Genomic DNA, 54,774 nt, shown 5'->3' with positions numbered 1-54,774 from the left:
CGGCCTGAACATCGACCTCCGCGTTCTCGACGAGATCGATCGCGGCGTCAAGGGCGCTGCCATCGTCATCGCGGATTGAGCGAAAGTGGGAGATCTGGAGGCGTGCTCCGGAGGTCTCGGCGATCTGCAGCGCCTCGGTTACGGCAGCGGCTAGCCCATCGCCGTCGTAGGCACGCATGTGCATACTGAGCAAGGCGTTGTGCTGAGCGATCGAACGTGCGAGTTCAGTCAGTTCGTCCACGGGGCTCAGCTCGCCCGGCGAGTACATGAGGCCCAGGCTCAAGCCCCACGCGCCTGCCGCTAGTGCCTCCTGCAGCTCGGCGACCATGATCGCCCGTTGCTCGTTTTCCTGACCGGCGCCGAGCCCCGCCCGGGTCTGCGCGGCGAGCACAATTGTTCCGTGCCCCACCAGTGGTGCGACATTCGTCGCCGCCGGTGTGCTGTCGAGCGCGGCAAAGTACTCGCTTACCGAGTTCCAGTGCACGTCGACGTCAGCGACGATATCCACCGGGCCGATGATGGCGCGTACGTCGTCGGGGTTGCCGCGGATCGGCGCCGGGCTCAACCCGCAGTTGCCAATCACTTCGGTAGTGATGCCCTGCAGTACCCGAGATTCACATTCGGGGTACGCAAAACGGGTGAGATCGGAGTGCGTGTGGATGTCGATGAAACCTGGCGCCACGATGAGGCCGGCGCAGTCCACGACCACGTCGGCATCGCCCTCGGGAAAGTGACCGATGCCGGCGATCATTCCGTCGGCGATCAGCACGTCGGCGTCGAACAGCGGGGCGCCAGTTCCGTCGGCGACCTGCCCTCCGCGCAAGAGCGTGATGTGGGTCATGAGCGGCGCCGCCGTCTCATGGGGTTGGCGGATTCAGCGATCAGTTCGCCAGCGAACATCAGCACGGCAGCGACGAAGGTGATGACAAGGCCCGCCGAGATCGCGTACCAGGGAGACGTGACGTAGTAGTTTTTCGAAGCCTCGAGGATCGTGCCCCATGTGGAAGCCGGCAAATCGACGCCCAAACCGAGATAGCTCAGACCGGCTTCGATCAGAATGGCTTCTGCCATCAGCGTGGGGATCAGCGTCAACAGTGGACCGGCGGAGTTAGGAAGCACGTGGAGGCCCAAGATTTGAGTCGGTCGCACTCCCCCGACCCGCAGTGCTGTCACGAACTCGCGCTCCTTGAGACTGCGCGTTTGCGCTCGCATCAAAAGAAAGACGCGAGGGAAGAAGAGGAACCCAATAATGACCGTGAGCGACAGACTCGTGGTGCCGAAGCTCGCGACCATCAGAATGGCAAAGAGCACGAGAGGGAAAGCGAGCGTCGCCGAAGCGACACTCGTGAACGCGCCATCCACAAACCGTCCGGCGTTTCCGGCGATGAGGCCGGTGGGGAGACCGATGACGAGAGCAACGAGAACGCTGCCCGCCGCGATCACGAGTTCGAGTTGAGTGGAGTACACGAGCCGAGCCCAAACGTCGGCTCCCGCTTCATCAGTTCCCAGCGGATGCGCAAAACTCGGAGACAACAGGATGGACGACGCGTCAATCGCCGACGGCGAGTACGGGCTGAAGAGTGAGGGCCAGACCGCCATGAAAAGGGCTATCACGCCGATGACAATGAGCGAGAGTCTCGCGGGGCCGACGGCGGCGATGGCAGCGAAGGTGCGCGACAGGGGTGTTCCGCTCGTGCGGGGTTCTGTGAGTGTCATTCTGTGATCCTCGGGTCGACGAGACGGTAAGCGAGGTCTGCGAGGTAACCAACGAGCAGCACCACAATCGTGGTGAGCAAGACGGCGCCCTGCACTACTTGGTAGTCACGGTTGAGAACGCTCGACAGCAGGAGTTGGCCGATGCCGCCGAGGCCAAAGACGGCCTCAACGAGCACGGCGCCTCCGACGAGCGCTCCGATCTGTACTCCCACGATCGTGATCATCGGGGTGACAGCATTGCGCATGGCGTAGATAAAGACTCGGCGCGGTGTCGAAATGCCCATGGCCAGCGCTGTGCGCATGTAGTCCTGACGGAGAACGTCGGAGGCTTCGGCATAGACGAATCTCGTCAACACTCCCCCTAGGAAGATCGCCAGCGTCGTGACCGGCAGAATCATCTGGATGAAGAATTCCCCGAAGTCCTCGAAGGGGCTGGTGAATCCACCCGACGGCAGAATGTCGAGCGTGACCGAGAAGATGATGATGAGGAACAGGCCGAGCCAGACCGCAGGAATCGCGATCGCCAATGTCGTAACCAGACGCACTGCCCGGTCGACGATTCCGTTGCGGAAGTACGCAGCGGCCATTCCGAAGATTATGGAGAGCGGTACGGCAATGAGCACGGCTCCCAGGATGAGGAACAACGTGGGCGGAACAGCGCCCGCTACGAGTTCAACGACGGCTACCCCGCTGCGGCTCGAGACTCCAAAGTCTCCGCGCAGTATGTCGCCAAGCCAGATGCCGTACTGAACCGGCCAGGGCTGGTCGAGCCCCATTTCTGTTCGTAACCGCGCCAGCGTTTCCGCCGCATCCGGCCGCCCCGCCTGGGGACCGAGCAGCAGAACTGCCGGATCCCCAGGAGTGAGCCGAAGAGCGAGGAAGGCGAACACCGAGACGAACCACAAGACCACGGCGAGCTTTGCCGCCTCTATTCCTGCGCGTCGCATGATTTTCACGATGCTGCCTCCCTCGTTTCTTCTTCGTGTTGCGTGCTGTGTTGTGCGCGGTGTTACTTGCTGACGGTGACCTGCGAGAGCAGAGCCCAGCCGAGCGGGTTGACCTCGTAGCCCGAGACATCCGGACCAGCGATCGAAGCAACCGGGGTCGACTGCACGATCATGATGGGGAGTTCGTCAACGAGAATCTGCTGGAGTTCGCCGTAGAGCTCGCCCCGAGTTGCCTCGTCAGAGACGCGGGTAGCGTCAAGAACGAGATCGGATACCGTCTGGTTCTGGTAGTCATCCGCAAGGTGCGGAGTCATGATGATGTCGAAGAAGGAGTGGGGGTCCGCTCCTACGTTGAACACATTCCAGGTGGCGTCATAGCCGCGGCTAACGTAAGCGTCGAGCCAAACCGAAATCTCTGTGATGTTGACGTTCAAGGTCACATCGATTTCAGCCAAGGATGCCTGCCAGACGCGGGCGAGCTGTTCAGCTTCCGGGAAGCCGGAAGGTACTTCGAGCGAGAACTCGAGGTCAGACTCGCCAGCAGCAGCGAGCATTGTCGCGGCCTTGTCGAGGTCGTACTCGTAGCCATCCTGCTCGGAGTAGGCCCAGCTGCTCTCAGGTAACGGGCTCCAGCTGCTCGAGCCGCCGCCACCGTAGGCGATGTCCCGAATGGAGTCCTTGTCAAGGGCGTGTGCCAGAGCCTGGCGCACCATCGGGTCAGCAAGCTTTCCCGATGAGTTGAACTCGATCAGCGAGAGGCTGTTCGATGCCACTGGCTCCACGAGGGAGGCCCGGTCGGCGTCGAGCTGTGACACCGTCGCGGCCGATGCGCTGGCAAGAATGTCAACGCTTCCGCTGTAGAGGTTGTTAAGCGCGACCTGCTGGTCGGTGATGGGCTGCAGTCGAAGAGTTTCCGTCGGCGACACATCGCCGAAGTAGTCGTCGAAGCTGGTCAGCACGATCTCAGTGTTTGCCGTCCAGCTCTCGAACTCGTACGGGCCTGAGCCCACCGGGTCAGAAGTGGCGGTTTCGAAGCTCGAGGGAGCCACGATGGCGATCGATGCGAGCCCTGCGAGGAACGTAGCATCCGGGTTGTTGAGGGTGATGACGACAGTCGACTCATCCGTTGCCTCGTACGAGGCGACGTCGGCAAGACGGCCCGACCAGATGGAGTCTTCTGCTGTGCCGGCGCGCTCCATCGAAGCGATGACAGCATCAGCGTCAACTGAGGTTCCGTCGTGGAATACGGCATCCGGCGCTAGGCTGAACGTGAACACCGTTGCGTCTTCGTTTACCTCGTACGTCGCGAGGTCGGGCTGAAGCTTCAGCTCGGCGTCGTAGTCGACGAGAGACGAGAACACGAGCTCACGAATCGCAAATTCGAAGATGATGAGCTGATTGGTGTGAGGATCGAAGTTGTCAATGTCGCCCGCCAGAGCTACGACTACCTCATCCTTGATTGCTGCTGGGTCGTCGTTATTCGATGACTCAGCAGCGCATCCTGTAAGCACGAGCGAACTTACTGCGGCAAGGCCGATCAACGACCGACGCCATGGTGACTTGTTACTCATTGCGCTACCTTTCTGTTACTTCTCTTGGTTGGTGCAGGGGTGTTACTAGTGACCCGCGGGCTGGTTAGTGCCTACCGACGGGATTCCAAATGTCGACGACTTCGTTGCCGTCGACCACGTGTACGCGACTGAACATGTTCACGACGCCACACGCATGATTAGGGATGATTCGAACTCGGCTTCCGAAGCCGAGTTCGTCGATGCCGGCTCCGTTGAGGATGCCGTGCTCTTCGTACGCACGCTCGAAAACGATGTTGTCGGCGAGAGCTCCTTCGGGAACCGTCACGAGCCCCAGGGTGTCGCCGCGGTTAGAGCGGTCGGAGCTCATCGCCTTGATGCCCGCATCAATAACGCGACGATCGGCAGCGGGAACGCTCACCACGGTGCTGAGCACGGTAAGGGCGCACTGTGCGCTCAATGCCGATCCGAGTCGGAATTGGTTGGCATCGAAGAAGACGTAGGTTCCGGCGCGGGCTTCGGTGACACCAGATACGCGCGGTGCAGATTCCCAGCCGGGCGTCGAGCCGACTGAGACCACCGAGATGGTGTGACCGGATGCTCGCAGCTGTTCGGCTACGGCGACCAACGACGAGGCAGCGCCCGTTCCAGCCGCGACGATCTCATCGCGAGAGCCCTTGAGGCTCGCAAGCTGACCTTCGTGCATATAGACGCCATCGAGCAGGATGCCCGGCAAGGCGGCAATTTCAGCCGCGACGTCTTCCGCTGCGGCAGCCAGCACTCCCGTACGAGCGAGGCCAGTGTCGATCTCCAGAATGACCGGGATCGTAGAGTCAGCCGCCACTGCAGCCTGGGACAACACTGCAGCGAGTTCGACCGAGTCAATTCCGACCGCTAGGCGCGCGGTGTGGTTGGCCTCGGCGGCAAAGCGAGCCTTCTGAGCAGAAGCCGGAGCATTCGCCCAGAAGACGTCGTCGATTCCCGCCGCGAGCAAGGCCTCGGCCTCCGCCATTGTCGCGCAGGTGAATCCAACAGCGCCGGCCTGCAACTGCAGTCGAGCGACTTCAATCATTTTCGAGGTCTTGAAGTGAGGACGAAGAGCAACCTCCGCCTTCACCGCGAACTCCGCCATCATGCTGATGTTGCGCATCATCTGCGCGCGATCGATCAGCAAGGCCGGGGTCTCCACAGAATCGAACAGGGTGGGGCTGAAGGTCATGATCCGCTCCTCATCATGTCGGCGGCATCCCGAATCCACGAGAGTGTCGGTGCGGTTGCTGTGCCGTAGTTGTAGAGGGCGAGCTTGCTCACTCCCGAACCGCGGATGGCATCCACTTTCGACAGAAAGCTGTCTTTCGTCGGGTGGAAGCTAGGCCAGAGAGTGATCGCGGAGGCCAGGGACTCTGCTCCACGATCGGAGAGCGCGGCCGCGGCGAGAGTGTGGTCGAGTTCACGAGCAACCTCGCCAGCGGTCGGATAGTAGCTTTCGAGAACGAACGAGTCGGCGACGGCAACACTTGCTGCGACATCCACGCCCTCCATCCAGTTGCTGAAGGCGGGTCGGCCCCAGACGGCTGCGCTGAGGTCGAGCACTGCGCCCTTGGAGCGAATCTCGCGGGCAACACGGCCAGCGAGCTCGGTGACCACGTCGTTTCGCATGCGGGTGTACGCCGCAAGGTCGGGCCACATCATGTGGAGCGATGCAATCTCGGCGCCATCGTCGGCATCGCGACCCGCAGGCGCTTCGGCGTTCCAGGTGCGGTGAAGCTCCTGCGAGACTCGAAGGCGAAGAGCGCCGACGTCGACTCCGCGGGCCGTTCCCTGCTCGCGGCAGTGGCTGCAGAAGCACAGTGATAGTAAATACCGCGTGGTCGGGTCGAGGCGGGCGCCCCAGAGTTCGTGCGGGTGACCGTGGTTGTAGAGCAGGTACGAGAGGCTTTCGACCAACACGCGGTCGAACAGGCCAGAGCCAGCAATCTCGCCCACAAGCTCCACCGCGTACTGCTGTGCAGCCGGATTGGCCGGGCACAGTCCATGAGTGAAAGCGTCGCCGAAGCAGTTCTTGATGGCTGCTTCAGGGTGCTCAGTTGCCATCGTGGTGTTGTGGAAAGCGATGCCCCATCCGCTGAGAGCGACGCCGGCAACATCCGCAGCGCGCTTGAGCGAGGGATAAAGATCCGGATGCTCGGTCGCGATGGAGGAGGGCGGAACGGCCAAGCCGCTGAAGTTGTTGAAGCCGAGGGGCAAGTGACTCGTATTCGCTTCCGCCACCGTCGAGACACGGTCGAATCGGCGAGGAGAAATGACTTCGGCCGAGTGATACGCCGTGGCGATGACGAGGCGGTCAACACCGAGTTCGGCAACCGTCTCGACGACACGTTCGGGACCGTCAGCGATGACGTCCCAGGGGTAGATGAGAAGTGATACTTCAGACAACGGGAACCTCCTGATAAATCTGTTCGATCAAACCGAGAGTGGGTTCGAGATCGTCGAGCCCGAAACCCTCTTCTTCGTCGCGGAAGCTTGTCCACTGGCTAATGAACGGCGCCCGGTCGATGTTTATCGAAGGTCCGCTGCGCTCGATGCCGATAGCCGAGATCGACCACGAGCCATCCATATAAATGCGGGCCGTTCCTCTGGTGCCCATCACGATGAGCCCTGTACCGATGGGATCGAACGGCACCCACGACATATCAATGGTTGCAATCGTCGAGGCTCCGGCCCGCGCGATAACACTCGCGTGGTCTTCAGCCTCGTGAGCGGGGTTGACGCGCACGAGAGCTGCGGTTTGGAACTGCAACTCCTCACCGAGGATTGCGCGAGCACGGTCGAAGGCATGCACGCCATTCGTCACGAGCACTCCCCCGCCGCTGACAGCGGAGTTGAAGTACCACCCGGGAAGGCTGTCCTCTTCGAGATGAAACTGCATCCGGTCGCTGTAAGTCAGAATCTCGCCGAGTTCTCCGTCAGCGACGGCACTAACCACAGCTTTAACGCCAGCCCAGTGGCGGGTGGACATTCCGACGAAAAGTCGCCCACCTTTACTGAGAGCGTCACGCAGCGGTGCAGGATCTTGCCCAGGAACACGATGGGGTTTTTCCACGAGAACGTCGAGCCCCGCCGCAACCAGCTCTGTCGATTGCACGAGGTGCCCGGCAGAGGGAGTAGCGATGATCGCGCTATCGAGGTCGTGCTCCTGAGCAAGCGCCTCCTGCACGGAGGTATAGGTACTAGCGCCAGAGTCTATGACGCTAGCTCGCGCCAGGTCCGTGTCGACGACAGCAGCAATCTGGTCACCGACAGCACGAACTGCAACGGCCTGACGGTGACCCATCACCCCCGCACCAACGACAAGGACCCGGCGCGCACTCATGCGAAAATTCCTTCGCTCTTCATTTCCTGCAGTACGTCGCGAGCGGCCTCAAGAGTGAGGTCGATGTCTGCTTCGGTGTGCGCGAGCGAAATGTGGTTGCGCTTGAGCGTCATGGGGTACATAACGAAACCGCGGTCGGTCATCCGACGGTGGAATGTGGCGTAGGCAACGTCGTTGTTCTCCAGAAGGTCGTTGTAGCTCTTGGGCTCACGGTCCATGAAGTAGCAGATGAAGACGCTGCCGAGGCCGGTCACGTGGGCCGCAATGCCGAGTTCGGTGGTGATGTCGCGAAGCCCATCCCGCATCCGAGCACCGAGGCGCCCGGTGTACTCGTGCATTCCCACTTCAGGATCACTGGCGACCGTCATGGTGGCAATTGCTGCAGCCATCGAGACGGGGCCGCCGTTGAAGGTACCGGCGAGCATCACGCCACCACCCGCTGACGAGAAGTTGTCCATAAGATCAGCGCGACCGCCGAGTCCCGCTACGGCGAAACCGTTCCCCATCGACTTGCCATAGCTGGTGAGGTCGGGGGTGATTCCGCAGATCTCTTGGTAGCCACCGGGAGCGTGACGGAAGCCAGTGATGACCTCGTCAAAGATCAGGATGCTTCCCTCAGCCTGGGTGATTTCACGCAAGCCTTCCAAGAAGGACTGGTCCGGAAGCAGGGCTCCAACGTTGTGAGGCACGGGTTCGAGGATGATCGCTGCGATCTGATCCGGGTAGCGCTCGTATAGCGCGCGAACCGAATCGAGGTCGTTGAAGTCAGCGACGAGCGTGGAACCGAGTGCGTCTTCGAGGATTCCGGTGGAGAGCGGGTCGACAGTTCCGATGCGGTCGGCGGGCGACGCGACGTTGCGAGCAACGGCATCTCCCCAGCCGTGGAAGCAGCCTTGGAACTTGAGAAGGTACTTGCGGCCGGTGACGCCACGAGCAAGTCGAACAGCTTGCATCGTGGCTTCGGTGCCACTCATTGTCGTGACGGATTTCTCAACCGAAGGGATGAGTTTCGCCACCATGCGAGCAACCTCGACTTCGAGTTCGCTCACGCCCAGCCCTACGAGGTCAAGGCCGTTCAAGCTCTGCGTAACTGCGGCTGTTACACGTTCGTCAGAGTGCCCCAACAAAATGGCACCGAACGCTGCGTGGTAGTCCACATAGCGGCGACCGTCATAGTCCGTCAGGTAAGCGCCCTGAGAATCGCGGAAGGCATACGGCGCACCAAAGTTCCGAGTTGCCGAATTCACTCCTCCGGGAATAAATTCTTTGGCTTCGCTGATCAGCGCAGCGGCTGTCCTAGGCACGGTATCTTGCTCCTTTTTAATCGATTGGGTATTCATCGCGGCGGGCTATCTGGCGAGCCGTGGGTCAGGGATCTCGAGAATCGAAAGAGCATCCTGGTGAAGGATCGACTCAACGGTTTCTTCGAGAACGTGGGGCAGGTTGCCCGCACGGAAGTCGGCAAGAGAACGGAAGCGCGCGATGGCGTCGGCCGGCTCCCATAGCGGGTAGTCGCTGCCGAAGAACAACTTGTTGACGACGCCCCACTCTTGAGCCATGACAAGAGCCATGAAGCCGTCCATGGGGCGGTGCCAGCTAGCTGACACGTCGGCAAACACGTTGGCGTGCTTGCGCAGAACGACAATGGCGTCGCGCTGCCACGGGTGACCCATATGCGCCATGATCTGCTTGAGATCCGGATGCCGGCGAGCGACTTCTTCGACAACGAGCGGTTGGCTGAGCGAGAGTCGGCCCTGCGCACTCGGTGTGGCTCCCATGTGCCAGAGGATGGTCATCCGGCGTTCGGAGCAGAGTCGGTAGAACTCATCGAACGCGGGGTCAAGCGGATCGAAGAGCGAGAGAACCGGGTAGAGCTTGACGCCCTTGAAGCCGAGTTCATACGCCTCATCGAGCTGGTCACGCCAGTCGGCGTCTAGCGGATCGAGCGCAGTGAAGGCGACCGTCGGCGTTGACAGCTGGGCGCAGTAGTCCGCGACGAAGCGGTTTGGAGTGTGCACGCCAGCACGGGTAGCGGCGAGGCCGAAGACGATCGCGACGTCGACGCCGGCCTTCTTCATCGCGGCGTCGTACATTTCCGGCGAGATGCGCGGGTACGGTTCGCCGTACGCAGGTTCCCAGTTCTTCTTGTGCTCGTCGCCCCAGTGTTCGGGCTGGTGGTTGTGGGTGTGGACATCAACGATCATGGTTATCTCCTTTTCGCTGGCCGCCGCGCTCAGCACGGAACGCGGCAACAAATCGTGGGTCGGCGGCAAGTTCGGCCGCCACATCGTGAACGCGCTGGGATAGCGATTCGCGCAACTCCGGCGCTAGCTCGCCGGCTGGCCCAGACACACTGATCGCGACAGGAACGTCGAGCCCCAGCGGGATAGGAACCGCGAGGCAAATAACGCCGAGGTCGCGCTCTTGGTCATCAAGGCTGTAGCCGCGTTCGCGAATGGTGGCGAGGTTCGCATCCATCTGCTCACGATTCACGATCGTGTACTCGGTGAAGCGCGCATAGGGCTCTTCGGGGAGGTGCTGGCTGATCTGATCTTCTTGGATCTCTGAGAGCAGCATCTTGCCGATGCCGGTGCAGTAGGTGTAGTCGAGTGAGCCGTCACGAGAGCGGAAGCGCAACGGACGGTCTGGTTCTTGCACGCACAGGTGCAGAGCCCAACGACCTTCAAGAACACCGAGGTTGGCGGTGAGACCTGTCGCATGAGCGAGAATCTTCAAGTACGGCGCGGCGACGTCGGCCGTGTTGGCGACTCGACGGTACGACTCGGAGATATCGAGCACTGCATGCCCCAGCGCGTACACCGGGGGGTCACCCTCGCGGTAGACAAAAGCTTCTTGCTCGAGCACCGAGAGCAACCGGATGAGGGTCGACTTGGGGAGTTCGAGCTCGACCGATAATTCAGCGAGGCTGAGCGCTTTCTCCTGCGCGCCGAGCACCTTGAGCACTTTGAGGGCCTTGACTAGCCCCTGTGAATGATACGACGTGGCACTGCGTTCCATGTGAAGGACTCTAACCAGCGCACTGCCAAAAGTGAAGCACATGGAATGTTAATTCCATGTTGCGCGATGTGGAACCCAGCGGAGCCTGCGGAGTCGAGAAAATGTCGCCAGGGTCGCTCCCCAGTGATTGCCCCGAATGCGGGGATTGTCTTGAGAGAGCCTCACCAGAAGACTGAGAAGAACTTTTTTTCTCGAGGAGACCAATTGGCTATGCCCAGCGACGGCCGTGTTGCCGTGTACATCGATTTCGACAACATCGTTATCTCGCGCTACAACCAAATACATGGCAACGGGCAGTTCTCCAAAGACAAAGCTCGAACTCATAACTCGGCTCGCACAACGCCGAGTGCTGTCGGCGTCAGGCTGCTCGAGGCCGAAGTGGATGTCGAGGCGATCCTCGACTACGCCTCCTCCTTCGGAACAGTTGCCTTCAGCCGCGCCTATGCCGACTGGTCTGTGCCGGTGAACGCCAGCTACCATAAGCAACTTGTCAATCGTGCCGTGGTTCTGGTTCAGCTCTTCCCCCTCACTGCCTTAATGAAAAATGGCGCCGACATCCGACTCGCCGTGGATGCCATGGAAGACATGTTTAGACTCCCTGACATCACACACGTCGTGATTGTGGCTGGTGACTCTGACTATGTGGCACTTGCCCAACGCGCGAAAACGCTCGGGCGCTTTGTCGTCGGAGTGGGAGTTGCCGGAGGAATAAGTGACGCTCTCACCTCATCGTGCGACAAGTTCGCAGACTACGACTCGCTGCCAGGCGTGCAGTACAAGACGCCGCCCACGCAGCCAGACCCCGGTGTGAGCGCCCAAGCGACCTCGTCAGCCCGGGCACCACAAGAGTTGACGCCCGCCGCGCCCTCCGTGAAGAAAGTCGTCAACGTCGCGAAGAAAGCTGCAGTTACGAAAGTCGTCAAGACCGCCCCCGCACAAAAGAGCGCCTCAAGCACCAATAAACCTGCGACAAAAGCCTCCCTGCCTAAGGCAGCGCCGACAAAGCAGGCGGCTACCGCCTCTCAGCCAACAAGTACTTCAACCGCCGACACTCCAGCCATCGGAATGCGGCCCTTCAAAATGCTCGTGCGGGCCATGCGACTTGTTCAGCAAAAGGAGGACTCCGAGTGGCTCAACAGCTCGGCGGTTAAAAACCAAATGCTGAGAATCGACCCATCTTTCAACGAGGCCGCGTTGAATTTCAAAACTTTCCGAAAATTTGTGGACTCACACAGCTCGAACGTCGAGGTGCGAGACCGAGAAGGAGCGCAAGAGCTGCGACTGCGCGCGAACGCGACTCAACCCAAGTAGCACTCGGAGGCACACCCACTGCAGGATGCGACGCGCGGTCGCGAAAAGCGAGCCATCAGCTTAGCAAGTGCGATCACGAGCACGCACGCTGAGAGCACGATGGTCACGAGACCACGACTTTGCGTACAGCTCCACCGTCGGGTCCGCGAACGAGTGCTGCAGTCGACGCTGCGCCCCCCACCGGAGTGGCGTTCAGCGGGCACGTCCACCCGCAGGACTCAGTTGAGCAACTGCTCCGCAAGCAGTTCGAGAGCGCGCACGCGCACAGGCGAGGTGTTCGCCGCGTCCGCATTGTGAGCCGACAACCCAGGCACGACCATTACTTCGTCTACACCGAAGCGGGTCGCGAGCGAGCGAATGCGTTGCGCTGCAGCCACGGGTTCGTCGATGACCCACCGTTCGGCCATGTCATCCACCATCTGTTGCTGCGGCGCAGCGAGTTCGGTGGCGGCGGCCTCTTCGATTGTCGAGAGCGGGCCGAGCGGCATGCCGCTGAGCAGGCGCGCCATTTGCTGAAGTTGGGGCAGGGCTGCGGCACGCGCATCCGCCGCCGTTTCGGCGACAGCCACGTTCAAGGTGAGGAACGTCTTGGGGGCCTTCAGCAGGTCTGACGGCACAAAGTTGTCGCGGTAGAGGCCAAGAATGCGCGCGGTGCCTTCGCCCGAGAAGTGGTGGGCAAAAACGTACGGCATGCCCTGAGCTGCGGCCAGCCGGGCCGAGTAGTCGCTTGAGCCGAGCAACCAAAGATCAGCAACGGATGCCGCGTTCGGCGTTGCCGTGAGTTCGTAGCTGCGTCCTTGCTGCAGTTGCAACGTGGCGCCCTCGGGATTCATGAGGCTGCGGATGTCGGCCACGTTGCGCGGGAACGCGTCGACGTCGCTAGTGGTGCCGGTCATCCGCAAGTAAGAAGTGATTACGGGGTCGCTGCCGGGAGCGCGACCAATACCGAGGTCGATACGACCAGGGAATGCCGCTTCAAGAATCGCGAACTGCTCCGCGACGACGAGGGGCGCGTGGTTGGGAAGCATGACTCCGCCAGAACCGACACGAATGCGCTTCGTTTGGGCGGCAAGAATGCCAATCAATACTGCAGGGTTCGTGGACGCCACGGCCTTCATATTGTGATGCTCGGCGACCCAGTACCGCGAGAAACCGAGGTCGTCGGCGCGCTGCGCGAGCGCGGTTGTCGCCGCCAGCGCGTCGGCCGAAGTCTGGTTGCTGCGAACAGGAATGAGATCAAGAACAGAAAGGCGAAGTGGTGTAGTCATCACTAGTATTCAACGCTCCCTAGGCGCGGATATTCCTGAGTGTGGCTGTGAGATTCGGTCCGTCGCACCCATGACCCCCGAACAGATAGCTATGGTGTCCAAATGAAGATTTCGGAGTTGAGCCAGCAGACCGGGGCTTCCGTGGCCACGATCAAGTACTACCTGCGCGAAGGCTTGCTGCCCGCGGGCGAGCGCTCGGCACCGAACCAGGCGACCTACGACGAAACTCATGTGCGCCGCATCCACATGATTCGTGCATTGACGGATGTGGGCGGGCTGTCTGTCTCCGATGCAAAACGAGTCACGAATGCAATCGACGGCGAGCTGCCCCTCACCCGCGCGTTTGAGATCGCCCAGAGCACCGTGTCGGAACACGTGCAGACCGAGTCGCTGGATGCAGACGCCCTGGCCGCCGTGGATGAGGCCGTCGCCGGCTGGGCATGCGGCCCTGACGACCCAGGACGTTTAGCTGCAGCGCGCGTGGTGACGACTTTGCGCCAAGCCGGCCAGGGCGCTGAGGCGCCCTGGCTCAAGGCCTATGCGCAGGCGGCCGAGTTGGTGGCTGAGGCGGACCTCGACCTTGTGGACACGCGCAGTGACCTTGCGTCACAGGCAGAAACAGTGGTGGTGGGCACCGTTCTTGGCGACACACTTTTTGCGGCGCTGCGTCGGAGCGCGCAAGCGGCGGCGACCATTCGTCGCTACGGAGACCCCGGTCGGTCGTAACGCCGACCAATTGCAGGAAAAAGGTACTTACGGATAGTGAAACTATCCGATAGTGTTGCTATCGACTTGAGGAGCAACCATGACCGCCACGCCCATCGCACCGTTCGGACTCAACCGCGCACTACTCCACGCACCGTTGCTGTGGCTCGCCATTCTGATGGCCATAGCGAGCATCCTGGCCGCGATCGGACTCGTTGTAGATCCGCGCCTTGTCACCGGTGCTCCCCTGTGGGCTAAACCCCTCAAGTTTTCCCTGTCGATCGGCCTGTACGCACTGACCTTGGCGTGGCTACTCGGAATGCTGCAACGACACATACGACTGACTTGGTGGCTCGGCACAATCACCGCCGTCTTTTTGGCAGTTGAAATGGTCGTCATCGGCGGCGCCGCTGCACTCGGCACCACGAGTCACTTCAACGTAAGCACCCCGCTCACGACGACACTCTGGTCGGTGATGGCAGTGTCGGTCGTGATCGTCTGGAGTGCCGCTATTTTCGTGGCGATCTTGCTGTGGCGTCAGCAGCTTTCGGACCGTGCTCGCGCCCTTGCTATCAGGGCTGGCCTCGTCATTGGCGTGGTCGGCATGGGATTGGCCTTCTTCATGACGTCGCCCAATGCTGAACAACTCAGCGATTTTCAGGGCATCGCCGGTGCACACACGGTTGGTCTCCCCGACGGTGGCGAGGGGTTGCCCCTTCTTGGCTGGAGCACCGTCGCCGGCGATCTCCGCGTTCCGCATTTCATTGGGATGCACGCCCTGCAGCTTCTCCCCCTCAGCGCACTCTTCTTAGAGCTCCTCGGACGCCGCTTCGGCGCGCTCCGCAACGAGGCCGTGCGACTCCGCATTGTGGCGATCCTCACGGTTCTCTATGGCGCGATTACCGTGGTCCTCACCGCGCAAGCGCTCAGCGGGCAATCGATCATGCAACCGGATGGCGTCGTGATCGCGGTCACCAGCGTGTTGTTGGCGAGCGCTGCTACCGCAATCGCATTCTCGCTGAAAGCGCAGCATCCGGTCGCCGCGCACTAGTCCGCCTGCGCGGCGCTGGCCCCTCACTCCCTAGACTGGGGCGATGCACGCTGCTGATTCGCCGCCATCCGATCCGACTTCGCCCATTGCGTCAGCGGAGCCGACGTCGACGGATGACACTCGAGAGCCGAAACGAACGCGGCGCCTCACCCGCACCATCTTTATTTCACTCGCCGCAATCGTTGTGCTGCTCGTGGCCGGAATGCTCGTGTGGGCGAACGTGGGGGTGATGCAGGCAGAGCCGGACGCACTGGAGAGCGTGCGCACGAACCCGGCCGTGCACATCACCGAAAATCAAAACTCCTTCATCCTCACCCCCACCGGTGACGCTTCAGGCGAAGGTCTCGTGTTCATCCCGGGAGCAAAGGTCAGCGCGGATGCCTACCTCTACAAGCTCTCTGGAGCGGTCGCCGAATCGGGGCTCACGGTTGTCGTGACGAAGCCCATCCTGAATCTCGCATTTTTCGACCAACGGTCACTTGACACTTTTACGGCGGCGGCGCCCGACGTCGATGAGTGGATAGTCGGCGGACATTCGCTCGGCGGCGTTCGAGCATGCCAATACGCCGAACAGCCCGACGTGAGCGGCCTCATTCTCTTCGGAAGCTACTGCGCCAACGACCTTTCCGAGGTTGACGCTCGCGTTCTGAGCATCAGCGGAAGCAATGACCTCCTGAGCACGCCCGAGAAAATCATGGATGCGGCTGACCTGCTGCCGACATCCACCACCTTCTTTCCCATCGACGGTGCCAACCACGCCAGCTTCGGTGACTACGGAGTGCAGGCCGGAGACGGTATCGCGACGCTCGATACGTCCGTAGTGCGCGACGTGATCGCCGCCGAAGTGAACAGTTTTGTGACCAATGGATAGCACCGAAGAAGCTATGGAAGTAGCGAACTGGGGTCTCGTGCTGATCCCAATTCTGGCGGTCATGGCACCATTGCTGGCGCGAGCGCTGTCTCCCCTAGTCCGCATCTCGATCGTTGTCTTCGAGCTTCTTCTCGGCATCATGATTGGGCCGAGCGTTCTTGGCTGGGTTGGCGAGTCAGAGTTTGTCGAACAACTTTCTGACTTCGGCCTCGCCATGCTGTTTTTCATGGCCGGGAACGAGATCCGGCTCAGCAACATTCGTGGTCGGAATGGTCGGCGTGCGTCGCTGGGTTGGCTTATCGGCTTGGTCGCCGGAATCGCCGTTGGCTTTCTCATCGAGCCAGGCTTCGGCGCTGTAGTCATTGGCATCGCATTGTGTTCGACTGCGCTCGGAGCGATCATGCCCATCCTGCGCGATGCCGGCGAACTTCCCACTCGCTTCGGCGGCTCCGCAGTCGCACTCGGCGCTGTCGGTGAATTCGGTCCGCTGATCGCCATCTCTATTTTTCTCGGCGCTAGCTCGCTCGGAGTCTCAACTGTCGTGCTTGGCGTATTCATCCTGATTGCGATGACCCTGTTGTTCCTCGCGGCGCGCATCGAACACAACTCGCTCCACCGCCTCGTGACCGCAACCCTGCACACCTCAGGTCAGTTCGCGATCCGGCTTGTCATCTTTATCGTTGCTGCGCTTGTTGTGCTGAGCATTGTTCTCGACCTGGATATGCTCCTCGGCGCATTCGTTGCCGGATTGCTCTGGCAGGTCATGATGCGCCAAGCGCCCGAGCGCGACCGCGCGATGGTCGACTCGAAGTTGGATGCCATTGCATTCGGATTCCTTGTTCCGATCTTCTACATCAACACGGGAGTGTCTTTCGAGCTCAGCGCTCTCACCTCAGACTGGAGCGTTGCGGCGCTCGTTCCGGTCTTCCTCGTGCTGCTGCTCATTGTGCGCGGAGTGCCATCGATGTTTGCTGCCCCGAAGGGCTCCAGCAAGCGTGATCGCGCCGCCCTCGGCCTTCTCGGAGCGACAGGGCTTCCCATCATTGTCGCTGTTACCGCAATCGGCGTCGACAGCGAATACATCGACTCCGGCACTGCTGCCGCTCTGGTCGGTGCCGGCCTGCTCTCCGTGCTCATCTACCCCGTAATCGCGATGGCCTTGCGCGGAGACGCAGCGGAATTGAAGTCGAGCAGCGCCGGGGACGGCGTTGAAGATTCTCCCCACGAGCCGCACATCGTCGAAGAGGCGTAAGAACCGCCGCGACCGCCGCCGCCGAGCCGCCGAGCCGCCTCCGTGCTTACGCGAGGATCGGGATCGTGCCCGTCGCGGTGTACCCCGCGGAGTGCGGCAATGGCTCGCCAAGAACATCCGACGTGTCGTGCGCGATAACGGCCGCTTCGGCAGGAGTCTCGACGTGGGCGTGAATGATCGGAATGGACTCGGTGAGCGCCACCAGGCCGTCGCTGATCGTGACGAGCGGATCGGCATCCGTGCTGGAGAAAATCGGGAACGAACGCCCCTCATCGGGCAAGCGGCGACCACGGCGAATGACCACAATCGTGGCGGCGGCAAGCGGGATGGCGACAGCGCTGGGAGCAGCAACCCAGAACGACGAGCTCATGAGCCCGTAAGCGCCCCACACGCTGTAGCCGAAGACCAACAACCACTGGGTCGTTTCGGAAATACCGGCAAGACGCACCGCGTCGTTGCGGCTCTGCCACGTGATGCGTGCCTGAGGAACCCACATGAGGAACGAGAAAACGGTGCCCGCGAATCCGAGTGCGTTAATAGCGATTTCGGTGATGTTCATACCGGTTGATCTGATCTTTCTGACGGCCTAGGGAAGAACTCCCGAGTGGGCACGATTGCCGGGCATCAACGCGATGTCACGCTCATTCTAAGCACAAATTATGTCGTGCACCAGCACCCCAAATGCGGCACTTTTTCGCTGCTCGCCAGCGTTACAGAATTGCGGTGGACTCGAGGGCCACCGCTCCCTTTGCTCGTCAGGACGCGTTCCACTTCCAATCAGCGACTTCGGGCATGTCTTCGCCGTGTTCGCGGGTGTATTGCTGCGCGTGCAGACGAGTGTCGTGCATCTCTTGCCAGAAGGCAGCATGCCTCGAGGTGAGGCCCGGCACGCGCTCGAGCACGTCAATCACCAAGTGATAGCGGTCGAGGTCGTTGAGCATCACCATGTCGAACGGTGTCGTCGTCGTACCCTCGTCTTTGTACCCACGCACATGCAGATTGGAGTGCCCGGCTCGCTTATACGTGAGGCGATGGATCAGCCACGGATAACCGTGGTGCGCAAAGATCACGGGCTTGTCTGTTGTGAAGATCGCATCGTATTCGGCGTCACTGAGACCGTGCGGATGCTCCGACTCGCTGTGCAGACGCATCAAGTCGATGACGTTGACGACGCGCACCCGCAGCTCGGGGATCCGCTCGCGCAAGATTTGCGCGGCCGCCAACGTTTCTAGGGTCGGGACGTCGCCGGCGCAGGCGAGTACGACATCCGGTTCTTCACCAACGACTTCGGTGCCTGCCCAGTCGAACAGGCCGATGCCGCGCGTGCAGTGCTCGATGGCAGCCGGCATATCGAGCCAGTTGTTTTCGGGATGTTTGCCCGCGATGACGACATTGATTTTGTCGACGGAACGAAGGCAGTGGTCGTAGGTGGCGATGAGGGTGTTGGCATCACACGGCAGATAGGCGCGCACCACATCGGGCTTTTTGTTCATGACTAGGTCAAGGAAGCCGGGGTCTTGATGCGAGGCACCGTTGTGATCTTGACGCCACACGTGCGAGCTCAGCAGATAGTTGAGCGACGACACTGGTCGACGCCACGGGATCGCGTTCGCCCCCTCAAGCCATTTGGCGTGCTGGTTGAACATCGAATCGACGATGTGGATGAACGCCTCGTACGAATTGAACATGCCGTGGCGGCCGGTGAGGAGGTATCCCTCGAGCCAGCCCTGACACTGATGTTCGCTGAGCATCTCCATTACGCGCCCCGCGCGAGCAAGATGATTGTCGGCGTCGATGGGCAGGAACTCGGCATCCCACTGTTTGTCGGTCACGTCGAAGACCGCGCTCAGTCGATTGGATGCCGTGACGTCGGCCCCAAAGATGCGGAAGTTGTCGGGGTTGTCGCGCACCACATCGCGCAGCCACTCCCCTAGCGCGCCCGTTGCCGAGCTAGTCGTTTCACCCGGATTCGGCACGTCAACGGCATAGTCCCGAAAGTCGGGCAGCCGCAACGGTGCTCGCAGGAGTCCGCCATTGGTCACCGGGTTGGCACTCATACGGCGATCGCCAGTCGGCGCGAGCGCGGTAGTTAGCGCGTTCGGTGCGCCACTCTCGTCGAAGAGTTCCTCAGGACGATACGAGGCCATCCATTCGTGAAGCTGCAGGAGGTGTTCCTCGGTATCGCGCACACTCGCGAGCGGCACCTGATGAGAACGCCAGTTGTTTTCGACAGGATGTCCGTCGACCACTTGTGGGCCCGTCCAGCCCTTGGGCGTGCGCAGAATGAGCATCGGCCAGGCCGGGCGCCCCTCGAGCGTTCCCGCCGCCGCATCCGCTTTGATCTGAGCGATGTGATCGACGATGTCATCGAGAGTCGCTGCCATGCGTTCGTGCACGGCGCGAGGGTCCTCGTCGTCAAACCCGCCCGAGACAACGTAGGGCGTATGCCCGTAGCCACGCATCAGGTCGCACAGTTCATCTTCAGGGATGCGGGCCAGCACAGTGGGGTTCGCGATCTTGTAACCATTGAGGTGCAAGATCGGCAGCACGACACCATCACGTTCGGGGTCGATGAACTTGTTCGAGTGCCAGCTCGTCGCGAGCGGCCCGGTTTCGGCCTCGCCATCGCCGACAACTGCCGCGACAAGAAGATTCGGGTTATCGAAGGCGGCGCCGTAGGCGTGCGACAGGGCATAGCCCAGCTCGCCACCCTCATGGATGGAGCCGGGAGTTTCGGGAGCCGCGTGGCTCGGAATGCCACCCGGGAACGAAAACTGTCTGAACAGCTTGCGGATGCCATCCGCGCTCTTATCAATATCGCCGTACGTTTCGCTGTAGGTGCCGTCGAGGTACGCACTCGCGACAACAGCGGGGCCGCCGTGTCCGGGGCCAGCAACAAAGATCGTGTCGGTGTCGCGTTCCTGAATAATGCGGTTCAGGTGAGCCCACACAAAGTTCAGTCCGGGCGTTGTGCCCCAGTGACCGAGGAGTCGGGGCTTAGTGTGCTCGCGGCGGAGGGGTTCACGCAACAGAGGGTTGTCGAGCAGATAGATCTGGCCGACCGCAAGATAGTTCGCTGCTCGCCACCACGCGTCCAGTTGGTCGAGAGTGTGGGGCTGCGCTTCGGCGGCACGAGGGCCACACCAAGGCTGACGGGCGACGGGTTCTTGAACAGGCACGAGATTCTCTCTTTTCTTCACGATGATGTGGTTGAGGTCATCCGTTCGATCGCTACTCAACTCTCGTTGAGGGCGCACCGCCAGTGTAGGAGCAGACCTCAGCTCTGTGGGCCGAATTCAGCGAGTCTGAGGGTACGCCGATACCGCGCACAGCGGCTCAGGCAGTTACCCTCAATACATGAGTTCCCGAAGCGCACGACAGCAGGGTGCGCTGGCGTCATGGAACGACGAACGTGGCTTTGGTTTTATTACCGTTGACGGCCCGAGCAGCGCCAACGGCGCGGGCAGCACTGGTAGCGGCAACCGCACCGGCGAAAGCGTCTTTGCCCACATCTCTGCCTTCCCACGCCGCGACGCCCGCCCGGCGCCCGGCGAACGGGTCAGCTTCACAGTCGAGACCACGAACGACGGTAAGACTCGAGCGCGCAGCATTCGCTACCTCTCCGCTTCAGGCCGCCCCATCCGCGCCCGCAAGAGCCGCCCGGGAACAATGAGTTACGTCGTATTGGCCACCTTCGCGATCGCGATCAGCATCGTCACCGCAATCGGTGCACTCCCGTGGCTCTTCGCAGCGCTTTACCTCGTGATGAGCGTCATCACTTATGCCTCCTACGCCACCGACAAAAAGGCGGCCCAAACTAGGCAATGGCGGGTCACAGAAAGCGCTCTGCTCGGGCTCGGACTCTTCGGCGGCTGGCCCGGAGCCATCGTTGCCCAACAGCGTCTTCGCCACAAAACTCAGAAGCCAATGTTCCGCCAAGCCTTCTGGGGCACCGTGGTTCTCAACATTTTGGTGTTCGCCATTCTGACAACCGCGTTACGCGAACCTGTTATCGAACTCTTTCGCTTGATCGTGACCGCAACCACGCCCTAGCGACCAGCCGTTACGCGAGCGAGAGAAAGAGTTTCTCGATCTCTTCTGATTGAGGCGAGCCTTCGGCATCCGGATTGATGAGGCACTCTTTCATCGCTTCGGAGATCACGAGGAACCCTGCGCGGTCAAGAGCTTTCGAGACTGCAGCCAGCTGGTGCACGACGTCGCGGCATTCGGCTCCCGTCTCGACGGTGGCGATCAGTGCGCCCAATTGCCCCTGAGCGCGACGCAAGCGATTCGCGATTTTCTTTTGCGCGTCGGGATCGGCTACCGACACTGATTCGGATGTGAAGGAATCCATAGTTGTCTCGCTTCTCTCGTGTGAGTTGACAGTTTTGATACCCCATGGGGTATAGTCTGAGCATACCCCCTAGGGTATTGCAACGGATAGCCAATCAACGAAAGCAGAGTTATGTGCAGAGCAGTCACGTGTCGCGTATGCGAGAAAACAACGTGGGCCGGATGCGGAGACCACATCCAGTCCATCAAGCGCAGCGTGCCCGCATCCAACTGGTGCAACGGCAAGCACTCGCAATCCGAGATTGACGCCGCAAAATCCACTCAGGGCGGCTTCTTTGCCCGCCTCTTCGGTCGTTAGGAGACCATATGTGCGCACAAGTTACTTGCCAGAACTGCAGTAAACCCACTTGGGCTGGCTGCGGAGAACACATCGAGGATGCCCTCGCCAACGTTGCCGAAAGCGATCGTTGCCACTGCTAACACGCAGACACCGTTAACGACCCACCGCCGCTAACGCCATCCCTCCCCCGGACATAGCGAACACTCACTGGAGTAAACATGCTTCTCGAACGCATCTATGACACCGACCTCGCTCAGGCTAGCTACTTCATCGGTTGCCAGGCCAAGGGCGAAGCGATCGTTGTTGACCCCCGCCGCGACCTCGACGTTTATCTTGAGATCGCCGCCAAGAACGGGATGACCATCACGGCCGTCACCGAAACCCACATTCATGCCGACTACCTTTCGGGCACCCGCGAGCTCGCCGCTCGCACCGGCGCGGAAATTCTCGTGTCAGACGAAGGTGGCCCCGACTGGACCTACGGAAGCGCTTTCGACGGTGCTGTGCGCATGAAAGACGGCCACATCATCACCCTCGGCAACATCACGCTGAAGGCTGTTCACACTCCCGGGCACACGCCCGAGCACCTCTCGTTCCTGGTGACTGATGGTGCGCAAGCGGACGCTCCCGGTTTCATGCTGAGCGGAGACTTCGTCTTCGTCGGAGACCTCGGCCGACCCGACCTCCTTGACGAAGCAGCCGGAGGCATTGATACCCGTTTCGGCGGAGCGAAAGACATTTTCGCGAGCCTGCGTGACCGCTTCCTCACTCTCCCCGACTATGTGCAGGTTTTGCCTGCCCACGGTGCCGGTAGTGCCTGCGGCAAAGCTCTCGGTGCAATTCCGACAACCACTGTCGGTTACGAGCGCGCGTTCGCGTGGTGGAGCCACTACGTCGAGAACAACGATGAGCAAGGCTTCATCGACGAGCTGCTGAATGGCCAACCGGATGCTCACGCCTACTTTGGGCGCATGAAGGTACAGAACCGTCAGGGCCCGAATGTTATGGGCACCGTTAGCCCGCTGCGTGAATACACGACCGAGGAAGTTGCGGCGGCTCTCGACGCCGACAGCGCCATTCTCATCGACACCCGTCACAACAGCGAAGTTCACCGTGGCACTGTGCCGCGATCCCTCAACGTTCCGGGCCCCGAGAAGGCCGCAAGCTACGGCGCCTGGGTGTACAACCCCGACGCTGAGACGCGGCCCGTCATCCTGCTTGCCGACGACCTTGAACACGCACAAGAGTTGCGCGATCACCTCGTGCGCGTGGGCATCGACACCGTGTCAGGCTTCGTGACGACCCTCGATGGACTCAACCTTGTTGTGCCCGAGCTCGTCGACCCCGCCACCCTCAATGACGTTGATCGCGTGCTTCTGCTCGACGTTCGCAACAAAACCGAGTTCGCCGAGGGACACATCCCCGGAGCAGAACAACTGAGCGGCGGCCGCGTCATGTGGTCGCTCGACCAGCTCCCCCACGAGGGAACCATCGTGACGTATTGCCAAAGCGGAGTGCGCAATAGCGTGGCCGCGAGTGCCCTGCGCCGCGCGGGCTACCACGTTGCCGAACTCGATGGCTCGTACCTTGGTTGGCTGGCAACTGCCAGCGCAGTACCCGCGGTGTAACGCGCCCTCATGGAGCCGAATCTGATTATCGCGCTGGCCCTCGCCGTGCTCGTGGGAGTTTCTCTCGGGATGCTCGGCGGGGGCGGCTCGATCCTCACCGTGCCGATCCTCACCTACGTTGCTGGCTTTGAGCCGCAGCAGGCGATCTCGGCTTCACTATTTATCGTGGGCGTCACGAGCGCTGTCAGCGTTTTTCATCATGCTCGAGCAGGGCGCGTTCGCTGGCGTACCGGATTAATTTTCGGCGTCGCTGGAATGGCAGGCGCTTTTGCCGGAGGCATCGTCGGCGGCTATATCCCTGGCACAGTGCTGATGGTGCTCTTCGCCGCCATGATGGTCGCCACCGCGACGGCCATGATCCGCGGGCGAAAGAAAGTACCGGCAGGATCAATTCACGAGCCCACACAGCTCCCGGTCATCCGCATTATTCGAGACGGCTTCTTCGTCGGCATCGCCGCCGGGCTCGTGGGTGCTGGGGGCGGCTTCCTCATCGTGCCCGCGCTCACTCTTCTCGGCGGGCTTCCGGTGGCGGTCGCCGTGGGCACCTCGCTGCTGATTATTGCGATGCAGTCGTCGGCAGGGCTCGTCGCCCACCTCTTTACCGTTGAGCTTCCCTGGCCAACCATCCTCGCGTTCACCGCGATCGCCGTAGCGGGCTCGTTTGTGGGTGCAGCGCTCGCGGGGCGCATTCCCGAAAGCGCTCTGCGCAAGGGATTCGGAATCTTCGTTCTCGTGATCGGAGCCTTCGTTCTCGTGCAAGAAATCCCGCAGTTTATTTCGCTCGTGACAGGAGCGTGACCGGTGTCGACCACCACGCCAACTAAAGCTCCCACCATCGGCTCCATTGTCGAGGGCTACAGCATCCCTGTCGTGAACGAGCGCGCAGTTCGCGTGGCTGCGGGCATGCTCCTTATTGGCGGTGCCGTCTCGATCGGCTTCGCGATTGTCGAGCATTCTGCGGTGCCGCTTCGCCCCTTCGGAGTGTTCTTCATGATGGATATGCTCCTGCGCGTCACGGTGGGTGATCGCTGGTCACCCACACTCGCGCTTGGTCGCCTCATCGTTCGCACGCACGAACCGAACTGGGTCGGCGCCCCGCAAAAAGAGTTCGCTTGGTGGCTCGGTTACGGTCTTGCGCTGATCTCCTGCGCCGGCATGGGGGTGCTCGGCGCTCCGCTCGAAGCGACCCTCGCACTCTGCAGCCTGTGCCTCACCATGCTGTTCCTCGAAGCCGCTTTCGGCATCTGCATTGGTTGCTCGCTTCAACGCCTGCTTTCGAAAACTCCACCCCAATACTGCCCAGGCGACACGTGCCGGGTTTCCGAATAACCACTCGTTCCACAAGGAGAAATAATGTTCCGTCCCCTCACCGCTCTCGCCGGTTCCCTCGTCGTGCTGGCTTCGATTGCCGGATGCTCGGCCGCAGGCGATTCCGTCGAACTCAGCGCTGACACCATCCTCATCGACGTTCGCACCCCGGCCGAATATGCGGCAGGGCATCTTGAGGGCGCTAACCTCCTCGACCTCAACGGAGGCGAATTTGCTGCAGCACTTCCCAGTCTCGACCCCGAGGCTGAGTACGCCGTCTATTGCAAGTCAGGCAACCGTTCAGGTCAGGCCGTCGCGCTGATGGAAGATGCGGGCTTCGAGAACGTTATTGATCTCGGCTCCATCGGTGAAGCAGAAGCATCCACCCAGATCGCAGTTGTGCAGTAACTCAACTCCATCCGTTCGTGGCCGCACATTCAAGCAATCGATGGATGCTGCGGCTCCGAACCACTGCGGTGAACACAACGCCCGCTTCCAGTACGCACTTCAGCGCCGACAACCGATTTGACCGCGCCACCGCGGGGTTTTCCCGCGTCGTGGTGCCCACCGCTCTCGGCGACGTTGTTGTGCACGTGGATCCGAATGCAGCTGCGCGCTCCGATACCGCCACTGTGCTTCTCCACGGTGCCGCAGGTTCGTGGACCACATGGTTGCCCCTCATCCGCGCCGCTCACAGCGCGCACGAACCATTGCAGAATGTGGTTGCGATCGATCTTCCCGGCTGGGGTGAGAGCGGAAGTGTCCGCCCTGGTACCTCGGTCGAAGACATGGTGGATGCAGTGGCCCACGTCACGAGAACCCTCGGCTTTGCGAGGTGGAACGTCTTCGGTCACTCTCTGGGAGGGCACCTTGCGCTCACGCTGGCGGCTCGGTATCCGGAGCGCACGTTGAGCGTGACGGCCATCTCGGCGACCGGACCTGGCGCGCTGGCGGTGCTGCGGCATCCGATTCGGCGTTTCACCGTTCTGCCGCTGTTGGCAGGGATGCTCGGTGCCATGCGGTTACTTTCCGCGCTCGGTCCTGCCGGACGAGTGGTCGTGCATGCGTTGCACCGCATGAGACTCCTCGCACCGCTCAGTGCTCCCCTTTTTGAGAACCGACGTGAGCTCGACAGTTCAGTATTCGATTCACTCGCCGCCGAAATCCGCCCGCGCTCGTTCGTTCAGGGTGCTGAGGCTGCGGCCCGTTACGACGAGCGAGAGTGGTCGAACATTGAGTGCCGCGTCACGCTGGTTCGTGGCGAACGAGACGCTTTTGTGAGCGCCACTGACGATGTCTGGTTTGCGAAAGCACTCCCTCATGCCACCCAGCAGGCGCTGGCGAATGTCGGCCACTTTGCGCACATAGAAACTGTAGGAGTGCGAACGTCGACTCCTCGGTCACGACAACTGGCTGCGTAGCGCAGGCTTGCAGCACTGCAGCACTGCAGCACTGCAGCACTGCAGCACTGTGGCAGTCTGCAAGAGAGGATCACGCGCGGTGTCGCTGAGATCAAGCAACTCGGTGCGATGAAGCACCGCGAGGGAGCACCTCTCAGTCCTGCGAGTGGCTAGCGTTGTCGGTAGTTAGTTTTTCTGTGGATAAAGGCGGTACTGGTGCTCCAACTCGACAACATCACCAAGAGCTTCGGGGTGCGCCCTGCACTCGACGGGGTGACCTTTGCCGTGCGCGATGGGCGCATGACGGGTTTCGTTGGTGGCAACGGCGCGGGCAAAACGACGACCATGCGCATCCTGTTGGGCGTTCTCAATGCGGATGCCGGTGAGATTCACCTCGACGGCAACCCTCTGGGCGCAGAACAACGGCGTCGTTTCGGCTACATGCCCGAAGAACGTGGGCTGTACCCGAAGATGAAGGTGCGGGAGCAGCTCGTCTATCTCGCTCGGCTCCATGGCTTCACGCAGGCCGCGGCTGGCCGCAACGCTGACAGCCTGCTTGAGGAACTCGGCCTCGGTGAGCGTCGCGATTCCACCCTCGAGAGCCTCTCGCTCGGAAATCAGCAGCGCGCGCAAATCGCAGCATCTCTCGTGCACGAGCCTGAAGTACTCGTGCTCGATGAGCCGTTCTCGGGGTTGGATCCCCTCGCCGTCGACACAGTCGTAGAGGCGCTCAAGCAGCGGGCGGCATCCGGCGCATCGGTGTTGTTCTCCTCGCACCAACTCGAAATCGTTGAGCGGCTCTGCGACGACCTAGTCATCATTGCGGATGGCAGCATCCGGGCATCCGGAGAACGCGAAGCTTTGCGCACCCAACACTCGGCACCGCGCTACGCCATCGCGTGCAGTAGCGACCTCGGCTGGCTTCGCGGCGAACCCGACATCACTGTGGTCGAGCTCGATGGCGGCCGCGCCACTTTCGATGCTGCCGAGCCCGCCGCGGCGCAGCGCGTCTTACGACGGGCACTCGCCGACGGCGACGTCACCTCTTTTTCGCCTCAGCGCGCATCCCTCGCCCAAATCTTCCGAGAGGTCATCTAATGAACGCCACTACTGCTGACCGCCGCTCCCCCCGCTTTGCGCACTCGGTAGCGCTTGTGGCCGAACGAGAAATCACCACACGACTGCGCTCCAAAAGCTTCCTCATCACCACCGGCATCCTGCTCCTTCTCGTTCTTGGCGGAGTGATTGCCGGCGGAATCATGTCGAAGAGCGTCTCGACCACGCCGGTGGCCGTCGTCAGTTCGGTGTCGTCCGAACTCTCGAACATCCCCGGACTCGAGATTACGGTCGTGGACAACCGCACTGACGCCGAAGCCCTCGTCACCGAGGGAACCGTGGATGCCGCGGTCGTGCCATCGGAGGATGGCTCCACGATTCCCGTTACCGTCATCGCCGCAAGCGATGCGCCGTCGTCGCTCATGCAGGGGCTCAGTGTGAGCCCGGAGCTGATCCTCCTCGACCCGAGCGACACGAGCTACCTTCTGAGCTATCTCGCTGCGTTCGGCTTCGGCATCATCTTCTTTGCTTCGGGCATGACGTTTGGCCCGATGATCGCCCAGAGCGTTGTGGAAGAAAAGCAGACACGCATCGTGGAGATTCTGATGTCGGCAGTGCCCGTTTCGGCGCTCATGGCCGGAAAGGTCATCGGCAACTCGCTACTGGCCTTCGCTCAAATCATCGCGATTGCGGTGCTGGCGATCGTCGGCCTTTCGGTCACCGGCCAGGCTGAGCTGCTGGCACTTTTGGGCGCACCGCTGCTGTGGTTCGTCGGATTCTTCATCATCGGCTTTATTCTGCTCGCGGCTCTGTTCGCCGCTGTTGGCGCCATGGTGTCCCGTCAAGAAGATCTGGGAACAACGATGACGCCCGTGACGATGCTCATCATGTTGCCGTACTTCGCAATCATCTTCCTGCACGACAACCCCGTCGCTCTGACGATCATGTCGTACGTGCCGTTCTCTGCACCGGTGGGGATGCCGATGCGCCTCTTCCTCGGAACCGCCGAATGGTGGGAGCCACTAATTTCCCTCGCGATACTCGTCATCACGGCCGGGCTCGCCATTCTTCTGGGCTCGCGCATCTACAACAACTCACTGCTGAAGGTGGGAAGCCGGGTGAGCTGGGCTCAGGCCATCAAGGGCTAACGAACGGTGATGTGCTCGTTGTCTGCCGGCATCGCGTCGCGCTCTTCTGATTCCTCGTCAACTGACACGGAACCGAAAACCATCGGTATTCCGTGCGCGGTCCAGACAGAGGCGCGATCCATCAACTGAGCGTGCACGTGGGGCTCGCTGGAGTTGCCTGAATTTCCGCAGGCGCCGATGGGCTGACCAGCTGTGACCCTATCGCCAACACCTACGATCGCTGATCGCTGCTTCACGTGGGCAACGAGGGCGAACACCCCGTCATCACCACGAATGGTGATGGTGTTTCCCACGATGAAACGCGGGCCGCCTAGTTCTCTGAGCGTGCCTTCGACCATCATGTAGCCGAAACCAAGCAGTGATGCACGGGCTCGGTGGTCTCGCTGCGAGTCGGCAACACGCACCACGACCCCGTCGATCATCGCTCGTACCGGCTCGCCAAACGCGGGATATTCGGTGGGGTATCGCAACACGATCCCGGTGCCGAACTCGGGCCTCACACGATCTGCGGGGTCGCAGACGAGGTCAACAGCGTGCGTCTGGCCGTAAGCGCGAACCCCGTGGCTTGGAACGCGCGTTGCGGGACTGTTCAATGCCATCCACCGGCCGGTCACCGGCGACGTCACTGTCCGTGGCTCCCACGTGGGCAGGAGTTTCACCCCGGGAATGACCACGGCGAGAACGAGCAGCATCCCCAGAATCCCCACCAAGGGCAGCACCGATGCCACCGTTTTTACCGGGACAAACGGAATAACCTGGGCGCCAATTGTGCCCACAAAGATCGCAATAACCGACACGAAGAGCAGCACGCCCCGCGCCCGGTAAATCGCACTGATCAGCCCATTCATAGCGTTGCTTTCTTTGCCGTGGATGCGCTCGTGCGCGCCTCTGAATTACCGGCGGTTAGCTGGCGAACCACTCTGAATCTCTCCAGCACCACGATGGTGTCATCGTTAACTGTGAACGCTGGGTCGCCGAGGTACGCACGCATGTCGTCGCCGTGCCAATAGCGTTCGTGACCAGCGCGCCATTGCGCAACCGAGGAATAGCCTTCGCCTTCTTCACGAGCGTGCTCCCACCCCACGTCGGCAAGCCGCCTCTGCTCGACAGCCATAATTTCGATCACGGCAACGGGGTCGTCTTGCGAATCCACCACAGCGTAGCGCTCCCCTGCCTCAGGCAGAGGGTCGTTTTCTATGCCGTATTCCACCAGAGTCGACGTCGTCGACGTTTTCTCTCCGGCCAGAATGGCCGCCACCAATGTGTCGCGCATCGGCCCGGGAAAACCGAATTCTGAGCGCGGCAAATCGCGCTCGTTGCTCGCCACTTCTAGTCTTCGGTAACAGGCTGCGGCGGAAGCTTGCGCACCTTTGCGCGGCGGCGACGGCGTGCCGGGATCATTGCGCGCATCTCTTCGAGCTTGCCGAAGCAGAGCAGGCGGTCGTTCGCCTCGAGCACAGTGCTGCGCCGGGGGTTCGGCACAACGTTGGAGCCGCGGTGCAGGGTGAGCACGGTGATGTCTTTCTCGCCGAGACCCGATTCGCCCAGCTGCTTGCCCACAAAATCCGCGTCGCTTCCGACAACGATTTCGGCAACGCCATAGCCGGTTGACACGCTGAGACGCTGGCGAACATCGATCTCGGGGAATGCCACCTGGTTGGCGATGTAGTCAATGATCGCGCCCGCGACATCCAACCCGGTTGCACGCTCAATGCCCTCAAGCCCGGGCGAGGAGTTGACCTCCATCACGAGCGGGCCATCTTTGCCCTCAAGCATGTCGACGCCGGCAACGCGCAAGCCCATAATCTGGGCGGCCTTGACGGCGGCGCGGTGGTACTCCGGCGTGAGTTCAACAGCTTCGACGTTGCCGCCGCGGTGCACGTTCGACCGAAATTCGTCGCCAACCGCAACGCGACGCATCGCCGCAACAACGCGGTCCCCCACGACGAGGGCTCGGATGTCGCGGCCCTTGCTCTCAGAGATGAAGCTCTGAATCAGCACGTTCTGTTTCGTCGAATGCAGGGTCTCGATGATCGCCTTAGCGACCTGAGTGTCCGGAGCGAGGATCACGCCAATGCCCTGCGTGCCTTCGAGCAGCTTGATGACGACGGGTGCACCGCCGACGCGCTCAATGGCCATCTCGACATCCGCCCGGTTGTGCACAAAGGTGGTCGCCGGCATGGCGATGTCGTGGCGAGAAAGAATCTGGGTGGCACGCAGCTTGTCGCGCGAGTTCGTAATTCCGCTCGAGGTGTTCGGCGTGTAGACATCCATTTGCTCGAACTGGCGAACAACAGCCGTGCCGAAGTAGGTGATGGAGTTGCCGATGCGGGGCAGGATGGCGTCGTAGTCCGACAGCAACTTGCCGCGATATTGCAGATCAGGTTCGTCACCCGTGAGGTCGATCGCGAAGCGCAAAGTGTTGAGAACCTTCACCGTATGCCCACGTTGCTCAGCGGCCGCCCGAAGTCGCACAGTGGAATACGCCTGCGGCGCACGGGAGAGGATAGCGAGTTTCATCGAATGACCTGCCAAGATAAGGGGGTGATAGAGCCCACCCATTCAAACACGATCGCAGGCTGGCGTGAGTGGGTTTCCTTGCCCGATCTTGGCGTGCCGTGGATAAAAGCCAAACTCGATACTGGGGCGCAGAGTTCTGCCCTCCATGCCGACGATATCGAAGAATTTGTGCGCGCCGATGGCAGCGAGTGGGTGCGTTTTCGCGTCCGCCCGTGGCAGAGGTCCGATAAGGACGACGCTGTCGTCGAATGCGCTATCCACGATCGCCGCACCGTACGTAGCTCGTCGGGGCACCGCGAGGATCGCATTGTCGTGTTGATCGATGTTGTGCTCTGCGGGCACACCGTCACCTCCGAAACGACGCTCACGAACCGTGACGAAATGGGCTTCCGGATGCTCGTGGGCCGCGAAGCACTCAGTCAAGAGTTTCTTGTTGACTCAGGCAAGTCATTTCTCGGCGGTCGACCGCCTCGTGTGACGCGTCGTCGCAATCAGGGCCAGGGCTAGTCGGGCTGCTGGCTCGTCATCCTCGTGCTGATCATTAGCCGCAGCCAAGGGCAGCCCGAAAGCGCACCGGCATGAGAAAGTTGTGGCCCCAGCGGCCGCTCACGCGAGTCATCGCCGCCGTTGTTGCGACCGCGCTGCTGGCTGCCGCGACCTTCGGCATCATCGCGGCCGTGCAATCCGCCGCGTTTGCGGCAACCTTCGTCCGCGCCCACGGCACCGACCTCGTGCTCCACGGCGAGACCTTCGAGTTCGCCGGTGCCAACAATTACTATCTCGGGCACAAGCCCGAGAGCACGGTAGTCGCGCTGCTTGACGACGCTGAAGCGGCAGGGCTCAGCGTCATCCGAACCTGGGGGTTTCAGGACTACGGAGACACCGACGGTTCGGGAGTTGCACCGCACGACTTCGAGGGTGTCTGGTACCAAGTGTGGGATGAGGCCGCGGGTGCCCCTGTCGTGAACTCGGGAGCGACCGGACTCGAGCACCTTGACATCGTGATCGCCGAGGCAGAAGCACGCGGCATCAAGCTCGTCATCCCCTTCACGAACAACTGGAATGCTTACGGCGGCATGGACCAGTACGTTCAGTGGGCTGGCCTCGACTCGCACGCCGATTTCTACACCGACGAACGCATTCGCGACTGGTACAAAGACTGGGTATCGACGGTACTGAATCGCACCAACACGATCACGGGCGTGCAGTACAAAAACGACCCGACGATCCTTGCCTGGGAACTCGCGAATGAGCCCAGCTGTGCAAGTTCAGGCGTCTTCGCCGACGGAGAGTGCGACACCTCAACCATCACCGAGTGGGCGGATGAGATGAGCACCTACGTGAAGTCGATCGACCGCAATCACCTGCTCAGCGTGGGTGACGAAGGATTCTTGTGCGGTGACGAAGACTCCTGGACGCTGAATCAACAATTTGGGGCATCTGGTTACGGCGCCGGCTTTGGCGAAAACTGTTCCAACGGCGTCGACACCGTTGCCCTCGCAGCTCTGCGCCACATCGACATCATGTCGATGCATCTCTACCCCGACACTTGGCAGGTCTCTACAGAATGGGGCACTGGCTGGATCGAGAAGCACGCCGAGGCCGCAGCAGAACTTGGCAAGCCCGTGTATCTGGGCGAGTTCGGGGTGAAGGATGGGTCAACCCGGTCTGACACCTACGCGACGTGGTTAGCAACAGTGCGCGACGGCGGCGTGGATGGTGCCCTCTTCTGGATGCTGGCATCCGACCAAGAAGACGGAAGCCCGTACCCGGACTACGACGGCTTCACCGTGTACTGCCCGAGCGATGCGTGCTCGGTTGCCGGAGATCACGCGGCGGTGATTCAGGGCGAGAACTAGCCGTTTCTCACACGCACTCACCTAGTCGACCATAGTGACCTGATTGCGCTCCCAGTCGTTCTGAGTATCGTGACCCCATGAGCATCGACATCCCCTCTCATGAAGACCTAGTAGCACTTTCGCAGCAACGCAACGAGGCAAGCGTTTCGCTGTATGTCTCGCCAGGATCGACCGATGGCGGGCCACCGATCGGTCGCGACACTGAGGCGGCGCGACTCGCGCTCCGCTCGGCAGCCACGGAAGCGATGGCAGAGCTCGGCGTGCTTGGCGTAGAAAAAGCTGAGTTAGACGCGATCGGCCAGTCGCTAGGAGCCTTGGATCACGACACCGGTTTTTGGGCTTCTTCTGCGCGTTCAGTCGCTGTCTTTGTCTCGCCAGAGATCACCCAGTCGTTCCGCCTGCGCAATGAACTTCCCACCCTCGTTGCCGTTGGTGATCGATTCGATCTTGGCCCGCTGCTGCGTGCAACCACGTTCGGTCACTCCGGCTATGTGCTGGCCGTAACACTGGGCAGTGTGCGACTTCTCTCCCTCAACGCCGATGATTCGAGCGACGAGATCGCATTGCCCGACCTCCCCGAGGATCTCGGCAGAACGCTTGAAACCGCCGACAATCACGGCAAGGCAGACACTCCTCGAGCGGATGGCGCCTTGGGGTCAAAGGTAGAACTTCGTCGCTACTGCTCGCTGATTCAGGAGGCGGTGCTCTCCGTCATGGGCAACTCGGGGTTGCCTTTGGTACTTGCCGCATCCTCCGACCTGAAGCCCGCCTATCGTGAAATCTCTACCTATCGTGGACTGCTCTCATCAGCCATTGACGCGAATCCCAGTTCGCTCTCGATCGACGATCTTGAGGATCGCGGCCGTGCCATTCTTGCCGAACACCACACCGACGAGCTCGCGTCGTGGCGCACGAAGTTCGGCAACAAACAGAGCAATGGACTCTCTAGTTCGCAGTTGAGCGATGTTTCCCACGCCGCCGCCGCCGGTCTCGTTGACACGCTTCTGTTCGATCTGGCGTCGACCGACGAGGGCAGTATCGACGAGTACGGCCAAATTGTCTTCGCCAGCGAGCCCGGCCCGAGCACGTACGGTCTCGTTGACGAGCTCGCCGCGCGCGTCTTGAGAACCGGTGGCACAGTCAAGGCAGTTCGAAGCGATGACCTCCCCGACGACTCGCCCGTTGCCGCAACATTCCGCGGACCGCTCTAGGTCTCGAATGCTGAAGGGCGCTGCAGCGGAGGTTTACCCTCGGCTGCAGCGCCCTTCGGCGTGTGTGGCGCGCAATGCACTCAGTGGGCGCAGTGCGCCCACCGGTCCATTGCAGCGGATGCGCCGGTGCACGCCCCTTCGACAGTTACTGGTGGGCGCCGCCGTCGATACGAATCTCGGTGCCGGTCACAAATGCGCCATCTTCACTAGCGAGCATGGCGACGACTCCGGCAACGGCTTCGGGCCCCGCGTACCCTTCCTTGATCGCTGGGGTCATCTTCATGAACAGCGAGTAATCGGCGTCTTCAGGAATACCAGGCCCCATGCTCTGCTTGCTCTCGCCGACGCCTTCGGTCATTCCTGAAGAGATCGATCCGGGCTGAACGGCAGTGAACCGGATTCCCTGCTTCGCGTACTCAGCGGCAAGCGCGTGCGTCATCGACTGAACGCCCCCCTTGCTCGCGGCGTACGCGGACATGTAGGGGTGACCAAAAGCCGCCGAGGTCGAGCTGAAATTTACGACCGCGGATCCGTTGCCCTCGAGCAGCGCGGGAATGGCCTCCCGAATCATGAGGAAGGTACCGACCAAGTTGACGTTGAGTACCTGCTGAAAGAGTTCAAGGGACGTCGAGTGGGTGTGCGACGAGCGCAGGATGCCAGCAGCATTGACGAGAACATCAAGTCCACCCAGCGTGCCTAGAGCAGTTGCGACAGCGGATTTCACCGACTCCTCGTCGGCAATGTTCACTACGACGGTGGAAAGGCGCGCTCCAGCTTCGCCCGCTTTGCTGACCGTATCTGCCAATCCCGCTTCGCTCACGTCGGCGGCAACGACGTCGCCGCCCTCGGCGAGGAGTCGAAGCACGGTGGCTTGGCCGATGCCTGAGCCTGCGCCGGTGACAATGGCGCGACGTCCGGAGAACCTGTTCATTGGGTGCCTTTCTAGGTGGGTGTTGGCCCCACGGTACGGCAAAGTGGCACAATGTGCCATAGTGACAGTTGATGCAGTTCACCATTCAGCGCGTACGCTCCTCTATATGAATGCAGAACCTCTCAGCCTCACGGAGCGTCGCAAGCGCGACACTCAGCTTGAGATAGCTCGCACAGCCGCGCGACTCTTCTCGGACCGCGGCGCGGCCGCAGTGACCGCCGAAGAGATCGCCCAGCAGTCCGGTGTTGCCGTACGCACCTTTTACCGGTATTTCAGCAGCAAGGAAGATGCCGTAGCTCCTCTTTTGACGATCGGCGCGGACCAATGGCACGCGCTCGTCGCCGCAGCCGACCCTGACGAAAATGTGCTCGCCGCCCTCGAACACACGATCTCCGCCGTACTTACCCCTCGCAATGCCGAGGAAATCGAGGGGCTGCGCTGGACACTTGGTCTGCTTCACGCCGCCACCAGCGACGCCGCTTTGCAACACGTGTGGCACCGCGTGAACTCCGACTCAGAGGTGCAACTCAGGTTGGTCCTTGCCCCCGTAATGCCGGCGGGTACAACCCCGTTGACTCTGCGCTTGCTCGCCGCAGCGGCCACGAGCGCTCTGCGCATCGCCCTCGAAGCCAGCGCTGAAGCCGATCGCACCATGAAGGATCCCAGCGTGCTCGCCTCGCACGCGTTAGACGCGTTCAGGCAGCTGACCAGCGGGCTAGATTTCGCACCGGCCCCGAGAGCTAGTTAGCCACGCCACTCTCGCCCCAGCAGCAGATTCTGCTGCTACCAACCCATCGTGCCCGGCGCGCCCTTGAACGGCCCGACGAGGTTCTTGGTGATCCAGCCACCGTAGAAATCTCCCTCTTGGGAGGTCACTAGCTCGCCGTCGATCTCGCACGAGTCCATCTGGCCCGGGTAGAGCGCAACGCGGGGCCCTAAGGCATCGAATCCTCGAGCGGGGTCGGGGTAAGTCCACCCCGCACGTTCGGCCACGACTCCCCCGGCGACCACGTCAAAGTAGTGCGCTTCGCCCTTGAACTCACAGAAGCTTGTGCCCACCACCGGCCGAAGCGCTCCGTCTACGAAAGACTCGAGGGGCAAGTAGTAGACGGGCGGATGACTCGTCTCCAGCACGCGCACAGTACCGGTGGTATCCGCAATCACTTCCCCGCCCAGTCGCACCACAACCCGCTGCGACATGTGCTCCACGCGTGGAGGACGCGGGTAGTCCCACACCGACTCTTGCCCCGCTTTCGGCGTGATGGGCTTGGGACGGGGAAGGCGGCGAGGTGCGGGTGCGGGCGTCATATACCCATCCTGCCGTTGGCTGCTGGGATGCTCCTGCACGAGTATGTGCTGCTAGCGCGACGCCGTTTCGAGGGCGCCCGGAACGCGAGCCGTGCGATGAGTATCGACGACAATCACAGTGCCCACGATCACGAGAGACAACGCCATCGAGGCAAGCACATCACTCGTCCAGTGGTAGCCGAGATAGAGGCGACTGACCGCTGTTCCGATGACAAAGATAACGGCCGTAACGTACGAAAGAGCGGCGATCCACGGTGCATGGCGGCGCGAAAACACGAGGAACGTGAGGATCAGAAAGAAGTCTGCAACGCCCAAAACATGCCCCGAGGGAAACGAGAACGTCATGTCGTGGCCGTAGAGCATGAGGTCAAGTGGCGGGCGGTCGCGCTGCACCACGCGAGTGATGATCTGCACAATGATGACGCCGGTAAGCGTGCCAGCAGCGAGCAAGAATGGTCGCCAGGAATGCTCAGCGCGGATGCCCCACGTGAGCGTCACCGCCAGCACGATAATCGGCAGCGCGATTGGCCCAAATATCTCGGTGAAGATGATCATCAGGAGAGTCAGGCTCTCTGATTGGTTCGACGCGAGCCATGCCTGGATCGCGGTATCCATGGGCTCAAGCACGGTGGGCTGCAACACTGCCCACCAGAGAAAGCCGAGAGCTGCAGCCCCTGTTGCCACCAAAATGCCGGCGACGACATACAGTCGCTTCTTCGTCGAAGTGGTCACGAGTCGCTCTTCGCTAAAGAGTCTGGAATGCAGTCGTGCTCGACGGGAATTGTTCATAGATGATGCGGGATCGTTCATGCTCCGGCTTCCGAGTGTGTCGTGGGGATAGGAGATAGTAACCCGAGAGGTGCTTCGCATACACTGTCCGTCATGAATGATGTTTCAGCGACTGGCGCAGCCCGCAGCGCACACAACAGCACGGCTCTTCGTGTTCTCGCACGACTCGGTTTTGCCGTCAATGGTCTTGTTCATATCTTGATCGGCGCTTTGGCCATTGGCATCGCGACGGGTGGCGGGAGCACGGATGCGGATCAGTCGGGCGCCTTCCGCCAGCTGGCGTCCAGTCCGGGTGGTGTCTTTCTCTTGTGGTCCGTTGTGATTGGCATGTTTGCGCTCGGCCTCTGGCTGCTCATTTCGGCCTTCTTGATGAAGGGAGGCGATTCCAAACGTCAGTGGGCACGACGCGGTGCGGAAGCCGCTAAGGGGCTCACCTACTTCGCTCTGGGTTCAACGGCGATTCCTTTTGCACTGGGCGGCTCTAGCGATTCCTCCAGCAGCACGAGCAGTCTCAGCGCTGATCTGATGGCCAACCCCGTTGGCCTTGTTGTGCTTATGGTGGCGGGAGTGGCCGTCGTGGGTGTCGGAGCGTATTTCGTCTACAAGGGCGCAACAAAGAAGTTCACCGAAGACATCTCGCTTCCTCGTGAGCCCCTCCGCAAAGCAGTTATTGGGCTCGGTATCTCTGGGTATATCGCTAAGGGAATCGCTATCGCCGTCGCAGGAGTGCTTGTGGTGGTCGCAGCTATAACGCACGACCCCAGCAAGTCCTCGGGCTTGGATGGCGCACTGACGAGTCTCACTGAGTTGCCGTTCGGCGTGGTGTTGCTGATCGTCATCGCGATCGGCCTCATTGCCTACGGACTCTATTGCTTCGTTCGCGCTCGGTTCGCTCGCTTGTAGATCGCGCTCGCCTCGCGAGCATTGAGCGTGCACGATGTTCGCGTATTTACGCCCCGGTACCAGCACGAGCGCTGGTGCCAGCGGCATTATTTTCTGGCCCGCGCCGCTTCCCTTTATGGATTCGGCGCTCACCATCGATCTTTGCCGCAAGCGGTGCGGCCACCACGATAGCGACCCCCACCCCGAGCAGGAGGGCACCGACCGTATCGGTGAGCCAGTGGGCTCCCAGGTAGGTACGACTCAACATCATGAGCACCGTGTAGATCGTTCCCGCGATCCACACCCATACCCGTGGGAAAAGGATCGCCAGCACGAGTGCCATCACGGCGGCATTACCGACGTGCCCAGAGGGGAACGAACCAAAGTCCACCGTCACGAGGATCGTGTCGGGGCGCGTTCGCGCAAAAAGATGCTTGAGCAGCTGAACGGAACCGCCGGTGAGCACCGTCGCTATGGTGAAATACAGGGCAGCCCACGGGCGTTTGATGAGCAGCAGAGCAATGATGATCACGCCGGGCACGATGAAACTCGCCACGATCCCCGCGCCGAGAAAGTTCATCATGAGCGACAGCGACTGCCACACCGGGTTTCGATAATCGGCAAGCACGGCCATCCACCACTCGTCGATGCCGAGGGGCATCCCCTTGTCTCGCAGCACGATGAGTGCTCCCAGGGCGATTACGAGCCCGAGGGAGGCGAGACCACTGATGAGCGGCCACAGACGACGGACGCGATGGGCGCGTTCGTCCGCTTCAACTTCGGGATGCGTGTTCACCATGACGCAATGCTAAAACTTTGTTCGGCGGGTTGCCTACCTTCGCAGAACTCCCGCGCCCGCAAGAGACTAGAGTCATCTCACTGTCGACTCCGGCCGGCACACAGCGGCGGCAGCCACACTGTCCGACGACCACCTAGCCACACCTGCGCCCCGCGGTGCAGCCCGACACGATAGAGGGAAACCGATGACCGCGAAGTCCACTAGAGGTGCATCGTCGCCGCACTCCGCCGCCGTCGTCTACAACCCCATCAAGGTTGATCTGGATGCCATTAAGGCAGCGGTCGCAACTCTCGAAAGCGAGACGGGCTGGGCGCCGACCACGTTCCACGCCACCAGCAAAGAAGATCCTGGTGTCGGTGCAACGAAAGAGGCTCTGGATGCTGGCGCCGATGTCGTGATCGTTGCGGGCGGCGATGGCACTGTGCGTGCTGTCGCGGAAGCCATTCACGACAGTGACGCCGCTCTGGCTCTCATGCCCTCGGGCACCGGTAATCTCTTTGCGCGCAATCTGGGCCTTCCCCTCGACGACATTGAGGGTGCGGTTCGAACCGCCTTCACCGGGGTCGATCGAGCAGTCGACATCGGGCTCATTGACATCCGCGATGAGAACGAGAAGGTTTCGAAGCACGCATTTGTCGTCATGGCCGGCCTGGGGCTCGACGCCAAGATGTTGGCTAACACCGACGATGATCTCAAGAAAAGAATCGGCTGGCTCGCCTACGTGAGTGCGATCGCGAAAGCCCTCACCGACAGCAGCGAACTGCGCTTGGACTATCGTCTCGACTCTCGGCGTTCACGGTCTGCACGCGCCCACACCGTCATCGTGGGAAATTGCGGTTCACTGACGGCTAACGTTCTGTTGCTTCCGGATGCTGCCCCCGACAACGGATTCTTTGACGTCGCGGTGATGCGCCCTCAGGGCATCATCGGGTGGGTTCAAATTCTGGTGAAAGTGCTGTGGGAGAACGGAGTGCTTCGCCGCATCAGAGGTGGAAATCGCCTCACCACGAGGGACGTGCGAGCGCTGAGCTACGTGAAGGCGAAGCAATTGACGGTTCGTCTGAGCACGGCCGAAGAGATCGAGCTCGACGGCGATGGCTTCGGCAGGGCTATCGCTTTCAAGACGCGCATCAAAGCGGGCGGATTGCGGATTCGGATGCCGCAGGTCGAATCGAAGTAGCCAGACGCAGGGACAGGGCCGAGTGCTGACTGCCGCATGCTGAGTTAGCTCGGCTAGCTCGGCTCGCTCGGCTCCACCACCTCTGCCGCCGTCTCAGACTCAGCTTGCTCGGCTTGCTGTTTCTGCTGTTCGTGCTCAGCGTGTTCCAGCCGCGCGTTCAGAGCCGCGAGGATGCGGGCAATGTCCATGGATATTGCCGCGGAGGCGCCCATTGTCGTCGCGTTTGCGTCGGCTTTGCGGGCATCCAGTTCAGCCGTCAAGGCGGCAAGAGCATCGGCGGCGAGAGCGTGTGCCTCTTCCCGTTCTTCCACCGAATCCCAGTCGCGTAGTGCTGTTGCGAGAGCAGCCAGCGATGCGCTCAACGCTGGTCGCAATTCGGGCCGCAGCTGCACCTTGATTGGCGTTCCCCAGACGGCGCCGGTGAGCACATCCGTGATGTCGCGCACATGGAAGGTCACGTTTTCTAGCGCCGCGAGATCTTCATAATCCGCTTTCACGTCGCGGCGATACCGGCGGGCGCGCGGGTTTGCTTTGCGACTTTCGTCGGCGAGCAGCACAGCTTCGCGCACCTCGCCAGATACGGCGAGAAGGGAATCTTTGCCGGACGCCCAGCCGTCGCGTTCCGGCGGCCAGCTCTCGGCGAGGGCCTCAGCGATTTCGGAGAGATGGTCAGAGAGCACCGCGCGAAAGTTCGAGAGCTGCTGATCAACCGCGTTGTGGGTGAGCGCGGGAAAGATCAAAAGGTTGACGAGCAGCCCAACGACGATACCGAGAGTCGCCTGCTCGAGGTAGCCGAGCGAGTAGTCGTCGGCATCCGGCCCGCCAATGATGAGCACGAAAAGTACTGTGACAGGGATGTATTCGCGATTAGCGCCGAACCAGCCCGTGGCCGCGACGAGCGCCCCAGCACCGACGGCGAGGGACATCGTGAGCACGCTCGGCGAGCTGAAAATAATCACGGCTCCCGCAAGTACGATCGCGACGGCAAGGCTTCCCAGAGTTTGCGCCGCATTCCTCATCGACCCCATGAGCGTGGGATACATCGCAACGATCGCGCCAAGAGGGGCGTAGTAGGGGTAGTTGTCGGCCACGCCCGGTAGGTAGGGCGCGATCGTCCACGCGATTGCGACGGCAAGGCCGGTTTTCGCGGCCTGCAGCATGCGGGTCCGGGTGATATCGGACCGCATCCGTCCCGCCGTTTTTTTGACAGGCTGCAGCGTATTTTTCACCGGCTGCAGCCTGATGTCGTCGAGTCGAAGGCGTTTCACGCGTTCACCGTGATCTCGGCGGTGCCTGGAGATGGTTCCGGATGCTCGATCCTGACGCGATCGGGCCGGAAGCCGTGCTCGATCCCCCACAGCACCGCAGTGGTGCGGCTCGTCACGCCGATGGCGCGGTAGCAGCTGCGAATGTAGGTTTTGATCGAGTTGATCGAAAGGTGGGTGCGTTCGGCGATCTCCAAATTCGAGAGACCTTGGGTGATGAGGGCAAGCACTTCTGCTTCGCGCTCGGTGAGGCCTTCCTCGCGGCCGGGCCAGTCTCCCGCTTGGACAGTGGGAATGTTGGGGCCGCCAAGATGCACGCGTTCACTGCCTAGGTGGATAGCTTCAAGAGCCGCCACAAGTTTGGATGCGGGCAAGCCCTTCGACACGTAGCCGTCGGCACCATTGCGCAGCACCGCCGCGATGTGTGCCGGGTCTAAGTTCCACGAGTACACAACGACCGCGCCGATCGAAGAATTTGCGGCAAGCTGATGCACTACGGCTCGGTCACCTTGAGTGCCCGCAAAGGTGTCGTACAGGGCGATGTCAACGCGCTCATCCACCTGTTTATTGAGGTCGAGCTCTACGACACGGATGCGGTTGGTGTACGACCGCAGCATCCCGACGACACCACGGGCCACCACCTCGTAATCGTTGACGAGGGCAACATGCAGAGCATTCATGTGTCAACGATAAGTGTCGCTGCCTGGCCGTGGGGAAACTTCACCCCTAAGGGTGAAGTCATGCAGGTACCGCCCAGAATATTCTCAGCCTGTGGCGTGCCTGCCGCTCTACGCCAGCGCTGGCAGGCACGCCACGCCAACCCCCACTCCCCCACACGAATAGGAACTCTCATGAGCGCATCAGACAAGGTCGAGAACGCCGCCGAAGACTTCACCGGCAAGGCAAAAGAGGCGGCCGGCAAGGTCACCGATAACGAAAAGCTCGAAGCCGAAGGCCGTGCCGACCAAGCAAAGGCCGACCTGAAGAAGGCCGGCGAAAACGTGAAAGACGCGGTTTCGGAATAGCCGTTACCGTTCCCTGCAGTCTCCCCCACTAGTTCTTCCCGAAAGGCACATCATGAACACCCTTCTCATCATCGTCGCAATTATCGCCGTTGCCCTGCTCCTCACCGGCGGACTCGTGCAGTCGCTCAACTTCCTCCTCTGGGTCGGAATTGTGCTGGCTGTCATCGCCGTCATCGTCTTCCTCGCTCGCAAGCTCACCGGTGGTCGGGTCTAACACCAATAGTTTGCAGAGCTAGCTGAAGCAGTTCATCAGCCCTCCCCCCAGAGAACGATGAACTGAACGAGGTGCGCGCAACCCCCTGGTTGTGCGCACCTCTCTGTTAACGACGCACGACCCGAGGATCCCGAATGTGTAAAAAAGCTAACGCTCGCTCTAAGAACACCCCGCAACTTCCCGCTGTGGCGGTTGAACCACCGTGTGAAGGGGATTCGGATGTGATCGCGCCTCCGTTCCCTCCGCTCTCAGCGAGCGAGCACGCAGCACTCCACGCGAACGACGACCCGATCGCCGAGTGGATAGAAGAACTCGCTCCTACGACCGGGCCTTAACTAGGCGCGTTTCGTCGCGACGTACACGGTGTTGGATGAGACCCCACCGGTGAGCGCATTGTCAAAGTCGACCGCATGCGCGATCGGGTTCTCGAACACCTGGCCGAGGCGCTCCATGAATTGATCGTCACTCGGGTCATCCGACCACAGAGCAAAGACTCCGCCGTCAGTGAGATGAGCACGCACGCGACGAAGACCAGCAACGGTATAGAGGTCGGCGTGGCTGGGGTCGAGCTGGTGCCGGGGTGAGTGGTCGACATCCAGAAGGATCACGTCGTATGGCTCGGTCGGCTCGGCGCGCATCACGGCGAAGAAGTCGGCGTGGGTGAGAGTGGTGCGGCTGTCGCCGGTAAGTTCTGCGGATACCGGGAGCAGGCCACGATTGTGCCAATCGATCACGGCCGGCAGAGCATCGATCACTTCGAGTGACGCCACTCGCGAGTCGGCCAGAGCCGCGACGGCCGTGTAGCCGAGACCGAGTCCTCCATTGACGACGCGCAATGCGTCTCCGTTAGCCGCCGCAAGCCCAAGATCGGAAAGCGCGATTTCGGCCACAGTGAAGAGGCTCGACATGAGGTATTCCTCACCGAGCTTGACCTCATACACGTCAACATCGAGCGTTGGCTCACGTCGGCGTCGCAGGTTGAGTTCCCCCATCGGGGTCTCTTGAAAGTCGAGCTCTTCGAAGCGGGAGATAGCCATGGGTTGAGCCTACGTGTCGACGACCGTCGCCGACACCGCGCGGGTCTGGGCAGCTCTAGGCTGCAGCACCAGCAGCTGTTGCCTGCGGTACTTCGATGAGCTGTCCCGTGGAGACATCATAAATGTAGCCATAGACCGGAATGCCGCTCGGCACCAGAGGGTGAGCTTTGATTCGGGTGACGTCTTCGAGAACGCTCTCGGCCTGGTCCGCGATGGTGAGCCAATCAATATATTTGGCTTCGGCCGAGCCGGGACCGGTGCCCACGTCTTCGAATCCGGCATCGCCCAGAGCAGCGGTCTCAAGACTGTTGGCCAGAAGCCCCCGCATTACGTCATCGGTGAAGAACTGCATCCCGCAGTTGGTGTGGTGAATCACGAACCACTCCTTCGTGCCGAGGAGTTTGTACGAAATCACGAGTGACCGGATGGCGTCGTCGGATGCGCGTCCTCCCGCATTGCGGATGACGTGTGCGTCGCCCTCACTCAAGCCGGCGTATTGTGCGGGGTCTAGGCGCGCATCCATGCAAGTGAGGATCGCAAAGCCACGAGCGGGCGGCAAAGCGAGTTCGGATTTGTCGCCAAAGTTTTCGGCATAGGCGGCGTTGGCGGAGAGAACTTCGTCGAGCACTGACATGGTGCGCTCCTTCGTGGGTTCGGGGTTAGTGACGGATGTAGTTGACACGTCGCGAGCATAATCACCGATCCCGGGTAACGGCCGATTGTTTCGCTACGCTGCAGAGCTGCGCCTCACCGTCAGCTTTCTGTGGAGGCGCGCGAATATCCGAATTCGCCGTGATCCATGGCTCCACGCTGGCCGATACCGCGACTGCTCCCTATGCTGAGGAAATGACAACACTTGCGTGGGATGGCTATATCAATGCTCGAGATTTGGGCGGCTTTCCCACGGCGTTATCACGTAGCGGCGTGACAGCAGCGGGTCGAATCGCCCGCGGACCGCGCCGAGAGCGGTTGACCGCGGCCGGATGGGATGATGCGCGGGCCTGGGGTTTGGCATCCGTTGTTGATCTCCGCTGCGAGCACGAGGTTGGCCCGGGCGAGGGCGATCACGTGATTTCAGACGCGGCACTCGATGGCATCAGAATCGTCAACGCCCCCACTGAAGATCAGAACGATCCGGAGTTCTGGGAGACCTGCGCCCCCATTCTCGACTCCCCCGAATACTGGGCCCACAATTGGCGACTGCAACCCCATCTGGTGCTTGGCGCTCTCGAAGCCATCGCCTCGTCGCAACCGGGAACCCTGGTGCATTGCAGCGCAGGGCGCGATCGCACCGGGATGATCAGTGCGCTCCTTCTGGGCAATGCGGGGGTTGATCCCGCCGCCGTCGCCGCCGACTATGCAACCTCCGTACACGCAATGGCCGCCGTTGAGCAGCTTGCTCCCGGCGCCGAACCAGAAGAGATCCGCTCACCCGCTGAAGCGGACGAATGGATGCGCGACAAACTCCCCATTGTTCACGACACTGCCACGCGAACCCACGAGGTCTTCGACCTGCTCGGTGTCTCGATTGCGACGCGTTCGGCATTGCGCAGGCTGCTGATCGCCGAGCAGCCCACGCAATAGTCCAACGGTCGGGGTTTAGGGCGTCTCCGGGACTTCCGGCCCTTCGGGCGGCGCGGCTGGTGCCGGTGCCGGTGCATTTCGGTGCCGACCAGGTTGCGGTTTCTGGTGTCCCATTTCTCCTCCGATGCGACCGCCGAACGGCCGACCGTGGTCGGCGTATTCTTCGCGGAAGAACCCGAGGCGCCACTCGCCCATTTCCATTCGCGCGCCCGTTCTGAGCGTGCGCGCGCCGGGATCCTGACCCGTAAGCGGGCGCGATCCGCCACCCACGGCACCGATGGCGTGAAGCACGTACTCGTCATCGTCATCGTGCCGGATTTCGGCGTGGAACGGCTCGAGGCCGGGAAGCTGCAGGTCCGCGGCAGAAGACGATCCAATAGTGGTGACTTCTGATCGCAACTCGAACTCGCGCGGCACTTGGCCGTTCCAGTTTTCGGAGCCGACGACGAAGAACAGTCGAGGTCGCCCCGCCCCAGCCGTGTAGTGCGTCGTGGTGATCTGTTTGCGAACAAACCGATCGAACGTCGGCACCAGCGGCAGCAGCGTGCTGGGCGGAAACTGCATTTCGGATGCTGGAGACGCAGTCGAATCCCGCCGCCGCAGCAGCGGTGCAATCGCAGCGCGACTCCCCAGCGCGATATGAGGAGAGCCGGTGAGTACTCGCTGAGTAACGGAGGGCTTGATAGCACCGACGCGAGCAATGAGCCCGAGCGGTCCCGAGAGCGCGACAGTCAGCCCACGGTCGGCGAGAGCTTTAGCCGCGATACGCACGTCCTTGAGCTTGACTGTTCGCGCCTGCAGGAACAGCTCTGGCTTGCTCGAGAATACGTCGATTTCCATGCCGTTGGCGTTGATCGTGCCCGTCATTTTCTCTGTCTCGAGCTGTGAAGCTGGCTCCCCGCTGCCCGGTGACGCGGCATCCGCATCGTCAAGTATTGGTTCGATGAGCGAGAACGCCAGATCGATGTCGAACCTCGTTGAGGTACTCATCGTTACGGGGCGGTCGGTTCGGAGCCGGATCCCTCGCTGGTGGTCACCCGCAGGGTGCCGTTGAGCTTCCAGGTCGCGCGGGGCGCATCCTGGCCAACATCGCGGGGAACTTCGACGGTCATGTCGATGAAGTTGTAGTCGATGACAGCACTGCGACCGGTGAGATACGACCACATTTCTTTGCCAAGATCTGTCCAGTCTTGGATGTTGTGGGCGTCGGGGCCTGAACCGTTTTCGGCGGCTGCTGGGCTGTTGAGATCAGACATGGTTTCGTCCTTTTCGCTCGCGTTGAGGAATCGGGCAACCATCGTGATCGGTAGCCGCCCACTGTAATGCCACGATAATCGTGTGCCTCAGACGGTGGAAGAGTTGCGGCCCAGGTCACGGCATTCTCACTGGGAAGGACGGCGTGCGGAGCGGATGCTCGCGCTCCCCTAATTACGCTGCGGAGCGACCGCGGCCAACCAGCCCGGCACGCACGAGCAGCACGTAGAGCTGGCATCCGAGGCAGTAGTCGAAGACCGAGTTGAGGAACGCGGCGATGAATGCGAGCCCCGCGAAAATCACGAGAGCGTAGGGCACAGCCGCGAGGTGCAGCACAATCCCGATTACGGTGACGAGGAGGCCAACACCCTGCGAGAACGTAGGCGGGCGTGGGTCTTCGAGGTGGCTGGGCGCGCTGAGGCGCGGACGGATCGCGGCCTTGAAGAAGAGTCCATACGGGTGACGCTGGATGCCAGCGAAAGCGCCCCACGCGAACAGAGCCGTGATGAGGCTCAGGAGAATGAATGCCGGCTGGCTAGCGCGCTCGGCAAGGGTGGCCGGGAGGGCTGCTGCGGCATCCAGCCCGAGGCCGATCACGGTGAGCAGCAGCACGGCCGTGATGCCGGCGCCGAAGCGAGGACCACGCGGGTCGATTCCGGCCTGGCCCGGCTTGGCTGCAAGAGCTGCTTTGGAGTCGGAGAGTTGCGTCGTTCCGGCGGCGTGGGTGTCATTCGAAGTCATGGGAGTCGCTATCTGTGATGCGCGGGGTGCGGGCGCTGTCTCGGGGTGGACGGGTGCGAAAACTGGTCGTTAGACCAACGCGGGGGCGAGCATCCGGTCCAGTTCGGCACGGACGTCGTTGATCTTGGGGGCTCCGCCGATGCGGGCCTGCAGCACACCGTTGCCATCAAGGATGAACGTGGTCGGAGACTGCAACAGGTTGAACTGGTTGGCGATCTCGGGACGCGCGGTGACATCCACATTGACGTGAACAACGACGCCGGTTCCGTCATCGAACTCGCTGGCAAGACCGCTCAGCTGAGTGTGGACAGTAGGGCAGATCGCGCAGGCTGCGGTGGAGAATTGGACCAGGGTGACGCGACTGCCGAACGGGGCGGCACCGGGAATCGAGATGCGATTCTCTTCGGATGCGGCGGTCGAGGCGTCGGTTCGAGTGTGCTTAATGCGGCCGGTACGGGCACGCCAAACTAGGCCAAGCACAGTGGCGAGAGCCACGAGGCTAAGAAGCACAGTCAGGGTTTCCACAGCGTTCACCTTTCGAGGTTATTGCGAGTTCAGGGCCGTCGCCGTTGTGTGACGCGAAGTTACTGACGCGACGTCGTACGGGGACGGTTGGTTACCAAGAGAACAAGCCGAATGGGGCTCCGGATATTCCACAGGCCGCCAGAAATCTGGCGGCCTGTGGAACGAGCTGTGCTGATCGGGCGCGTCTTGCGGGCTCTGGGAGTCTTGCGAGCCTGATCAGTCGAGCAGCACTAGATGCTGTTGTGGTCCTTTACTGCCGCTTCCATGTCGGCAAGCCCAGGTGCCATAGCGGCGTCGACGGCGAGAGGGTTGGATGCGTTGAGCTCCTGCATTCCACGGCCATCGGGTGCCGATGCGTTGATCTCGTGCTCGTCTGAGGCAAGTCCGGTCATGACCTGAGCGACGACGTCAGAAACGGGGCGGCGCTCCCAATCAGCGTTCTGGCTGCTCATCATCTCGGTGTCGGTGGCGCCGGGGTAAACCGTGGCCACGTGCACGCCAGTGCCGTGCAGTTCGCGACGCATCGCTTCACCGAACGCAGCAAGACCAGACTTGGTGGCGGCGTAGACAGCGTAGAACGGCATCGCGACAAGGGCGATCTCGCTCGAGATGTTCAGGATGAGGCTTCCGTTGGCGGAACCGCTGGTGCGCAGCTGAGGCAACAGTGCCTGCGTAAGCAGCACCGGTGCGGTGAGGTTGAGGTCGATCATCGCGGTGGCTTCTGCTGCGGTGGACTCTTCGAGTCGGCCGGCACGCACGTTTCCGGCGTTGTTCACGAGAAGGTCGACGGTGTCCCACGACTTCACGGCGTCAGCGACGTTCTGTGCGCCATCCGCCTGGCCGAGGTCCTGAACCAGAATTTCGGATGTTCCACCGGCGTTCTTTACGAGGTCAGCAGTCTCCTGCAGGGTGGCTTCCTTGCGGCCAACGAGCAGCAGGTGTGCACCCTTGGCAGCGAATTCGAGGGCGATAGCCTGACCAATTCCTTGGCCAGCTCCGGTGATGATTCCGCGACGGTTGTTGAGATCCATTGTGGGGACGCTTCCTAATCTGGGGACGGGCCACGAGAGCGACCCGGAGAAAAACTCTCGTGCTGCTCGGGACGCTAGCACGGCATTCTGGGATTTACTACCGTACGGTTCTATATCCCAGCGCACTCAGAATGCCAAGTCGCCCCGGAGCTCCCCCGCTCGAATCCTCGCCCGCTCGTCGTTGCGCGCGGAAGAGAGCTCGCTCCATTTCCTATTTCCTATAGTATCTTTGAATGCGCGGTTGCGTAGAACTGCAGCTCAACGATGAGGAGCGAGAACAATGACCCGTTTGTGGAACGAACCAGCGGACTTTGCCAACGAGATGGTCGACGGATTCGTCCGGGCCAACACCAAGTGGGTCCGCAAAACTTCAGGAGGTGTGGCTCGCTCCACCCGCTCTGAAAACCCCGAAGTAGCCGTCGTGATCGGCGGTGGCTCCGGCCACTACCCCGCCTTCGCCGGACTCGTTGGGCCAGGACTCGCGCATGGAGCAGCAATGGGTAACCTCTTTGCCTCACCCTCTGCCCGCCAAGTTGAAGCCGTCATCCAAGCAACCCAGCAGGGCCGAGGCGTACTCCTCAGCTACGGAAACTACGCCGGCGACGTTATGCACTTCTCCACTGCCCAAGCCGCCGCGCGTGCAGCAGGCATCGAGTGCCGCTCAGTCGTCGTCACCGATGACATTTTCAGCGCACCGCCCACGGAGAAAGCAAAGCGCCGAGGAATCGCCGGCGACCTCACCGTCTTCAAAATCGCCGGCGCTGCAGCCGCAGCCGGACACGACCTTGACCATGTTGAGCGCGTCGCCCTTCTCGCCAACGAACGCACTCGCACCATGGGCGTTGCATTCTCCGGATGCACGCTCCCTGGCGCGTCGGAGCCGCTGTTTTCGGTGCCGGAAGGCCGCATGGCTATTGGCCTCGGCATCCATGGTGAACCAGGCCTCGAAGAGACCGACGTCCCCACAGCGAACGAGCTCTCTGAACTGTTCGTGGAACGACTTCTCGCCGAGGCCGAAATTCCCGACGGCGTCGCTCCGCAGGGCGCTCGTGTGGTTCCAGTGCTCAACGGTTTGGGGTCAGTAAAGAACGAAGAGCTCTTCGTCTTGTTCTCGCGCATCGCCGAGTTGCTCGAGGCCGCCGGCATCACCATCGTTGACCCGCAGGTTGGCGAGTTCTGCACGAGCTTCGACATGGCCGGAGTCTCGCTCACGCTGTTCTGGCTCGATGACGAACTTGAAGAACTCTGGAACGCGCCAGCAAGCACACCCGCTTTCCGCACCGGCTCCGCACAATCGGGCAACGTTGTTGCGGTCGAAGGCGACAACTCGGTGGTGGCTGACGACGCTATTGCTGCGTCGACAGCAGAGTCACAAGCCGCAGCAGCCACGATCGCCACCATGCTCTCCGCCATGAGCACCCTGATCGACGAGAACGCCGACGAACTCGGACGCTTGGATGCCGTTGCCGGCGACGGCGATCACGGTATCGGCATGCAGCGTGGCGTGAACGCTGCCGCAGCCGCCGCAACACAGGCTGCAGAGCGTGGGGCTGGTGCACAATCCCTTCTCAACCGTGCGGCCGATGAATGGTCTGACCGCGCCGGTGGAACCTCGGGGGCTCTATGGGGCGTAATCCTGAAGAGCGTAGGGGAACACCTCGGCGATACCGCCGAGATCACGGCTGACTCCGTCAGCGCAGGGGTAAGCGCTGCGAGCGATGCTGTGATGGCATACGGCGGAGCATCCGTGGGTGACAAGACTCTCGTCGATGCGCTGGTTCCTTTTGCGACCTCGCTCCGCGAGCGTGTAGCGGCCGGCGATCTTCTCGCTTCCGCTTGGGCTGAGGCTGCGCGGCAAGCGACTCTCGCTACCGAACGCACTAGCGGCATGATGCCGGGGCTCGGGCGCGCTCGCTCCCACGGTGAGAAGTCTCTCGGCACCCCTGACCCCGGAGCAGTGTCACTGTCGCTCATCGTGACGATGCTCGGTACGCAGCTCGCTGACGCCTAACTCCCACCACCTTTTTACCACCCATCGCAGAGAAAGTAGAAACACTATGTCCACACCATGGCGCGTTGTTATCGGCTCAGACGAGGCCGGATTCGACTACAAAGAGATCATCAAGCACGATCTGGAGAACAACCCGTTGATCAGTTCAGTGGTTGACGTTGGAGTATCAGCGGACGCGTCAAAGAACTACCCTGGCGTCGCCATCTCTGCCGCCGAAATCGTGGCTGCTGGTGAGGCTGACCGCGCCATCCTGATCTGTGGCACCGGTCTGGGTGTCGCGATCGCCGCCAACAAGGTTGCGGGCATCCGTGCGGTCACCGCGCACGATTCATTCTCGGTGGAGCGAAGCATTCTCTCTAATGATGCGCAGATCTTGTGCATGGGCCAGCGCGTTGTCGGTATCGAGCTTGCGCGCCGCAATGTTCGCGAGTGGCTCACCTACGAGTTCGACACGACGAGCGCGTCGAACGACAAGGTGCAAGAGATCTCTGACTACGAGAACGCTTAGTCATGTCTAGTCTCGGGAGCGTCAGGCCAGTGCAGGTTGGCGTCAGCTTGAAAATGTACTTCAGCCATGACCGCACCGTTGAGTGGTGCACCGCCGTGGCGGAAATCGCCCGCACTCACGACGCCGTGCTGTCGGGCGCTGCCGAGCTATTCGTTATTCCCACGTTCCCGTCAATTCCCGCCGCGCATCAGATACTCACTGGCGTTGCCCGAGTTGGTGCTCAAAACCTGAGCACGGAAGATGCTGGCGCCCTCACCGGCGAGGTGAGCGGCAGCGTTCTTGCCGAGGTCGGTTGCACGGTGGTCGAGGTGGGCCACGCGGAACGGCGACGTCTTTTTGGCGAAACCGATCCAATCGTCCGCGCCAAGACTGCGGCAGCTCTGCGCAATAATCTGCGGCCCGTGCTCTGCATCGGAGAGGCCCACCAGTCGACCGCCGCCGAGGCTGCAGCTGAGTGCATCCGCCAGCTTGATAATGCACTGATGGATGCTGACGCCGACGGCCATCGGGGCGCCATCACCGTCGCCTATGAACCCCACTGGGCTATTGGCGCGCCCGAGCCTGCTTCAGCCCGCCACATTCAGGATGTCTGTACTCTTCTTCGCGAATATGCCGCCCGTTTGGAGCTCCACCCAGGCTCCGCAGTGATCTATGGGGGAAGCGCCGGCCCGGGATTGCTCACCGAACTTGCCGGCACCGTGGATGGCCTATTCCTGGGGAGATTTGCGCACGATCCGGCCGCCATCCGATCGATCCTCGATGAAATAGGTAGAATCGCTTCCGATCGCACATCCGACCGTCCCGCCGTGGCCGGTCACTAGGGAAGGCTCCAATGACGACAGATTCGCTGTTCACATCGAACTCGTCGCCCTCCATCGAGCGCCGTGGATTGCGTGACCATGTGTATGACTGCGTGCTCGACGTGCTCCTGGGGCCCGGAGTTGAACCGGGCTCACGCCTCTCTATTGACACCATTGCTCGAGACCTTGGCGTCTCCCCCACTCCCGTTCGAGAAGCCCTCGTACAACTCGAACGCACGGGCCTCGTCACCCGAGTAGCCAATAAGGGCTATACCGTTGCTGAACCATTGGCCGCCGACCAACTCGAAGCACTCTTCGATGCTCGGCTCGTCTTGGAATCGGGGTCTGCCGCAATTGCTGCGCGCAATCCCGAGAAGCTGCTCCCCGTTCTTGAGAAGGCCCTCACCCAACACCTCAAGCTCACCGCTGCGGTTCACGAGGCCTCTCTCGTTGGCGAGATCCCGTTAGAACTATTGCGCGACTACTTCGCCGCCGACTGGAACTTTCACCACCTCATTTTTGAGCACACCCACAACCCATTCTTAATCGACATGTCCGAAGCGATTTCCACGCGAGTGCACCGGATGCGTCAAACCGTTGCCACGGGTGTGAGCGACGCCGAAGAAGCCACAGCAGAACACCGCGCCATCCTCGATGCCTTCCCCCACGGCCCCGAGGCTGTCGAAGCCGCCATGCGCAGTCACATCCTCAAAGTGCGCGATCGCGCCCGCGACGACTCTGTCCGCTAGCTAGCTCCGATTCGAACGTCGGCAGGTTCCGCGCGCGCTGTTTGGCGCGCCCTCGCTCAGAACGCCGCTCTGCGCGCTCGCGCCCACTCCTGCACGTTCTCGGCGCCTACTCCGGCACCTTGGGGACCTCATCTGTGCACTCTTTCTGGTGCGCCCGCCCGCTGTTTCCCCAGCCGCACCTTGTCTACCTTGCGTGCAATTCGAAAGATGCTATATGATCTACGATTAGATGCATCGGGTGAATAAGCCCGAGAATCAACAAAGGAGTTGGCAATATGGATTTCCCCACCGAACGCACCGTAATCGTCACCGGAGCAGTGTCTCCCCGCGGAATCGGTCGCTACACGGCGTCCTACCTCGCAGAGCGCGGCTGGAACATCGGAATCATCGATGTTGATCACGACAGCTCGGTCGCAGTAGCCGAAGAAATCGCATCCACCTACGGCGTCAAGGCCCTCGGCTATGGCGCAAACGTGACAGACCCTGAGTCTGTGGATGCCGCTGTCACCTCCTTCGAAGCCGGCCTTCCGCAAATTGTGGCCCTCGCCAACATCGCGGGCGTCAGCTCCCCCGTGCCGTACCTTGAGGTCACTCCGTCTGAGTGGTCGCGAGTGATGTCGATCAACCTCGACGGCGTGCACCACGTGTCGCAGCGTGTGGCTCGCATTCTGGTTGCCAACCGCATCGGCCGCATCGTCAACATTTCGTCGGTCTCCGCTCAGCGCGGTGGCGGCACGTTCAGCAAGACTGCCTACTCGGCATCGAAGGCCGGCGTTATTGGTCTCACTCGCTCGGTTGCTCGCGAACTCGGCGGGTTCAACATCACGGTCAACGCGATCTCGCCTGGCCCGATCGACACCGACATCATGGGTGGCACGCTTTCGGATGCTCGCAAAGACGAGCTCACTCAAGATCTGCTCACGAGCCGCATCGGTACGCCGCGCGATATCGCAGCAGCGATCCACTTCCTCATTGGCGAAGAGACTGGCTACATCACAGGCCAGACGCTCAACGTCGACGGCGGGCTTTACCTTCACTAACGATCGGCCTCACCTCAGCAGACGCTGAGGTCTCCGTTCCCTTTTCCCTTCTGCACTTTTGCCCGACTACGGTCGCGCCACAAACGTTAGGACAATGACGTGTCCGCATATACCGCTGATACTTGGCCCATCACTAGCTGCATGCTGGGGTTGGATACCACCACACGCGATGGAACACCGGCTCAGACTGCTGGCCCAGAGTTTTGGAGGAAGCAGCTCTCCAAGATTGCGAACCAGGGTTTCACCAATGTGGAGCTGTCGGATGCGTGGCTGAAGCCGGCTTTGTTGAGCAGCAGCGAGCGTACTGAGCTGGTCTCAATCGCGGCTGAACTGGGAATGAAGATCCCGTCGGTTCACATTCAGCGTGTCAGCGTGATTGAGCCGGGCAAGGAAGCCGAAAACTTGGCTTACCAGCACGCATCGATTGAGGCTGCGGCCGAGATGGGTATCAGCGTCTATTCAACGGGGCTGCACCAGCCGTTCAATCAGGCTCAGCGTGAAGCACTCTGGTTTTGGAATGGTCAGGGGCCGATTGACCCGGTCGGCGATACCGAGGTGTGGAACACTGCGGTCACTCGCATCCGAGAGCTCGCACGTCACGCTCAAGACCTCGGCATGATCACTTCGCTCGAGATGTATGAAGACACCTACATTGGCTCTTCAGACAGCGCTGTGCGTTTCGTTGAGGATGTCGGAACCGACCTCGTGGGCATCAACCCCGATGTCGGCAACCTGGTTCGCCTCCACCGCGAAGTTGAGGACTGGCGCGAGACATACGCCAAGACACTCCCCTACGCCAACTATTGGCACCTCAAGAATTACACCCGTGATGAGGCAGTCGACCACTCGTATTACGCAACTGCCCCGAGCACGTTGCGTGACGGCGTCATCAACTACCGCGAGGTAGTAGAACTCGCGGTTTCGCTGGGATACAGCGGAATTCTTACATGTGAGCACTATGGTGGCGATTCGATCAGCGTGTGTGGTGAAAACCAACGCCACTTGCGCGGCCTCCTCGCCGAAACTTTGGCGGGCTAAGCCACTGGTTTAGTCAGCCGCCACCGATCGCCCCCTCGACTGTAGAGAAACGGCGAATCCCGAAAAGATGCTCGCCACAACCCTGGAGACAATGATGACTCTCAACATCAACCCAACCGCTGGACTGTCAGCGTGACCGCGACCGTAGCCGAGCAGCGAACGCCGCGCTCGGGGTGGAGCAAGTTTGTGGCCACGTATCGTATCGAGGCAGCAATGTTGGGCGCACTTGTCCTGCTCGCTGTTGTCTTGACGATCATTG

Annotated in this window: 59 protein-coding genes (2 of these 59 running past the window's edge); 29 read left to right on the top strand and 30 right to left on the bottom strand. The window is 61.3% G+C overall.

Going from position 1 to position 54,774, the window contains the following annotated elements; translation table 11 throughout:
* From ACWFSR_RS06505 to ACWFSR_RS06460, 10 genes are all read right to left on the bottom strand, one after another.
* Nucleotides 1-841 carry the 5' portion of an N-acyl-D-amino-acid deacylase family protein gene (locus tag ACWFSR_RS06505; RefSeq protein ID WP_447523386.1) on the bottom strand. It extends 731 nt beyond the left edge of the window, so 841 of the gene's 1,572 nt are visible here — the first part of the coding sequence; its start codon is at nucleotides 839-841; the stop codon falls past the left edge of the window.
* Entirely contained in the window at nucleotides 838-1,716 is an 879-nt protein-coding gene (locus ACWFSR_RS06500; protein WP_100389127.1) for an ABC transporter permease, read from the bottom strand. The genes ACWFSR_RS06505 and ACWFSR_RS06500 overlap by 4 nt, the downstream gene beginning before the upstream one ends.
* Complete coding sequence (locus ACWFSR_RS06495; RefSeq protein ID WP_231603908.1) at nucleotides 1,713-2,663, bottom strand: ABC transporter permease; 951 nt, start codon at nucleotides 2,661-2,663, stop codon at nucleotides 1,713-1,715. The genes ACWFSR_RS06500 and ACWFSR_RS06495 overlap by 4 nt, the downstream gene beginning before the upstream one ends.
* A gap of 62 nt (nucleotides 2,664-2,725) precedes the next feature.
* Nucleotides 2,726-4,234: an ABC transporter substrate-binding protein gene (locus tag ACWFSR_RS06490; RefSeq protein ID WP_197105482.1), complete on the bottom strand. Its 1,509-nt coding sequence runs from the start codon at nucleotides 4,232-4,234 to the stop codon at nucleotides 2,726-2,728.
* 64 nt (nucleotides 4,235-4,298) lie between these two features.
* Nucleotides 4,299-5,411 (bottom strand): alanine racemase, encoded by a 1,113-nt coding sequence (locus tag ACWFSR_RS06485; protein WP_447523385.1) that lies wholly within the window; start codon nucleotides 5,409-5,411, stop codon nucleotides 4,299-4,301.
* Entirely contained in the window at nucleotides 5,408-6,628 is a 1,221-nt protein-coding gene (locus ACWFSR_RS06480; protein ID WP_447523384.1) for a hypothetical protein, read from the bottom strand. The genes ACWFSR_RS06485 and ACWFSR_RS06480 overlap by 4 nt, the downstream gene beginning before the upstream one ends.
* Nucleotides 6,621-7,565, bottom strand: a complete 945-nt coding sequence (locus ACWFSR_RS06475) for a Gfo/Idh/MocA family protein (protein WP_447523383.1) — start codon at nucleotides 7,563-7,565, stop codon at nucleotides 6,621-6,623. The genes ACWFSR_RS06480 and ACWFSR_RS06475 overlap by 8 nt, the downstream gene beginning before the upstream one ends.
* On the bottom strand, nucleotides 7,562-8,869 hold the full coding sequence (locus ACWFSR_RS06470) for an aspartate aminotransferase family protein (protein ID WP_197105478.1): 1,308 nt from the start codon (nucleotides 8,867-8,869) through the stop codon (nucleotides 7,562-7,564). Before ACWFSR_RS06470 ends, ACWFSR_RS06475 begins: the two co-directional genes overlap by 4 nt.
* Before the next feature lie 45 nt (nucleotides 8,870-8,914).
* Complete coding sequence (locus tag ACWFSR_RS06465) at nucleotides 8,915-9,769, bottom strand: amidohydrolase family protein (RefSeq protein ID WP_197105477.1); 855 nt, start codon at nucleotides 9,767-9,769, stop codon at nucleotides 8,915-8,917.
* On the bottom strand, nucleotides 9,759-10,583 hold the full coding sequence (locus ACWFSR_RS06460; RefSeq protein WP_447523382.1) for an IclR family transcriptional regulator: 825 nt from the start codon (nucleotides 10,581-10,583) through the stop codon (nucleotides 9,759-9,761). Before ACWFSR_RS06460 ends, ACWFSR_RS06465 begins: the two co-directional genes overlap by 11 nt.
* Before the next feature lie 210 nt (nucleotides 10,584-10,793).
* On the opposite strand from ACWFSR_RS06460, the gene ACWFSR_RS06455 reads away from it, so the two are divergent.
* Nucleotides 10,794-11,894: an NYN domain-containing protein gene (locus ACWFSR_RS06455; RefSeq protein WP_447523438.1), complete on the top strand. Its 1,101-nt coding sequence runs from the start codon at nucleotides 10,794-10,796 to the stop codon at nucleotides 11,892-11,894.
* Between the two features lie 218 nt (nucleotides 11,895-12,112).
* On the opposite strand, the gene ACWFSR_RS06450 is transcribed toward ACWFSR_RS06455, so the two are convergent.
* On the bottom strand, nucleotides 12,113-13,162 hold the full coding sequence (locus tag ACWFSR_RS06450; protein ID WP_447523381.1) for an MsnO8 family LLM class oxidoreductase: 1,050 nt from the start codon (nucleotides 13,160-13,162) through the stop codon (nucleotides 12,113-12,115).
* Between the two features lie 102 nt (nucleotides 13,163-13,264).
* Here ACWFSR_RS06450 and ACWFSR_RS06445 point away from each other — a divergent pair, with 102 nt between their 5' ends.
* From ACWFSR_RS06445 to ACWFSR_RS06430, 4 genes are all read left to right on the top strand, one after another.
* On the top strand, nucleotides 13,265-13,888 hold the full coding sequence (locus ACWFSR_RS06445) for a MerR family transcriptional regulator (RefSeq protein WP_197105474.1): 624 nt from the start codon (nucleotides 13,265-13,267) through the stop codon (nucleotides 13,886-13,888).
* A gap of 79 nt (nucleotides 13,889-13,967) precedes the next feature.
* A complete protein-coding gene (locus ACWFSR_RS06440) occupies nucleotides 13,968-14,918 on the top strand; it encodes a hypothetical protein (RefSeq protein WP_197105473.1) in 951 nt (316 codons plus the stop codon).
* 43 nt (nucleotides 14,919-14,961) lie between these two features.
* Nucleotides 14,962-15,789, top strand: coding sequence for an alpha/beta hydrolase (locus ACWFSR_RS06435; protein ID WP_197105472.1), 828 nt, complete (start codon nucleotides 14,962-14,964; stop codon nucleotides 15,787-15,789).
* Nucleotides 15,782-17,041, top strand: coding sequence for a cation:proton antiporter (locus tag ACWFSR_RS06430; RefSeq protein WP_447523380.1), 1,260 nt, complete (start codon nucleotides 15,782-15,784; stop codon nucleotides 17,039-17,041). Before ACWFSR_RS06435 ends, ACWFSR_RS06430 begins: the two co-directional genes overlap by 8 nt.
* 46 nt (nucleotides 17,042-17,087) lie before the next feature.
* Here the strand turns inward: ACWFSR_RS06430 and ACWFSR_RS06425 are convergent, their stop codons facing one another.
* The gene (locus ACWFSR_RS06425; RefSeq protein WP_197105471.1) at nucleotides 17,088-17,600 is read right to left on the bottom strand and encodes a hypothetical protein; all 513 of its coding nucleotides are present in this window, start codon (nucleotides 17,598-17,600) and stop codon (nucleotides 17,088-17,090) included.
* A 196-nt stretch (nucleotides 17,601-17,796) separates the two neighbouring features.
* Entirely contained in the window at nucleotides 17,797-20,220 is a 2,424-nt protein-coding gene (locus ACWFSR_RS06420; RefSeq protein WP_447523437.1) for a phosphoketolase family protein, read from the bottom strand.
* A 178-nt stretch (nucleotides 20,221-20,398) separates the two neighbouring features.
* On the opposite strand from ACWFSR_RS06420, the gene ACWFSR_RS06415 reads away from it, so the two are divergent.
* Nucleotides 20,399-21,094, top strand: coding sequence for a DUF1294 domain-containing protein (locus tag ACWFSR_RS06415; protein ID WP_447523379.1), 696 nt, complete (start codon nucleotides 20,399-20,401; stop codon nucleotides 21,092-21,094).
* Nucleotides 21,095-21,104: 10 nt separating this feature from the next.
* Here the strand turns inward: ACWFSR_RS06415 and ACWFSR_RS06410 are convergent, their stop codons facing one another.
* The gene (locus tag ACWFSR_RS06410; RefSeq protein ID WP_447523378.1) at nucleotides 21,105-21,395 is read right to left on the bottom strand and encodes a metal-sensitive transcriptional regulator; all 291 of its coding nucleotides are present in this window, start codon (nucleotides 21,393-21,395) and stop codon (nucleotides 21,105-21,107) included.
* 497 nt (nucleotides 21,396-21,892) lie between these two features.
* Between ACWFSR_RS06410 and ACWFSR_RS06405 the strand changes: the two genes are divergently transcribed.
* The 7 genes from ACWFSR_RS06405 (at nucleotide 21,893) to ACWFSR_RS06375 (ending at nucleotide 28,214) form a co-directional block, all read left to right on the top strand.
* Nucleotides 21,893-23,302: an MBL fold metallo-hydrolase gene (locus ACWFSR_RS06405; protein ID WP_447523377.1), complete on the top strand. Its 1,410-nt coding sequence runs from the start codon at nucleotides 21,893-21,895 to the stop codon at nucleotides 23,300-23,302.
* 9 nt (nucleotides 23,303-23,311) lie between these two features.
* Complete coding sequence (locus ACWFSR_RS06400; RefSeq protein ID WP_447523376.1) at nucleotides 23,312-24,100, top strand: sulfite exporter TauE/SafE family protein; 789 nt, start codon at nucleotides 23,312-23,314, stop codon at nucleotides 24,098-24,100.
* A gap of 3 nt (nucleotides 24,101-24,103) precedes the next feature.
* A complete protein-coding gene (locus ACWFSR_RS06395; RefSeq protein ID WP_447523375.1) occupies nucleotides 24,104-24,631 on the top strand; it encodes a DUF4395 domain-containing protein in 528 nt (175 codons plus the stop codon).
* Between the two features lie 24 nt (nucleotides 24,632-24,655).
* The gene (locus ACWFSR_RS06390; RefSeq protein WP_447523374.1) at nucleotides 24,656-25,018 is read left to right on the top strand and encodes a rhodanese-like domain-containing protein; all 363 of its coding nucleotides are present in this window, start codon (nucleotides 24,656-24,658) and stop codon (nucleotides 25,016-25,018) included.
* Nucleotides 25,019-25,086: 68 nt separating this feature from the next.
* Nucleotides 25,087-26,031, top strand: a complete 945-nt coding sequence (locus tag ACWFSR_RS06385; RefSeq protein WP_447523373.1) for an alpha/beta fold hydrolase — start codon at nucleotides 25,087-25,089, stop codon at nucleotides 26,029-26,031.
* 195 nt (nucleotides 26,032-26,226) lie between these two features.
* Entirely contained in the window at nucleotides 26,227-27,108 is an 882-nt protein-coding gene (locus ACWFSR_RS06380; protein WP_447523372.1) for an ABC transporter ATP-binding protein, read from the top strand.
* Entirely contained in the window at nucleotides 27,108-28,214 is a 1,107-nt protein-coding gene (locus tag ACWFSR_RS06375) for an ABC transporter permease (RefSeq protein ID WP_447523371.1), read from the top strand. Before ACWFSR_RS06380 ends, ACWFSR_RS06375 begins: the two co-directional genes overlap by 1 nt.
* On the opposite strand, the gene ACWFSR_RS06370 is transcribed toward ACWFSR_RS06375, so the two are convergent.
* From ACWFSR_RS06370 to rimK, 3 genes are read right to left on the bottom strand one after another with little or no spacing between them, the layout of a single operon-like run.
* Nucleotides 28,211-29,062, bottom strand: a complete 852-nt coding sequence (locus ACWFSR_RS06370; protein ID WP_197105461.1) for a M23 family metallopeptidase — start codon at nucleotides 29,060-29,062, stop codon at nucleotides 28,211-28,213. The genes ACWFSR_RS06375 and ACWFSR_RS06370 overlap by 4 nt on opposite strands.
* A complete protein-coding gene (locus ACWFSR_RS06365) occupies nucleotides 29,059-29,541 on the bottom strand; it encodes an ASCH domain-containing protein (protein ID WP_447523370.1) in 483 nt (160 codons plus the stop codon). Before ACWFSR_RS06365 ends, ACWFSR_RS06370 begins: the two co-directional genes overlap by 4 nt.
* Before the next feature lie 2 nt (nucleotides 29,542-29,543).
* On the bottom strand, nucleotides 29,544-30,734 hold the full coding sequence (gene rimK, locus ACWFSR_RS06360; RefSeq protein ID WP_447523369.1) for a 30S ribosomal protein S6--L-glutamate ligase: 1,191 nt from the start codon (nucleotides 30,732-30,734) through the stop codon (nucleotides 29,544-29,546).
* Between the two features lie 3 nt (nucleotides 30,735-30,737).
* Here rimK and ACWFSR_RS06355 point away from each other — a divergent pair, with 3 nt between their 5' ends.
* From ACWFSR_RS06355 to ACWFSR_RS06345, 3 genes are all read left to right on the top strand, one after another.
* Nucleotides 30,738-31,241, top strand: a complete 504-nt coding sequence (locus ACWFSR_RS06355) for an ATP-dependent zinc protease family protein (RefSeq protein ID WP_197105458.1) — start codon at nucleotides 30,738-30,740, stop codon at nucleotides 31,239-31,241.
* A gap of 71 nt (nucleotides 31,242-31,312) precedes the next feature.
* Nucleotides 31,313-32,593: a glycoside hydrolase 5 family protein gene (locus ACWFSR_RS06350; RefSeq protein ID WP_447523368.1), complete on the top strand. Its 1,281-nt coding sequence runs from the start codon at nucleotides 31,313-31,315 to the stop codon at nucleotides 32,591-32,593.
* Between the two features lie 77 nt (nucleotides 32,594-32,670).
* Nucleotides 32,671-33,804, top strand: coding sequence for a baeRF11 domain-containing protein (locus ACWFSR_RS06345; protein ID WP_447523367.1), 1,134 nt, complete (start codon nucleotides 32,671-32,673; stop codon nucleotides 33,802-33,804).
* Nucleotides 33,805-33,949: 145 nt separating this feature from the next.
* Here the strand turns inward: ACWFSR_RS06345 and ACWFSR_RS06340 are convergent, their stop codons facing one another.
* Nucleotides 33,950-34,735, bottom strand: a complete 786-nt coding sequence (locus ACWFSR_RS06340) for an SDR family NAD(P)-dependent oxidoreductase (protein WP_447523366.1) — start codon at nucleotides 34,733-34,735, stop codon at nucleotides 33,950-33,952.
* Nucleotides 34,736-34,841: 106 nt separating this feature from the next.
* On the opposite strand from ACWFSR_RS06340, the gene ACWFSR_RS06335 reads away from it, so the two are divergent.
* On the top strand, nucleotides 34,842-35,483 hold the full coding sequence (locus ACWFSR_RS06335; protein ID WP_447523365.1) for a TetR family transcriptional regulator: 642 nt from the start codon (nucleotides 34,842-34,844) through the stop codon (nucleotides 35,481-35,483).
* Nucleotides 35,484-35,518: 35 nt separating this feature from the next.
* Here ACWFSR_RS06335 and ACWFSR_RS06330 read toward each other — a convergent pair whose 3' ends face one another.
* Both ACWFSR_RS06330 and ACWFSR_RS06325 read right to left on the bottom strand, forming a co-directional pair.
* The gene (locus tag ACWFSR_RS06330; RefSeq protein ID WP_447523364.1) at nucleotides 35,519-36,043 is read right to left on the bottom strand and encodes a DUF427 domain-containing protein; all 525 of its coding nucleotides are present in this window, start codon (nucleotides 36,041-36,043) and stop codon (nucleotides 35,519-35,521) included.
* Between the two features lie 51 nt (nucleotides 36,044-36,094).
* The gene (locus ACWFSR_RS06325) at nucleotides 36,095-36,775 is read right to left on the bottom strand and encodes a phosphatase PAP2 family protein (RefSeq protein ID WP_447523363.1); all 681 of its coding nucleotides are present in this window, start codon (nucleotides 36,773-36,775) and stop codon (nucleotides 36,095-36,097) included.
* 150 nt (nucleotides 36,776-36,925) lie between these two features.
* On the opposite strand from ACWFSR_RS06325, the gene ACWFSR_RS06320 reads away from it, so the two are divergent.
* Nucleotides 36,926-37,735: a DUF1206 domain-containing protein gene (locus ACWFSR_RS06320; protein ID WP_197110038.1), complete on the top strand. Its 810-nt coding sequence runs from the start codon at nucleotides 36,926-36,928 to the stop codon at nucleotides 37,733-37,735.
* A gap of 46 nt (nucleotides 37,736-37,781) precedes the next feature.
* On the opposite strand, the gene ACWFSR_RS06315 is transcribed toward ACWFSR_RS06320, so the two are convergent.
* Nucleotides 37,782-38,513, bottom strand: coding sequence for a phosphatase PAP2 family protein (locus ACWFSR_RS06315; protein ID WP_197110039.1), 732 nt, complete (start codon nucleotides 38,511-38,513; stop codon nucleotides 37,782-37,784).
* 184 nt (nucleotides 38,514-38,697) lie between these two features.
* On the opposite strand from ACWFSR_RS06315, the gene ACWFSR_RS06310 reads away from it, so the two are divergent.
* Nucleotides 38,698-39,693 carry a diacylglycerol/lipid kinase family protein gene (locus tag ACWFSR_RS06310; protein WP_447523362.1) on the top strand — a complete coding sequence of 332 codons (996 nt, stop codon included), beginning with the start codon at nucleotides 38,698-38,700 and terminating at the stop codon, nucleotides 39,691-39,693.
* Between the two features lie 53 nt (nucleotides 39,694-39,746).
* Here ACWFSR_RS06310 and ACWFSR_RS06305 read toward each other — a convergent pair whose 3' ends face one another.
* Together ACWFSR_RS06305 and ACWFSR_RS06300 are read right to left on the bottom strand one after the other, a co-directional pair.
* Complete coding sequence (locus tag ACWFSR_RS06305; protein WP_197105448.1) at nucleotides 39,747-40,880, bottom strand: FUSC family protein; 1,134 nt, start codon at nucleotides 40,878-40,880, stop codon at nucleotides 39,747-39,749.
* Between the two features lie 77 nt (nucleotides 40,881-40,957).
* Nucleotides 40,958-41,638, bottom strand: coding sequence for a response regulator transcription factor (locus ACWFSR_RS06300; protein WP_447523361.1), 681 nt, complete (start codon nucleotides 41,636-41,638; stop codon nucleotides 40,958-40,960).
* 171 nt (nucleotides 41,639-41,809) lie between these two features.
* Between ACWFSR_RS06300 and ACWFSR_RS06295 the strand changes: the two genes are divergently transcribed.
* On the top strand, nucleotides 41,810-41,983 hold the full coding sequence (locus ACWFSR_RS06295) for a CsbD family protein (protein WP_197105446.1): 174 nt from the start codon (nucleotides 41,810-41,812) through the stop codon (nucleotides 41,981-41,983).
* 52 nt (nucleotides 41,984-42,035) lie between these two features.
* On the top strand, nucleotides 42,036-42,197 hold the full coding sequence (locus ACWFSR_RS06290; protein WP_197105445.1) for a hypothetical protein: 162 nt from the start codon (nucleotides 42,036-42,038) through the stop codon (nucleotides 42,195-42,197).
* A 335-nt stretch (nucleotides 42,198-42,532) separates the two neighbouring features.
* On the opposite strand, the gene ACWFSR_RS06285 is transcribed toward ACWFSR_RS06290, so the two are convergent.
* Together ACWFSR_RS06285 and ACWFSR_RS06280 are read right to left on the bottom strand one after the other, a co-directional pair.
* Entirely contained in the window at nucleotides 42,533-43,234 is a 702-nt protein-coding gene (locus tag ACWFSR_RS06285) for a spermidine synthase (protein ID WP_447523360.1), read from the bottom strand.
* Nucleotides 43,235-43,289: 55 nt separating this feature from the next.
* Nucleotides 43,290-43,916, bottom strand: a complete 627-nt coding sequence (locus tag ACWFSR_RS06280) for a beta-class carbonic anhydrase (RefSeq protein ID WP_447523359.1) — start codon at nucleotides 43,914-43,916, stop codon at nucleotides 43,290-43,292.
* Between the two features lie 164 nt (nucleotides 43,917-44,080).
* Here ACWFSR_RS06280 and ACWFSR_RS06275 point away from each other — a divergent pair, with 164 nt between their 5' ends.
* On the top strand, nucleotides 44,081-44,818 hold the full coding sequence (locus tag ACWFSR_RS06275) for a tyrosine-protein phosphatase (RefSeq protein WP_447523358.1): 738 nt from the start codon (nucleotides 44,081-44,083) through the stop codon (nucleotides 44,816-44,818).
* A 15-nt stretch (nucleotides 44,819-44,833) separates the two neighbouring features.
* Here ACWFSR_RS06275 and ACWFSR_RS06270 read toward each other — a convergent pair whose 3' ends face one another.
* The 5 genes from ACWFSR_RS06270 to ACWFSR_RS06250 all read right to left on the bottom strand — a co-directional run bounded on the left by ACWFSR_RS06270 (nucleotide 44,834) and on the right by ACWFSR_RS06250 (nucleotide 48,369).
* Nucleotides 44,834-45,808, bottom strand: a complete 975-nt coding sequence (locus ACWFSR_RS06270; RefSeq protein WP_447523357.1) for a hypothetical protein — start codon at nucleotides 45,806-45,808, stop codon at nucleotides 44,834-44,836.
* A 2-nt stretch (nucleotides 45,809-45,810) separates the two neighbouring features.
* Nucleotides 45,811-46,074 carry a hypothetical protein gene (locus tag ACWFSR_RS06265; RefSeq protein ID WP_197110045.1) on the bottom strand — a complete coding sequence of 88 codons (264 nt, stop codon included), beginning with the start codon at nucleotides 46,072-46,074 and terminating at the stop codon, nucleotides 45,811-45,813.
* A gap of 172 nt (nucleotides 46,075-46,246) precedes the next feature.
* Entirely contained in the window at nucleotides 46,247-46,813 is a 567-nt protein-coding gene (locus ACWFSR_RS06260; protein ID WP_447523356.1) for a DUF4395 domain-containing protein, read from the bottom strand.
* Between the two features lie 69 nt (nucleotides 46,814-46,882).
* Nucleotides 46,883-47,338, bottom strand: a complete 456-nt coding sequence (locus ACWFSR_RS06255) for a TlpA family protein disulfide reductase (RefSeq protein ID WP_197110046.1) — start codon at nucleotides 47,336-47,338, stop codon at nucleotides 46,883-46,885.
* A gap of 230 nt (nucleotides 47,339-47,568) precedes the next feature.
* A complete protein-coding gene (locus ACWFSR_RS06250) occupies nucleotides 47,569-48,369 on the bottom strand; it encodes an SDR family NAD(P)-dependent oxidoreductase (RefSeq protein ID WP_447523355.1) in 801 nt (266 codons plus the stop codon).
* Between the two features lie 280 nt (nucleotides 48,370-48,649).
* On the opposite strand from ACWFSR_RS06250, the gene ACWFSR_RS06245 reads away from it, so the two are divergent.
* The 7 genes from ACWFSR_RS06245 to ACWFSR_RS06215 all read left to right on the top strand — a co-directional run.
* Entirely contained in the window at nucleotides 48,650-50,380 is a 1,731-nt protein-coding gene (locus ACWFSR_RS06245) for a dihydroxyacetone kinase family protein (protein WP_447523354.1), read from the top strand.
* 46 nt (nucleotides 50,381-50,426) lie between these two features.
* Entirely contained in the window at nucleotides 50,427-50,888 is a 462-nt protein-coding gene (locus ACWFSR_RS06240) for a ribose-5-phosphate isomerase (protein ID WP_447523353.1), read from the top strand.
* A gap of 2 nt (nucleotides 50,889-50,890) precedes the next feature.
* Complete coding sequence (locus tag ACWFSR_RS06235) at nucleotides 50,891-51,709, top strand: triose-phosphate isomerase family protein (protein ID WP_447523352.1); 819 nt, start codon at nucleotides 50,891-50,893, stop codon at nucleotides 51,707-51,709.
* A gap of 11 nt (nucleotides 51,710-51,720) precedes the next feature.
* Complete coding sequence (locus ACWFSR_RS06230; RefSeq protein ID WP_447523351.1) at nucleotides 51,721-52,437, top strand: GntR family transcriptional regulator; 717 nt, start codon at nucleotides 51,721-51,723, stop codon at nucleotides 52,435-52,437.
* 275 nt (nucleotides 52,438-52,712) lie between these two features.
* On the top strand, nucleotides 52,713-53,477 hold the full coding sequence (locus ACWFSR_RS06225) for an SDR family NAD(P)-dependent oxidoreductase (protein WP_447523350.1): 765 nt from the start codon (nucleotides 52,713-52,715) through the stop codon (nucleotides 53,475-53,477).
* 99 nt (nucleotides 53,478-53,576) lie between these two features.
* Nucleotides 53,577-54,515, top strand: coding sequence for a sugar phosphate isomerase/epimerase family protein (locus tag ACWFSR_RS06220; protein ID WP_447523349.1), 939 nt, complete (start codon nucleotides 53,577-53,579; stop codon nucleotides 54,513-54,515).
* Nucleotides 54,516-54,647: 132 nt separating this feature from the next.
* Nucleotides 54,648-54,774, top strand: the beginning of a protein-coding gene (locus ACWFSR_RS06215) for an ABC transporter permease (protein WP_447523348.1). Its footprint extends 854 nt past the window's final position; the window shows 127 of its 981 coding nt (coding positions 1-127); its start codon is at nucleotides 54,648-54,650; its stop codon lies off the right edge, out of view.

The sequence above is a fragment of the Salinibacterium sp. NYA9b genome, from assembly GCF_976973725.1.
Note: the sequence above shows the minus strand (reverse complement) of the source record. Positions and strands in the feature narration are given on the sequence as shown.

What these genes read in the sequence shown, in the direction of transcription:
- ACWFSR_RS06225 (WP_447523350.1), top strand. Translation starts at nt 52,713, where the DNA reads ATGGATTTCCCCACCGAACGCACCGTAATCGTCACCGGAGCAGTGTCT.
- ACWFSR_RS06285 (WP_447523360.1), bottom strand. Translation starts at nt 43,234, where the DNA reads ATGGCTATCTCCCGCTTCGAAGAGCTCGACTTTCAAGAGACCCCGATG.
- ACWFSR_RS06370 (WP_197105461.1), bottom strand. Translation starts at nt 29,062, where the DNA reads ATGAATGGGCTGATCAGTGCGATTTACCGGGCGCGGGGCGTGCTGCTC.
- ACWFSR_RS06405 (WP_447523377.1), top strand. Translation starts at nt 21,893, where the DNA reads ATGCTTCTCGAACGCATCTATGACACCGACCTCGCTCAGGCTAGCTAC.
- ACWFSR_RS06450 (WP_447523381.1), bottom strand. Translation starts at nt 13,162, where the DNA reads ATGACTACACCACTTCGCCTTTCTGTTCTTGATCTCATTCCTGTTCGC.
- ACWFSR_RS06375 (WP_447523371.1), top strand. Translation starts at nt 27,108, where the DNA reads ATGAACGCCACTACTGCTGACCGCCGCTCCCCCCGCTTTGCGCACTCG.
- ACWFSR_RS06445 (WP_197105474.1), top strand. Translation starts at nt 13,265, where the DNA reads ATGAAGATTTCGGAGTTGAGCCAGCAGACCGGGGCTTCCGTGGCCACG.
- ACWFSR_RS06260 (WP_447523356.1), bottom strand. Translation starts at nt 46,813, where the DNA reads ATGACTTCGAATGACACCCACGCCGCCGGAACGACGCAACTCTCCGAC.
- ACWFSR_RS06245 (WP_447523354.1), top strand. Translation starts at nt 48,650, where the DNA reads ATGACCCGTTTGTGGAACGAACCAGCGGACTTTGCCAACGAGATGGTC.
- ACWFSR_RS06250 (WP_447523355.1), bottom strand. Translation starts at nt 48,369, where the DNA reads ATGGATCTCAACAACCGTCGCGGAATCATCACCGGAGCTGGCCAAGGA.
- ACWFSR_RS06495 (WP_231603908.1), bottom strand. Translation starts at nt 2,663, where the DNA reads ATGCGACGCGCAGGAATAGAGGCGGCAAAGCTCGCCGTGGTCTTGTGG.
- ACWFSR_RS06500 (WP_100389127.1), bottom strand. Translation starts at nt 1,716, where the DNA reads ATGACACTCACAGAACCCCGCACGAGCGGAACACCCCTGTCGCGCACC.
- ACWFSR_RS06350 (WP_447523368.1), top strand. Translation starts at nt 31,313, where the DNA reads ATGAGAAAGTTGTGGCCCCAGCGGCCGCTCACGCGAGTCATCGCCGCC.
- ACWFSR_RS06475 (WP_447523383.1), bottom strand. Translation starts at nt 7,565, where the DNA reads ATGAGTGCGCGCCGGGTCCTTGTCGTTGGTGCGGGGGTGATGGGTCAC.
- ACWFSR_RS06300 (WP_447523361.1), bottom strand. Translation starts at nt 41,638, where the DNA reads ATGAATGCTCTGCATGTTGCCCTCGTCAACGATTACGAGGTGGTGGCC.
- ACWFSR_RS06390 (WP_447523374.1), top strand. Translation starts at nt 24,656, where the DNA reads ATGTTCCGTCCCCTCACCGCTCTCGCCGGTTCCCTCGTCGTGCTGGCT.
- ACWFSR_RS06240 (WP_447523353.1), top strand. Translation starts at nt 50,427, where the DNA reads ATGTCCACACCATGGCGCGTTGTTATCGGCTCAGACGAGGCCGGATTC.
- ACWFSR_RS06400 (WP_447523376.1), top strand. Translation starts at nt 23,312, where the DNA reads ATGGAGCCGAATCTGATTATCGCGCTGGCCCTCGCCGTGCTCGTGGGA.
- rimK (WP_447523369.1), bottom strand. Translation starts at nt 30,734, where the DNA reads ATGAAACTCGCTATCCTCTCCCGTGCGCCGCAGGCGTATTCCACTGTG.
- ACWFSR_RS06465 (WP_197105477.1), bottom strand. Translation starts at nt 9,769, where the DNA reads ATGATCGTTGATGTCCACACCCACAACCACCAGCCCGAACACTGGGGC.
- ACWFSR_RS06270 (WP_447523357.1), bottom strand. Translation starts at nt 45,808, where the DNA reads ATGAGTACCTCAACGAGGTTCGACATCGATCTGGCGTTCTCGCTCATC.
- ACWFSR_RS06335 (WP_447523365.1), top strand. Translation starts at nt 34,842, where the DNA reads ATGAATGCAGAACCTCTCAGCCTCACGGAGCGTCGCAAGCGCGACACT.
- ACWFSR_RS06265 (WP_197110045.1), bottom strand. Translation starts at nt 46,074, where the DNA reads ATGTCTGATCTCAACAGCCCAGCAGCCGCCGAAAACGGTTCAGGCCCC.
- ACWFSR_RS06410 (WP_447523378.1), bottom strand. Translation starts at nt 21,395, where the DNA reads ATGGATTCCTTCACATCCGAATCAGTGTCGGTAGCCGATCCCGACGCG.
- ACWFSR_RS06235 (WP_447523352.1), top strand. Translation starts at nt 50,891, where the DNA reads ATGTCTAGTCTCGGGAGCGTCAGGCCAGTGCAGGTTGGCGTCAGCTTG.
- ACWFSR_RS06425 (WP_197105471.1), bottom strand. Translation starts at nt 17,600, where the DNA reads ATGAACATCACCGAAATCGCTATTAACGCACTCGGATTCGCGGGCACC.
- ACWFSR_RS06345 (WP_447523367.1), top strand. Translation starts at nt 32,671, where the DNA reads ATGAGCATCGACATCCCCTCTCATGAAGACCTAGTAGCACTTTCGCAG.
- ACWFSR_RS06315 (WP_197110039.1), bottom strand. Translation starts at nt 38,513, where the DNA reads ATGGTGAACACGCATCCCGAAGTTGAAGCGGACGAACGCGCCCATCGC.
- ACWFSR_RS06290 (WP_197105445.1), top strand. Translation starts at nt 42,036, where the DNA reads ATGAACACCCTTCTCATCATCGTCGCAATTATCGCCGTTGCCCTGCTC.
- ACWFSR_RS06440 (WP_197105473.1), top strand. Translation starts at nt 13,968, where the DNA reads ATGACCGCCACGCCCATCGCACCGTTCGGACTCAACCGCGCACTACTC.
- ACWFSR_RS06415 (WP_447523379.1), top strand. Translation starts at nt 20,399, where the DNA reads ATGAGTTCCCGAAGCGCACGACAGCAGGGTGCGCTGGCGTCATGGAAC.
- ACWFSR_RS06435 (WP_197105472.1), top strand. Translation starts at nt 14,962, where the DNA reads ATGCACGCTGCTGATTCGCCGCCATCCGATCCGACTTCGCCCATTGCG.
- ACWFSR_RS06275 (WP_447523358.1), top strand. Translation starts at nt 44,081, where the DNA reads ATGACAACACTTGCGTGGGATGGCTATATCAATGCTCGAGATTTGGGC.
- ACWFSR_RS06330 (WP_447523364.1), bottom strand. Translation starts at nt 36,043, where the DNA reads ATGACGCCCGCACCCGCACCTCGCCGCCTTCCCCGTCCCAAGCCCATC.
- ACWFSR_RS06295 (WP_197105446.1), top strand. Translation starts at nt 41,810, where the DNA reads ATGAGCGCATCAGACAAGGTCGAGAACGCCGCCGAAGACTTCACCGGC.
- ACWFSR_RS06340 (WP_447523366.1), bottom strand. Translation starts at nt 34,735, where the DNA reads ATGAACAGGTTCTCCGGACGTCGCGCCATTGTCACCGGCGCAGGCTCA.
- ACWFSR_RS06460 (WP_447523382.1), bottom strand. Translation starts at nt 10,583, where the DNA reads ATGGAACGCAGTGCCACGTCGTATCATTCACAGGGGCTAGTCAAGGCC.
- ACWFSR_RS06490 (WP_197105482.1), bottom strand. Translation starts at nt 4,234, where the DNA reads ATGAGTAACAAGTCACCATGGCGTCGGTCGTTGATCGGCCTTGCCGCA.
- ACWFSR_RS06305 (WP_197105448.1), bottom strand. Translation starts at nt 40,880, where the DNA reads ATGCGGTCCGATATCACCCGGACCCGCATGCTGCAGGCCGCGAAAACC.
- ACWFSR_RS06430 (WP_447523380.1), top strand. Translation starts at nt 15,782, where the DNA reads ATGGATAGCACCGAAGAAGCTATGGAAGTAGCGAACTGGGGTCTCGTG.
- ACWFSR_RS06320 (WP_197110038.1), top strand. Translation starts at nt 36,926, where the DNA reads ATGAATGATGTTTCAGCGACTGGCGCAGCCCGCAGCGCACACAACAGC.
- ACWFSR_RS06230 (WP_447523351.1), top strand. Translation starts at nt 51,721, where the DNA reads ATGACGACAGATTCGCTGTTCACATCGAACTCGTCGCCCTCCATCGAG.
- ACWFSR_RS06355 (WP_197105458.1), top strand. Translation starts at nt 30,738, where the DNA reads ATGACCTGCCAAGATAAGGGGGTGATAGAGCCCACCCATTCAAACACG.
- ACWFSR_RS06455 (WP_447523438.1), top strand. Translation starts at nt 10,794, where the DNA reads ATGCCCAGCGACGGCCGTGTTGCCGTGTACATCGATTTCGACAACATC.
- ACWFSR_RS06485 (WP_447523385.1), bottom strand. Translation starts at nt 5,411, where the DNA reads ATGACCTTCAGCCCCACCCTGTTCGATTCTGTGGAGACCCCGGCCTTG.
- ACWFSR_RS06310 (WP_447523362.1), top strand. Translation starts at nt 38,698, where the DNA reads ATGACCGCGAAGTCCACTAGAGGTGCATCGTCGCCGCACTCCGCCGCC.